Genomic DNA, 57,671 nt, shown 5'->3' with positions numbered 1-57,671 from the left:
TGTTGAACGACAATTGCGCCTTCAGGTCGATCAGGTCGCTGTCCGGGTCCCAATGACCGGTGAGCGAGACGGTGTCGTTGATAACGGTCTGGTCCGTTGCCTGGACATCGATTTCTTCCACGCCTTCGGGCAGATAATAGCCTTGCGAAGATGTCGAGCGATGATGCAGCCAGCTTGCGGTGACCGACAGGTCGTCGAGCGGCTGCATTTCGAACTTGGCAAGACCGGAAGCCGATTCCGAACCGGTGAAGACCAGCGCATTGTTGCTGTTCAGCGTGCGGGTGAAATATTGCGCGAAATAGTCGTTAAACAGCTTCAGCTCACCGTTCTTGCCCGGATCATATTCGCCGAAACGCTTGAGACTGGCCGCCCCCAGAAAAGAGAAGCTGTCCGAAAACTGCATTGCGCCAGCAGCAGACCCTTCGAAATTATGGGCGTTTGTTCCCGTACCAATGTCGAGGAAGCCGCCCATCGTCTCGCCGGACTTGATCACATCGCCGGCCTCGAGAGTGCGGAAATTGACGACACCGGCAAGCGCACCGGCACTGCCTGCACGCGCGTTACCGCTTTTCTCGATATCGATGGTGCGCAACAGGGCCGGATCGACATAAACCAGACTGCTGGAGCCATGACCGCTGCGCTGAAAATTCTGCCGGACGCCGTCGATGGACGTGATGACACGGTTCTGGTCCTGCAGACCGCGCACGTTCACCGAGATGCCGGGGTTCTGGCCCTCGGATCTATTGGCATAGACACCTGCGACATTGTCTAGCAAGTCGCGCGCATTGCGCGCGCCACTGTTCTGGATGGCTTCCCGCGAAACCACGCTGACGCTTGCGGGCGCCTCATAAACCCAGTCCGGTGTACCCTGAAAACCGGACCCGGTGGCTGCATTCCGGTCGCCTCGACCAACCACGGTGATCGTATCGAGCACCGTCGAGCCATCGCCCGACGCAGCGGCGGCAGCGGAAGAGCCCGCACTTTCGCCAATCACGGCGGCATTGTCGCCGCTGATGCGATAATTGATGCCGGTGCCGCTCAGCAGTCTCGCCAGCGCTTGATCGGGCGTGAAGCTGCCGATAACGGCATTGCCGCTGACACCACGCGCCGTGCCTGCAGCCTGCGTCACCTGAAGGCCGGACTGGCGGCTGAAAGCGCTGAGCGCACCGGCAAGCGGCTGGGCTGGAATGTTGAACGCCCGCGCCACGCCACGTGTTGCAGCGGCCTCGTTTTGAGCCGGCGGTGCGCTTTGGGCAACGCTGTCCGAAACGGCACAGAGAAGCGAAATGGCTGTCGTCGTCAGTAATAGATTGTATCTAAATGTCTTGGCCGGCCGATTCATTCTGCCGGTAAGGCGGTTCATTGTCCCGAACGTCATGTCTTTTCTGTCTCTCCTGATGCGGAGGCGGTTTCGTCTTCCGCACCCTCTCGGACCTAAAGACAACGCCGCGACAGAAAATTTTCAGTTTTCACTCAAGTTTTTCCAAAAAACATGATTTTTATTTTCATGTTTTTGACTTCAGTCATTCTTCCTAGTGACCGTAAGCAGTGTATCCCTATGTTTCCAAAGGATTTCCAGACATGTCTCCCGCCTTTCGCTGGCTGGAAGCATTCTCAGGTCAATAACGGCTGACGACCCTCAAGGCGGACGAGACGGCGCGCACCTTGCCCCCATGCGGATCAACCAGCGCCCGTAACGCCTGGTCCGGATGGGTCAGATCATAGATACCGGTGACCTTTTCAGCCGCGAGGCCAGGGTCGGCAACCGCAATCCAGGCCGGATGATACCGCCGCAGCAACTCTATGACCGAACCGATCGATACATCCGTCACATAAAGGCGGCCTTCGCGCCATGAGCCGATATCCTCGATGCCGATCGCATCTTTCGTCATGGCGCCGGTCTTGCGATCGATGCTGACGATTTCTCCAGGCGCGAGAATATTGGTGTTGTTACCCGATGACGCCCGGACCTGCCCTTTCGCCAGGGCGACATTCGTCGTCTCAGAAGTCATCCGCACATCGAAAACGGTGCCGAGGACCTCGACCTTCACACCTTCGGCATCAACGATGAAAGGGCGTGAAACATCCCGCTGGACATCGAAAAAGGCTTCGCCTGCAAGCAGGGTGATTTCGCGACGGCCATCGGAGAACCGGGATTTGATGGCGCTGTCGGCGGCAAGAACAACCGTGCTGCCATCTTCCAGAGTGACCGCCCGGCTTTCGGCCGTCGTGGTGATGTGATCAGCCTGAACATGCAGCATCACCGTCGGCAGGGCGAACCAGCTCAAACAGAGCGACAGTGCACCGGCCGAGGCGGCCGCGACCCAGCGCCGCTTGTGGCCTCTGCTGGCTACGACGGGTGACGAGAGAGCGGATGCCTGATCTGAAGGAGAAGACAGACGCCTGTAGTGACCGGACGCATCGCCCAGCGCCTGCCACATCGAATTTGTTTCGCGCCACGCCAGACGGTGCGCATCCGATTGCGACAACCAGATGCCGAACCGTGCGTGCAGCACCTGATCGTCAGGCTTCTGCTGCAGCAGAAGAAACCAATCTGCCGCTTCCTCCCTGACAGAGAGCGGCGGCTGCTGTGATGTGTCGCGTTCCGAGGTCATTGTCAGAAGGGCCTGTTTCAGTCCTGAATCGAGCCGTTATTGGCGATGTTTATAATCAAGACAATCGCACGAGGTTTTTTTTTCAGCTTCTTTCGTTCAGGCGGGATGTCAGTTCCGCCATGGCGCTACGCAACAGCCGATGCACGCTGCTGACGGACGTCCCGAGGCGTTCGGCAATCTCTTCCATCGTGCAGCCGTCGAAGCGGTGCATCTCCACCGCAATACGGCTCTGATCGGGCATTTGCGACAGAATGAACGCCACTCGCTTCACCTGATCCTCGTAAAGCATATGTTGCTCTGGGGTTTGGACGGCCTGCGGCACGCCCCAATAAGGGACGTCATCCTGCACATGACGCTTCTCGAGCGTTTTGCGCTTGCGCAGATTGAGAGCAAGGTTACGGACGATCCGGGTCAGATAGGCGCGCGGCAAAATCGCGTTTGCGGCATGCCCGGGCGTAAAGCGCACAAAGGCTTCCTGAACGATATCCTCTGCCTCTTCGCGCGAACCGGCAATCGGCGTTGCGAATTTCACCAGGTCGGCACGGTGTGCCCTGTAGATCGCATAGCGCTTATCGTCATCATGAATGCCCATTTGCCCCCGCCCCACCAGGACCAATCCGGCGAATACCTAACTATTCTAGTCAAGTATTACAAGGTAAATTTACGGGCTCTGCAATCACGGATTGGTCATGGTCACGAGGCAGCAATTGCCGCTCCCGCCGGCCAACGTCCCGCCTGGATCGGGCGGGTGTTGTTTGTAAAAAGCGCTACAGCCTCCCGGATCAGAGGCCGGGACGTTCTCCGTTTTTCATGCGCTGCTCGATATCATCGAGCACTGGCTGAAGGTCTGCCACCGTATCGATGATGTAATCGGGGCGATGCTTGCGCAGGACGCCAGATGCCTTTTCGCGCAGTGCTTCCTTTTCTGAAACACTCAATGCCGCCAGTTCCTGCGGCGTCACACCGGCCTCATTGCCGCTGAGTGACAGGCCGACCGTCCACGTGCCCGCCTCGCGCCCCTCATCAATTCCGACACCGGTGTCGTCGACCTTGACCACGGCACTTGCAGGCCAAACGTCGAGATCGAGGAAGCACTTGTACATGTTCATTGGTGTCGGACGTCCATGCGGCAGATCGCCGGCGCAGACGAGATTATCCGCCTCGTAACCCTGCGCTTTCGCCAGTGGGAGAACACGGGCCATGATGGAGCGGGTATAGCCGGTGGTCGAGCCGATCTTCAGGCCACGCTCACGCAGCCCCTTTGCCATGTCTGCGGCACCGGGCACGAGATCGGCATATTGATCGACAACCTCCTCGTTCAACGGCACGAAGACATCATAGACAGCCTGAATATCGTCCCGCGTCGGCGCATGACCGTGCTTATCCTGCCATGCGGCTTTGATGCGCGGCTGCGCCATCATCGCTTCGATATGATCCCATTTCGGTCTGCCCATTGGCTCGCGGGCCTCGGCAATCGAAACCTCTATGCCGAAGCGGGAGAACGCCTCGACGAAAACGCCCATTGGCGCGAATGAACCGAAATCGATGACCGTGCCCGCCCAATCGAACACGACTGCCTTGAGATGTGCCATGTGCCTCATCCTATGCGTAGAGAGAATTGATGACCTGCTCGCCCAGTGCGAAGCCTGTGGATGCGCCGGTGCCGCCCGTGACCATGACAAGGCGGATATTGTCGGCGGGTTCGTCGACCATGACGACCCGATCGCTTGCCGAGGCATAACTGCCGCACCAGCGGCCGATGATTTCGCGTCCCGGCAGATCGAATATCTGATCGAAGGCTTCCATGATCAGCGTATCGATGCGATCCTGCGCAAAGGGTTCCTGCGCATTGCCGTACACATGGCTATCTCCGACGACCAGTGAACCGTCCGCCGACCTGACGGCGATCAGATGGATGCCTTCGCGGCGCATTTCGGAAAGCTCCGCATCCAGCCGGTCGCACAGCGCTTTGGCCACCGGCAGATCGGCAAACCCCTCATAACGGCCGAAGCTCAGATCGGACATGACGGCAGCATCGAACTTGATCGGTTTGGCGGGCATCACGCGCAGCATCTGCAACGTGCAGACGCGGAGCTTGTACGGGGCAATACGATCGGGGAAGAGCGTGGAGAAGTCGTCGCCGGGGCAGACAACGCAGGCTTCCGCCTCGATCACGCCACGGCTGGTCGACACAGTCGTACCGTCCACCGCATTGACCGCTGTATTCCAATGGAACGTCACACCATGGCGGGCTTCAAGCCAGGCGGCAATCTTCGGGATCGCCTCGCGCGATTCAACCCTGATCTCGTGCGGGCTGTAGAGAGCGCCGCGCATGCCTTCGGCCCTGATCGACGGTACATGCTCGAGAGCTTCCGCCGCAGAAATCCGTCGGCAATCCGATCCCATATCAGTCTCCAGGAAAGCATCGAGCACCGCCTCGGCCTCCTGACGATAGGCGGGCATGACCAGGCCGCGATGCAGCACCTCAATGCCGGCCTCCTGCACCACCTCGGCCCAGACATCCCGGGCGCGGCGGGCGCGTGCCCAGTGATCGCCCTGTTTCTGGCCGGAAATGGTGATGAAACCGAAGTTGCGGATCGAAGCCCCGATGGCCTTGGCGTTGCGCTCGATGACAACGACCTTCTTGCCTTTCTTGACGGCAGCCAAGGCCACCGAAAGACCGATGATGCCGGCGCCCACCACGGCAAGATCAAAATGTTCGCTCATGATCCTTACTTTCTCAAATTCATGCTTTGCCCGATCTGTCTACAGTCAAAGCATGACAGCACTTTTCTCGGTAACGTCGCGGGTCGAAAACCAATGTCTCAGGCGGCTGAAGCAAGCACAGCATCACGGCTGCCAATGAAATTGCGGCCGCGCTCGCCCAGCAGCGCGTCATCGATGGCCCGCAGCCAGTTTTCCCGTGTCACACCGTAATCGGTTGCCATCGTCGAGACGCCAAGCCGGTGAAGGAACGCCTCCAGCGCATCGGCACCGGCAGAGAGATCGTCACCGAAAATGCGGCGCAAAGCAGCGTCGCAGTCGGCGTCGTGGCCCATCACGCTGCGCATGATCGCCGGCAGGCTGAAGGAGCATGCAATACCATGCACCGTGCCATGATGCAGCGTCAGGTAATAGGAAAGAGAATGGGCAAGCGCCGTCTTGGTGTTGGAAAACGCCAAACCGGCCGAAAGGCTTGCCCGCATCATGCGCTCGCGCAGACCGATATCACCGAGATTGTCGACCAGAAGCGGCAGAACGTCGATGATCTCCCGCGCCGCAGAAACCGCATGGCTTGCAGACACCGGGTTGGCATTGACGTTCCAGATGCTTTCAAGCGCATGCGACAGAGCGTCGAGCCCGGTGGATAGTGCAAGTGCCCGCGGCACACCCAGCGTTAGTTCCGGGTCGAGAATGGCGTATTGCGGATAATAACGCGCGTCGGCGAGTGAGTATTTCTTCTTGGCCGCCGTGTCCCAGACGGTTGCCCAGCAGGTAACCTCGCTACCTGTACCTGCTGTTGTCGGCACGGCAATGATCGGAAGATCGAGCAATGTGTCTGCTCCCGTGTGGCCTTCCAGGAAATTCTGGACGCGGGAAAAATCACGACCACCGGCCGAGAGAACCTTGGCTGTATCGATGACCGAACCACCACCGATCGCCAGAATGACTTCAGGCGTCCGGGTGGCGGCGCCAAAGGACCAGCAGGCAGCTCTCAGGCCGTCGAAGCTGGGGTTCGGTTCGACATCCCGCACTATAACCGCCGGTTCGCCGAGCTCTTGCGAGATACGGGCAACGAGTTCGTCGAAGAACGGATGATCGTTGTAGGTCAGCAGGCAATAGGCACGGTCGCCGACGGCTTTTCTGGCCTCGGCAAGGGCGCCGGCCCCGAAGATGATCTTCACAGGATTGGAATAGGTCCAGGCACGCATCGGTCGCTCCTTGTTTCGCCGATTGAATGACCCGGCAAAGACAATAAATCCAATCCATATTTTTGTTACGATCCATTGATAGGATCTATGGATTAGACGCCGTCTCGCACCGGTCGCGAGAGGGAGAGGAGATCTGAACATGGCCATCGTCTTTACCCATCTGAGAGCCTTTCAGGCGGTAGCCACCCATCGCGGTTTCTCGGCCGCCGCGCGCGCACTTCGGGTCAGCCAGCCGACATTGACGACGCAGGTCCGCGAACTGGAGGAACGCTACGGCGTCGAACTCTTTCTGCGTCAGGGCCGCCAGATCGAGCTGACCGAGGCTGGCCGCTCGCTGCTTTCGATCAGCGCCAGACTGTTCAAGCTTCACGAAGAGGCGGAGGAGCTGCTTCTCAATTTCGGTGAACTGAAGACCGGTGCACTGAAGATTGCCGCCGTCAGCCCGTTCCATGCCACTGACATGATCGCGCGCTTCATCGAGCGTTATCCCTCTTTCAAGGTCAACATGCTTCTCGGCAATTCCGACCGCACGTTGAAACGCGTCCTTGAGCTCGAAGCCGATATTGCGATCCTGGCGCATACGATCGACGACCCTCGCATCAAGACCATGACCTTCAGCACGCAGGAGATCGTCGCCTTCGTAAATGACGACCATGCCTGGTGGCAAAGGGACGAGATCGAACTGGCCGAGCTGGCGGGCGAGCCCCTGATCCTCCGGGAAGAAGGCTCAACCACCCGTTATGCGCTTGAGCGCGCGGCTGAAGCTGCCAATGTTGCCCTCACGCCATTCATGGAAATCGGCAGCCGCGAGGGTGTGTGGAAAGCGGTTGAACGGGGACTTGGGATCGGTGTCGTAGCCGACTTCGAATTCGTCCCCCACCCACGCATGAAGACATTGCGCATTTCCGGCGGCATGATCAGAACGGAGTATCGGCTGGCTTTTCTGGAAGACCGAAAGACGGTGCGATCGATCAAGGCTTTTGTCGAAACCGTTCTCTAGGACGGACTCTCGCAAAAACAGTCGGCGCAACCCATAGATTTGACCTATGGTATCGACAGATAATTTGGATTGCACCTACGGGTCACAGACGGCGTTTTGTCACGAAACTGTCATCGTGTGACCTGTAATTAAACGTCATCCGACCAGGCAATTCACAGGGTAATTGCATCCAGTCCGGATCTATACATCGATAGCCGGACGACATTGGACGATTCACATTAAATTCTGCACGACGCACGGGACTTGTTCTTTTGCGTGCGGGACAACCATGCCGAATTTTGGCTGAAGGAACAGGTAGCAATGACAGCGATAACGGTCTCCAATGTCTCGAAGACTTTCGGCAAGACACGTGCTTTGGACAAGGTAAGCCTGACCGTCGAGCGCGGTGAAATGGTTGCGCTGATCGGCGCTTCGGGCTCAGGCAAAAGCACCCTCATCCGCCATATTGCCGGGCTGGAAGTGGCAGATGCTGCCGGTGGACGCATCGACGTCCTCGGAGATCTGTGTCAGGACAGCGGGCGCCTCAACCGACGCCTGAAACGGGGCCGTGTTTCCGTCATCTTCCAGCAATTCAATCTGGTCGGCCGGCTTTCCGTGCAGACCAATGTACTGATCGGCCACCTGGGCCGCACGCCGCGCTGGCGCGGAACGCTTGGCCTCTTCAACCACGACGAAAAACGCAAGGCGCAGGCCGCGCTGGAACGGGTCGGCATTCCCCAGGTGGTTACCCAGCGGTCCTCAACGCTGTCGGGTGGCCAGCAGCAGCGCGCCGCCATTGCCCGAACGCTGGTTCAGGAAGCCGAAATCCTGATTGCCGACGAGCCGATCTCCGCACTCGACCCCTCATCTGCGCGGCGCGTCATGGATGTCCTCTCCGATATCAATTCCAGCGACGGCATCACCGTGGTCGTATCGCTGCATCAGGTCGAATATGCGCGCCGTTATTGCCCGCGCACCGTTGCGATGCGCAATGGCAAGATCGTTTATGACGGACCATCCAGCGCGCTGACGAACGAATTCCTGGCCGAGCTTTATGGCGCGGCCTCGGAAGAACTGGTCCTGCCGGATGCTCCGGCTGGCCATGCCGCTCCGGCCCTCAAGCCGGTCCTCAACAGACTGCAGGCACAGCCCCTGCCCGCCTAACCACGTTTGACGACACGGAGACTACGATGAACGCGATCCTGAAAAGCATGGCGGCGATGTCGCTCGCCCTTACTCTGGGGTCTGCAGCGCATGCGGCAGAAACCATCAACTTCGGTATCATCTCGACCGAATCCCAGCAGAACCTGAAAAGCAGCTGGCTGCCCTTCCTCGATGCGATGAAGGAAAAGACCGGCCTTGAGGTGAAACCCTTCTTCGCGTCCGACTATGCCGGCATCATTGAAGGCATGCGCTTCGACAAGGTGCAGATGGCCTGGTACGGCAACAAGTCGGCCATGGAAGCCGTCGACCGCGCCGATGGCGAAGTGTTCGTTCAGAGCGTCGCCGTCACCGGTGAGCCGGGCTACTGGTCCGTGGTCATCGTGCCGAAAGAGTCTCCGATCCAGACGATCGACCAGCTCCTGACCTGCGACAAGTCGCTCAACTTCGGTCTCGGTGACGTCAACTCCACCTCCGGCTATCTCGTGCCGATGACCTTCGTGTTCTCGAAAAACAGCATCGACCCGAAGACCTGCTTCAAGAACGTCACCAACGCCAACCATGAAACAAATGCCATGGCGGTGGCCAACAAACAGGTCGACGCTGCCGCCAACAACACCGAGAACATGGCGCTTATCGAGCAGAACAATCCGAAAGCGTTCGCCAACATCCGCGAAATCTGGCGTTCGCCTCTGATCCCCGCAGATCCGATTGTCTGGCGCAAGGACCTGCCGGAAGAAGCCAAGACGAAGATCCGCGATTTCTTCCTGACCTACGGCACCGACAAGTCCAAGGGTAACGTCGAGGAAGAGAAGAAAATCCTCGCGGGTCTGAAATGGTCGCCATTCCGCGCCTCCAACGACAACCAGCTTCTGCCGATCCGCGTCATGGAACTGACCAAGGCCATTGCGCAGGCTCAGGGCGACGCCAAGCTCGATGCCGCAGCAAGAGACGCAAAGATCAAGGACCTGACAGCGCAGAAGGCAAGATACGAAGCCGAGCTCGCCAGCCTCGGCAACTGACCCCGATCGACCGTGAGACAGGCCCGATGGCCTGTCTCCTCTTCCAACGCGAGACAATTCCATGACCAAAGCGATGACGACAACAGACACTGCCGTGACCGCATCTTTGCCGAAACAACCAGGCGGAACGCGAAACGGCCTTATCCTGCTCGCCGTTATTGCGGCATTGGCCTATAGCTGGACACCGGCGGAGATAGGCAGATGGACCTATCTGTTCACCGATGCCGGTAACATGGCTGAATATGCCAGCGGCTTCATGAAGCCCGACTTCGGTGACTGGCGATTTTACCTGGAGGAAATGGTCGTCACGGTGCAGATCGCCCTTTGGGGCACTTTTCTGGCGGTCGTCTTTTCCGTCCCGCTTGGCATCCTTTCGGCACACAACATGGCGCCGTGGTGGGTGCTGCAGCCAGTCCGTCGCCTGATGGACATGTTCCGCGCCATTCATGAAGTGGTGTTTGCGGTCCTTTTCGTGGTGGCTGTCGGTCTTGGCCCTTTCGCTGGAGTGATGGCGCTTTTCATCCACACCACGGGCACGCTCTCCAAACTGTTTTCCGAGGCGGTCGAAGCCATCGACCCTCGCCCGGTCGAGGCGATCCGCACAACCGGTGCCTCTCGCGTGCAGCAAGTGCTGTTCGGCGTCATCCCCCAGGTGCTGCCGCTTTGGATTTCGCTCTCACTTTATCGCCTGGAATCCAACATCCGCTCGGCAACCGTTCTCGGGCTCATCGGTGCCGGTGGCATCGGTCAGGTTCTGTTCGAAAACATTCGCGGTTTCTATTATCCGCAGGCCTCTGCAATGCTCATCATCATCATCGCCACCGTCAGCCTGATGGACCTTCTGTCTCAGCAGTTGCGCAAGCTCGTCCTGTAACGCCGGACTCCGCTTCGGAGCCGTGACCGCGTGGCGCCCTGCCTCATAATGAAGCAGAAAATCACGCGGTTGTGCCGGAGCAATACGCCCCGTTAAACACGGCGGCAGATTTGCGCCGCCATTCCCGTATTGGAACAGGACATCTCATTTTCGCCCTAAATCAGAAAAGCCGGACTGTTAGGTTTTCCGCAGGAGGAGTTTTGCGGAGGACCACCACGAACAGGAGGCATTGCGATGGCCCAGACAGTTTTGAATGCGCTTGGCGAGACGCTCTATTACAGCGGAAGTTCCACAGGTTTCTTCTCTGCCACCAATTCCGGCCCCCAACTTTACGGTAAGGCAGGCAACGATTCCATGTGGGGTGACAGTTCCGTTGATGTGACGATGATCGGCGGTACGGGCGATGACATCTACTACCTCTATTCGGGGATCAATCGAGCGGTCGAAAATGCCGGGGAGGGCATCGACACCATCGACACATGGATGAGCTACACACTACCCGACAATTTCGAGAACCTGCGCGTCACGGGGAACGGCCGTTATGCCTTCGGCAATGACCTCGACAACATCATCACCGGTGGTTCGGGCTCGCAGACCATCGACGGTGGCGCAGGCAATGACGTGCTGATTGGTGGAGGTGGCGCTGATACCTTCATCTTCACGAAAGGTAACGGCACCGATCTCATCACCGATTTCGGCTCTGACGACACCATCCGCCTCAACGACTACGGCATCACGTCATTCGACCAGTTGATGAGCAATGCCACACAGCAAGGAAACGACCTGTGGCTCAATCTCGGAAACGGCGAAAGTGTCGTGCTGGCAAACACAACGGCCGATGAATTGCAGGCAGACCAGTTTGAATTGAGCCTCGATCGTTCGGTGCTCACGGCAACCTTCACCGATGACTTCAATTCCTTATCGCTCCGCGACGGCGAACAGGGCGTATGGGACGCCAAATACTGGTGGGCGCCGGAAAAAGGCAGCACGCTCACCGGAAACGGTGAAAAGCAGTGGTACATCAATCCGTCCTATGAGCCGACATCCTCCGTCAATCCATTTTCGGTCGAGAACGGCGTTCTGACGATTACTGCAGCCGCCACACCCTCGTCGATCGAAAGTGAGGTGAACGGTTACGACTACACCTCGGGCATGCTGAATACCTATTCCTCCTTCAGCCAGACCTACGGTTACTTCGAGATCCGTGCGGACATGCCTGACGACCAGGGCGCCTGGCCCGCCTTCTGGCTGCTTCCGGCCGATGGCTCATGGCCGCCGGAACTGGACGTGGTGGAAATGCGAGGCCAGAACCCCAATACGGTCATCATGTCGGCCCACACCAACGAAAATGGCTCACAGTCATCGATCATCAACAATGTCAGCGTGGCAAGCACGGAAGGTTTTCACACCTACGGCGTCTTGTGGGAGGAAGACCACATCACCTGGTACATCGATGATGTGGCCGTAGCGCAGATCGACACCCCGTCAGACATGCATGATCCAATGTACATGATCGTCAATCTCGCCGTCGGCGGCATGGCCGGAACACCGTCGGCGCAAGATTTCAGCGACGGTTCGCAGATGAAGATCGATTACATCAAGGCTTATTCGATCGATGACTGGTACGTCTGAGACCGGGCAGAACGTTCATGCGGCGATTTTTTCGCCGCATGGCTCCTAGTTTTCCCGAAATGCCTGGCCGATCTGATCGGTCATGGGCTTGGCGAGATAAGCAAGGACGCTTCGCTCTCCGGTCTGAACAAATCCTTCGACGGGCATTCCCTGAACCGCCTGCCGTTTACCCAATCGTTTCCACTCATCGGTCTCGATCGTTGCTCTGGCGCGGTAATATTTTTCTCCGGTCTGCCTGTCTTCCAGAAGATCGGCAGAAACCGTGGAAATGCGGGCATCGAGTTCAGGTGTATCACGATGATTGAAGGCTGACAGATTGAGCACCACCGCCTGCCCGGGCGCGATCTGGTCGATATCACGCGGTGCAATTCTAAGCTCGGCCGTCAGGTGGTCATCGCTTGGAACGATCCGCAGCATCGTTTCACCCGCACTGACAACAGCCCCCGCGGAATGAACGGCCATCTGATCGACCACACCCGCCTGCGGTGCGCGGATATCGATGCGTTTCAGGTCGTCTTCAGCAGCGATCAACCGTTCGGAAAACTGGCCGATATCGCCCTGCGTCTGTCGGAGCTGTTCGGACACCTCGCTACCATGGTCATCCTCGATCTGGATGATTTGCAGTTCGGTTTCGGTGATGCGCCCCTTCACCTGCGCGACAGAAGCAATAAAATTGCCGAGTTCGCCCGTCAGACGCGCGCTCTCGCGTTGAAGCGAATAAACCCGGGCCGCAGAAACGATACCCTGATCGAGGAGGTTTCTAAGGCTGGCGAGTTCCTTTTCTACCAGGTCGATTTCCAGACGCTTGCCCTTTTCCTGCGCCGCAAGCCCTTCCGCTTCCTGCTGCAATTGGCTGATGCGTTCGCGAAGTTGCGACTTTCTCCCCTCCCGTGAGGCACGGCGGTCGTTGAAGAGGCGTTGTTCACCAAGCAGCAATCGAAAACTATCCGGATCGGAGGTCGCCAGCGTGTTAGTGATGGTCAGCACCGTTGCCGCGTCCCGTTCGGCCTGCAACCTTGTTGCCACGGCAGAGAGTTCCTTCAACCGCTTGCGGATGATCGCAAGGTTGGCGCGCGCCTGCGTGCCGTCGAAACGCAGGAGAACCTGCCCCGCCTCGACACTGTCGCCGTCACGTACGAGGATCTCCTGCACCACACCACCCTTGAGATGTTGTACCGGCTTGACCTGGGTATCAACGACGAGAGTACCGGACGCAATGATCGCACCAGCGATATTGACGGTCGCGGCGAGCCCACCAGCCACACCAACGAGAACGAAGATCGTGACAAAGACGATACGCGAGAGGCGTCGGATGCTTTTATCCATATCGAGGTCGGTCTTGCCGTTCATGATGCCATGTCCTTGCCATAGGTGACGCGAAACGCCAGCGGGCCCGGCACCGGCGCTTTCGCCGGCTGAGCCAGTACGGTTTCCTTCGGCCCGAAGGCCTGGACCCGACCTTGGCCAAGGGCAAGGATATGGTCGGCAACGGACAACACATTTGGCCGATGGGCAACGACAACAGCGATACCGCCACGCTCACGCACCGTCTCAAGCGCCCGTAGAAGTGCCGCTTCGCCCTCGGCATCGAGATTGGAATTGGGTTCGTCCAGCACGACGAGGAAAGGGTCACCGTAGAGAGCCCGCGCCAGCGCTACACGCTGCCTCTGACCAGCGGACAAGATCACGCCGCCCTCTCCGATCCTTGTTTCAAAACCATCAGGCAGTTCGGCAATCATCTGGCGAATGCCGGCAGCCTCTGCCGCAGCGATGATGGACTGAGAGGGAGCGTCAGTGTCGAAGCGGGAAATGTTGTCGGCTATCGATCCGTCCAGCAACTGCACGTCCTGCGGCAGATAGCCGATATGTCTGCCTCGCTCGGCGGGCTCCCATTGGGCCAGCGATGCCTTATCGAATTTTATCGCCTCGGCCGCTGACGGCCAAAAACCGATCAGCGCCCGCGCCAGAGATGTCTTGCCGGAAGCACTCGGGCCCACGACACCGAGAACGGCACCGGCAGCCAGTTCAAAGGATACGTTGCGAAGCAACAGGTCGCGCCGACCAGGAGCTGCGAGAGACAGGTTTTCAACCGTCAGCGTGGCTTTTGGTGCAGGCAGTTTCACCGCTCGGTCCATCTGCGGTGTCGCGGCCAGAAGTGCGGCAAGGCGTGACCAGCTCTGCCGGGCTGCAGCAAAGCTGCGCCACTGCCCGATCGAAAGCTCCACCGGCGCCAGTGCCCGGCTGACAAGGATGGAGCTTGCGATGATGATACCACCGGTTGCCTCTTCACGAATAACGAGAAACGCGCCGACAGCAAGCACGCCCGACTGCAGCATCATCCGGGCGATGCGCGAGGACGTGGTCAGGAGCGAGACGATATTGGCCGTCTTGATCTGGCTGGCGAAATAGCGGTCGCTTGCAGCAGCCCAGCGGTTTGCCAGCCGTGAGGCAAAGCCCATGGCCATGACCGCCTCACGGTTTTGCCGGGCATCGGCAGCAAAGGCGTGCCGCTGCGTGGAAAACTGCGCTGCAGCCTTTGCCGGGCGTTGGGAGAGGATTTCCGCAAGGACCGCAAAGATCACCAGAATGGCGGCGCCACAGAGGGCAGCAACACCGATCCACACGTGAAACAGGAAACAGACCGCGATATAAACCGGCATCCATGGCAGGTCGAACAGCGCTGTCGGGCCGGGACCGGACAGAAAATTCCTCACCTGATCGAGATCGCGCACCGGCTGGAGCCCATCGCCAGTCGACGATCCATTCGCCGGCGTCGACACCAGCGCGCCAAGAACACCCCGATTAAGCCGCTGGTCAATCGAGACACCGATCCGGGCGAGTAAAAGCGATCGAAGCAGTTCAAGGACGCCCTGAAACAGGAAAAGTGCCGCGGCGATGATTGCGAGGCCGATAAGGCTCGGAACACTGCGCCCCGGCAGGATGCGGTCATAGACCTGCAACATGAAAATCGGGCCGGTAAACGCCAGCAGATTGATGACCGCGCTGGTGGCGCCAATGGAGAAAACCGATCTTCTGAGCGGTTGAAGAACTGTCTTTCTGTAGGTGTCGGATGTCAGCTTCGATTGCACGTCGCCTTTTTCCTTCCGGGCTTTGAGGTCGCAAGAAGAGCCGATCAGACACCTTTGGAAGGGTTGACCGGGTATCCTATTGTCCCGGAAGGTGACGGCTTTCCGAAGCGAAAATCTTCCACACAGGTGGCGTTGGTAAAGCCGCGCCTAAAACCGCGATGATCACTGTGCCGTATTGACGTTGACCAGGAACAACGAAGCATTTCAAACAGGTTGATTTCATCTTTACGCCGTCTCGGAGCGTTCCGGGAGAACGCTCGAAGATAAGCCAGATATCGCCAAATAACGCCGCTTGAAACGCTCAGAAAAAGCAGCTTAAATCAACGCACAAACCGAGCCGGAAATCGCATTCTTCCAAAGTCCAAAAGTCTCGCATTCTTCAAAGACAGACACTCGGGAAGGTTTGGCATCATCTTTCTTATCATCGCCTGGAATAACCAACCTTGAGGTAAAGATGTCTTTCTTGCTTGCACTTCTGATTGGCGTGATTGCCGGACTCCGCGCCATGACGGCACCGGCCGCGATTGCATGGGCAGCCTGGCTGGGCTGGCTCGATCTGTCCGGCTCCTGGCTGGCCTTCATGGGCTCCGTCTGGGCCGTTGGTATCTTCACCATCCTCGCCGCCGTCGAACTGGTCACCGACCAATTGCCCTCGACGCCCAGCCGCAAGGTACCGCAGCAGTTCGGCGCACGTATTCTCATGGGTGCGCTGACAGGTGCCGCAATTGGCGTACCCTCCGGCAACTGGATTGTTGGCCTGATCGCCGGCATTGTCGGCGCCGTGATCGGCACCTATGGCGGTGCCGCTGCGCGCGGCAAACTGGCCGCCAGCTTCGGCAAGGATCCACCGGCCGCCTTTATCGAGGACGCCGTCGCCATTATCGGCGCCTACCTGATCGTTTCATCGCTATGAAGGCTTTTGACGCAATCATCATCGGGGCCGGGCAAGCCGGCCCTTCGCTTGCCGGACGTTTCAACGATGCCGGCAAGAGCGTTGCGATCATCGAGCGCAAACATGTCGGTGGCACCTGCGTCAACACCGGCTGCAAACCAACGAAGACACTGGTCGCCAGTGCCTATGCGGCCCATCTTGCCCGCCGGGGCGCAGAATATGGTGTGGTGCTGGACAGCAAAGTGGCGATCGACATGCCGACGGTTATGCGCCGTTCGCACAAGGTCACGCTGGACAGCCGTCACGGAAACGAAAGCTGGCTGGGCAGCATGGCGAACTGCACACTGATGCGAGGTCACGCGCGTTTCGAAAGCCCCAACACCGTGCGCGTTGACGATGAGCTTCTGACCGCGCCGCAGATCTTCCTGAACGTCGGCGGTCGTGCGGCAATCCCGGATTTTCCAGGCATCGATGACGTGCCCTACATGACCAACAGCGACATCGTCATGCTGGACCGCGTGCCAAAGCATCTCATCATTATCGGCGGTAGTTACATCGGCTTGGAGTTTGCGCAGATGTATCGTCGTTTCGGCGCCGAGGTCACGGTCATCGAGAAGGGTCCCCGCCTCGTCGCGCGAGAGGACGAGGATATATCCGAGGCCATCAGCGGCATTCTCGAGGCCGAAGGCATCGCCATTCACACCAACGCCGACGATATTCGTTTCCGCAAACATGAAGACGGTATTGCCGTTAAGACCGGTGGAGATGGTGGAGACATCATCGGCTCGGACGTTCTGATCGCCGTTGGCCGCCGTCCGAACACCGACGATCTCGGTCTCGATCGGGCTGGCGTTGAACGCGATGCGCGCGGTTACATCAAGGTGGATGATCGTCTCGCCACCAATGTCGAGGGCATCTGGGCCTTGGGCGACTGCAATGGCCGAGGCGCCTTCACACACACGGCCTATAATGACTTCGAGATTGTCGCGGCCAACCTCTTCGACGGCGAGGACCGCAAGGTCTCCGATCGCCGGGTCGGCTATGCGCTTTATATCGACCCGCCCCTTGGCCGCATCGGGATGAGCGAGACGGAAGCGAAAAAGACCGGTCGCAAGGTTCTTGTTGGACACCAATCCATGGCCCGCGTCGGCCGCGCCGTCGAAAAAGGTGAGACCCAGGGCCTGATGAAGTTCATCGCCGATGCCGAGACAAAGGAAATTCTCGGCGCCGCCATTCTCGGCACCGGCGGCGACGAATCGATCCACGGCATTCTCGACATGATGAACGCCGGTGCGACCTACGATCAACTGCGCTGGGCAGTCCCCATCCACCCGACCGTCTCCGAATTCTGGCCAACGGTTGTCCTCAGCATGAAAGAGTAACGTCCGTCGACGGTTCTGCAGTTCAGACCTGACTGGTGTAACTCATCCAAATGAAAAAGGGCGGCCATCAAAGACGGCCGCCCTTTTTTCATCACGCAAATCGGGCGGCTTATGACCGCCCTGTGTTTATCAAGCTGCGCGCTCGGTGCTGAAGTGGCCGCACCAGTCCTTCGACGAAACGACAGGCCACAGACCGCGGGAATCGGCCTGCGGCTGCGAGACCGGCGGGTTGAAACGACAGAGGCCGGCGTCCGCCGATACCTTGCCGCTGTTGGCCGTGTGATCTTCGTAAAATGCACAGGCGTTGCAGGAAGGATTGCTGGACATGGGAGCTCCTTTCAAAAGCTTAAGTTGAAATTATTGATCAAGTTATTAGAATTATTCTAAACTAGAAACACAATTCGTTGCAAGGGGGCTTTGAAAAAAGTCGCCAAAAGGAAGCATTCTGATCTATCGGGAACACATCGAAGACCAACGCATCAATTGCATTCTTGACTAAAAATATCATGTTACTGTAGGCCGAAGCCGATCTACACAGACGCTACGGCTCACGCCTTCATTGAAAGTCTCACCCATGCTCCTTCATCGCCGTCCACGAAATGTTTCAACGTCGACCACGGCCACTCGCCGGACTGTTTTGGGGATCATCGCCACGACGCTGGCGTGTGTATGGGGTGTTCCCGGCGCGACCGCTCAAGAGCCCAAAACACTGCGCATCGCCCTGGCGACAAGTATTTCAAACCAGGCGGCCGAGATCGCGGCAACTGAAGCCGAAGCTGCCGGGCTGAAGGTCGAGCTTGTTGAATTCAACGACTGGAACACACCAAACAGAGCGGTCGCCGACCGCGAGGTCGATGCCAACCTGTTCCAGCACATACCGTTCCTGGAATTTTCCAACACGAACAGCGGACAAAATCTTGTTGCGATTGCACCGGCATTCAGCACCCCATTCGGGCTGTACTCCAAAAAGTACAAAAACCTGCAGGATCTGCCCGACAATGCACGCATCGTTTTTTCCGGCGATGCGGTCAATACGGCGCGGTCGTTGCGTTTGCTCGAGCGCGCTGGGCTGATCGAACTCAAGCCTGATGTGGGTCACCGCGCGACATTGGAAGATGTCACTGTCTGGCACAAACCACTTCAGATTGTGCAGCTCGATGGACCGCAGATCGCCCGTGCGCTGGATGAGGTCGATGCCGGGGCGACCTACCCGACATTTGCCAAGCTGGCGGGTCTCGACCCGGCGTCCGGGCTTATTTTTGAAAACGACCCGATTTATGCATTCCAGTTCGTAACAAGACCTGAACTGAAAGACGATAAAGAGTTGCGGAAGTTTATCGACATCTACCGGAACTCGGCGGCCGTGAAGGAGAAGCTGCGGTCACTCTATGGCGATCTGGTCTCGTTTCCCTGATAAACCGCGACGCATAAGCCTCTGATTGGAACACACGCATGCATGGTGAATATAAGGTACAGGGCGGCAAGCTGGTTGTCGTCGATCTCGAAAATCTGGATGACCGCCTGTTGGACGTGCAGGTATCTGGCGACTTCTTCCTGGAGCCGGCTGAAGCGCTGGACGATATCCGCACATCGCTGGAAGGGCTGCCAGTCTCTTCCAGCGTCGAAGAGATCATTGCAGCGGTCAGAGCCGGTCTACGCCCCGGTGCTGAAATGATCGGCTTCAGCGCCGAGGCCGTGGCAATCGCCGTCCGCAGAGCGCTTGGCGTAACCGGGACATGGCGAGATTATGAGTGGCAGATTCTGGAGGGACCCGCTTTGCCGCCGGCAATTCATCTCGCCCTCGACGAAGTGCTGGCCAAGGAAGTCGCGGCAGGTCGCCGCGCTCCTTGCCTGCGGTTCTGGGAATGGGAACGCCCTGCCATCATCATCGGCGGATTTCAGTCGTTGCGAAACGAAGTGGATCTGGAAGCCGCTGCCGAATTCGGTGTGGAGACCGTCCGCCGTGTCACCGGTGGCGGTGCGATGTTTGTCGAGCCCGGCACGACCGTGACCTATTCGCTTTATGCGCCAGCGGAACTCGTGCGTGACATGAGCTTTGCGGACTCCTACGCCTTCCTTGATGACTGGGTCCTGAAAGCGCTGAACTCGCTGGGGATCGATGCATTCTACAAGCCGCTCAACGACATTTCGAGCACCAAAGGCAAGATCGGTGGCGCGGCGCAGAAGCGCTTCACCGCCGGTTCCGTGCTGCACCACGTCACCATGGCTTACGACATGGACGCCGACAAGATGGTCAAGGTACTGCGGATCGGCAGAGAGAAGCTGAGCGACAAGGGCACCACCAGCGCCAACAAGCGTGTCGATCCTCTGCGCAGCCAGACCGGCCTGCCACGGGAAGAAATCATCGAGCGGATGAAGGAGACGTTCCGTTCGATGAATGGCGGAGCTGCCGGCAGCATTTCACCCGAGGAATACGCCGCCGCCGAAAAATTGGCCGCCGAAAAATTCTCGACGGATGAGTGGCTTCGTCACGTTCCGTGACAGGCTAGCCAGTCGAGGAAATCGCCATGGCACAAGACACGGGTACTTATGCTCCCACGACGGAGGACTACCTCAACCGTCGGGCAGAGCAACTCGTGCTCGAGGGCTATCGGCTGCTTGCCGATCCGATCGATGACATGCGCGACCGGTCAGCACCGGCCGCGTTGCGCTTTTATCAAGACAAACTTGGCGCCTCAGCGGGAGCGGAGGCTGCAGCCGCACTCGAGCGGTTCATGACCTCGCTAAATACCTGCGCGTTCCGTCCCCTCGTCGCTTACCGGGCCGGATCACGCTTCATCAGTCCGGACGAAGTGCTCTTGCTTGGTATCGTTGCCGGCATCCAGCATTGGGATGAGCAAATATTCCGCGTTTGCCTGACGCAACTCTGCCCCGAAACCAGCCTGATAAAAGTGGCCGCTTCGGCGGAAACCTTTGCTGCCACGCTTCGCAATCTCGGTGTGGTTCTGGCACCCCTGCCGTTGAGCCTGAGAGCACGCATCACACGCCAGTCGGAAACCGGCCTCCGCGCGTCCCGGGCGACCAAAACACTCCATTAAATCGGAAAATTCGCGCTCGTCTGCCTTGTAAGCCAGAGGCCGATGCGGCCGAAATCAGCCACCAACACACCATGATTTGTGAGATTTTGAGGGTCGAACGAGAAAAATCGACCGATTCAATCGTTCCAATGGTGCGGGCGGACCACCGGCTGTTTTCAACCGTTGAATGTTGAATGAAAAGCACTACTTTTTTACTGAAGTGCGACATCTTGTCAGTCGGCCTTGGGTGACGTATTCGAGACCCATAGGAACCCGAGCCGATGAACAAAACGGTTTGATGGCGCCGCATTTCGACGCCATATACATCATGAAGTTGGGATTGCGATGAACCTTTACCTGGACTACCTGGCTGAAATCAAAAGCAGAGAAACGCAAGGGCTTGCTCCCAAGCCGATTGATGACGGCGCGCTCACCAGCGAAATCATTACGCTGATCAAGGACGCCGGCAGCGAGCACCGGTCCGATGCTCTCAAGTTCTTCATTTACAACACCCTGCCCGGCACCACGAGTGCGGCTGGCGTCAAGGCAGCGTTCCTGAAAGAAATCATTCTCGGCGAGACGGTTGTTCCCGAAATCACGCCGACATTTGCGCTGGAACTTCTGTCGCACATGAAGGGTGGCCCTTCGGTCGAAGTCCTGCTCGACATCGCGCTCGGCAACGACGCTGCGATTGCCAAGCAGGCTGGTGACGTACTGAAGACCCAGGTCTTCCTGTATGACGCCGACATGTTCCGCCTGCGTGATGCCTTCAAGGCTGGCAATGCCATTGCGACGGACGTTCTGGAAAGCTACGCCAAGGCCGAGTTCTTCACCAAGCTTCCCGATGTCGAAGACGAGATCAAGGTCGTTACCTTCATCGCTGCAGAAGGCGATATCTCCACCGACCTTCTCTCCCCCGGCAACCAGGCGCATTCGCGTTCGGACCGCCAGCTCCACGGCCAGTGTATGATCACGCCGGAAGCGCAGGCGGAAATCGTCGCGCTGCAGAAGCAGCATCCGGACAAGCGCGTGATGATGATCGCCGAAAAAGGCACGATGGGCGTTGGTTCGTCGCGAATGTCGGGCGTCAACAACGTGGCGCTGTGGACCGGCAAGCAGGCCAGCCCCTACGTTCCTTTCGTCAACTTTGCCCCTGTCGTCGCAGGCACCAACGGCATTTCGCCGATCTTCGCGACCACCGTCGACGTGACGGGCGGTATCGGCATCAACCTGAAGAACTGGGTCAAGAAGACCGGTGAAGACGGCAAGCCGATCCTCAACAATGACGGCAACCCGATCCTTGAGCAGAAATTCTCGGTCGAGACCGGCACTGTCCTGAAGATCGACGCGAAGAACAAGAAGCTTCGCGACGAGACCGGCAATGAGCTGGTCGATGTTGCCGCTGCTTTCACGCCGCAGAAAATGGAATTCATGAAGGCCGGCAGCTCCTACGCCATCGTCTTCGGCAAGAAGCTCCAGACATTTGCCGCGCAAACTCTTGGCATCGAAGCGACGCCTGTCTTCGCTCCGAACAAGGAAATCGCGATCGAAGGCCAGGGCCTGACCGCAGTTGAAAAGATCTTCAACCGCAACGCCGTCGGCGTTACGCCGGGCAAGGTTCTGCACGCCGGTTCCGACGTTCGCGTCAAGGTCAACATCGTTGGCTCGCAGGACACGACCGGTCTGATGACCGCGCAGGAACTCGAGGCCATGGCGGCGACCGTCATTTCGCCACTCGTGGATGGTGCCTATCAGTCCGGTTGCCATACGGCATCGGTCTGGGACAAGAAGGCACAGGCCAACATTCCAAAGCTCATGTCCTTCATGAACAACTTCGGCGTGATCACCGCGCGCGACCCGAAGGGCGTCTATCATTCGATGACGGACGTGATCCACAAGGTGCTGAACGACATCACCGTGGATGACTGGGCAATCATCATCGGCGGCGACAGCCATACCCGCATGTCCAAGGGCGTCGCCTTCGGTGCAGACTCCGGCACCGTCGCACTGGCGCTCGCCACCGGCGAAGCAACCATGCCGATCCCGCAGTCGGTCAAGGTGACCTTCAAGGGCACGATGCAGCCGTACATGGACTTCCGCGATGTGGTTCACGCAACCCAGGCGCAGATGCTCAAGCAGCACGGCGACAACGTGTTTCAGGGCCGTATCATCGAAGTGCACATCGGCACGCTTCTCGCTGACCAGGCCTTTACCTTCACCGACTGGACGGCCGAAATGAAGGCCAAGGCATCGATCTGCATCTCGCAGGACGAAACCCTGATCGAGTCGCTGGAAATCGCCAAGTCGCGCATCCAGATCATGATCGACAAGGGCATGGACAATGCCGGCAAGACCCTGCAGGGCCTGATCGACAAGGCTGACCAGCGCATTGCCGAGATCCGTTCGGGTGAAAAGCCCGCGCTGACGCCGGATGCCAATGCGAAATATTTCGCCGAAGTCGTCGTCGATCTCGACGTGATTGACGAGCCGATGATCGCCGACCCTGATGTCAACAACGTCGATGTGTCGCGTCGCTACACCCACGATACGATCCGCCCGGTGTCCTATTACGGTGGCACCAAGAAGGTGGACCTCGGCTTCGTTGGTTCGTGCATGGTGCACAAGGGCGACATGAAGATCGTCGCGCAGATGCTGAAGAACATCGAAAAGGCCGAAGGCAAGGTCGAGTTCAAGGCACCGCTCGTCGTTGCAGCGCCGACCTACAACATCATCGATGAGTTGAAGGCTGAAGGGGACTGGGAAATCCTGCAGAAGTACTCCGGCTTTGAATTCGATGACCTGAAGCCGAAGACGTCCAACCGTACGGAATACGAGAACATCCTTTATCTTGAGCGTCCGGGCTGCAATCTCTGCATGGGCAACCAGGAAAAGGCTGAAAAGGGCGATACCGTTCTGGCAACGTCGACCCGTCTCTTCCAGGGACGTGTTGTGGAAGATACCGCCGAAAAGAAGGGTGAATCGCTGCTGGCCTCGACCCCGGTCGTGGTGCTGTCGGCAATTCTCGGTCGTACCCCGAGCATCGAAGAGTATCGCTCGGCTGTCGACGGCATCGATCTGACGAAGTTCGCGCCGCCAAAGACCACACCGATCGATTCCCTTTCGGTTCACTACTAAGATTTCGATCTCAAAATATTGCGGCCCGCGAAGACAATCTCTTCGCGGGCCGTTTTGTTTCAAAGCCAGATTTTAGAGGCGATAAAGCGGCGCTGAAGGGTCAGGACGCCATGGGTAGTGACAGGCGATCCCAGCACGTATCAATGCCTGACGGCAGCCTGTGCTTCATGATGCGTTGACTGGGCGTCCGTTCGAACTCATCGACAACGGCGATGTAACGCGGGTTCTGGTAGGTGGCCAGCCGTTCACCGAGCCAGACGGAAAGCTCTGACGGAACGATGACGCTGCCGGCCTTCGGTTTGACGAAGAGCTTAATGTCCTGTTCGCCGATTTCGGCTTTCACGCCGATCATCGCGCAATCTTCGACCGAAGGGTGAGAGGAAGCAACATGCTCCACCTCCCAGGCAGAGACGTTCTCTCCCTTGCACCGCACGCTATCCGTCAGACGGCCGTGGAACCAGAGATTGCCGTCCGCATCGAAGGAGCCTGAATCGCCGGTATGGAGGCTGCCGTTTTTCAGCGCCTTGTCGGTTGCTTCCTGATTGTTCAGATACCCCTTGAACAAGGCGCCATCGAGAGATGTACGAACGACGATTTCTCCCTTTTCTCCAACCGGAACGGGCTGGCCGTTCTCCCCCAGAATGTCGACAGTAAACCACGGCATGGCCCGACCGACAGCACCGACAACGCCATTGTCATTGCAGGTTGTGATGCTCGATGCCTCGGTCATGCCGTAGCATTCGCGCATCTCGACACCAAAACGTTCGCTGAAAAGCGGCCACACATCCTTTGGGCAACCTCCACCCCAGGCGATCCGAACCGGATGTTTCCTGTCCGACACGGTCTCCGGCTGTTTGAGCAGGATCTGCGGGATACCGCCCAGATAATGTATGTGGGTCGCGCCATAGGTCCGCACCTGATCCCAGAAGCGGCTGGCCGAGAAACGATCGACCATGGCAAGCTGGATATCGTCGATGACTGGCAGCACGATGAGTTGCGCTCCGCCTATATGATATAGCGGCTCCCAGACGAAGAACACATCGCCGGCCTTCGCCAGCGACAGTGTCCGCACCGCCTCGCCCGCCAGACGGATCATGCCGTGCGTGACCATCACCCCCTTGGGACGCCCGGTCGTACCTGAGGTATACATGATTGCAAAAAGATCGCTGGCTTGAGGTGTTGGTTCGTCAAAACGCGCCTGTGCTGCCAGGATAGTCTCAAGCGCAGGGGATGGCTCTTCACCACCGGCTACAATGATGTTTGAGGCATCGATCGTCACCCCACTCTCATTGACGGTATCCAGCAGGTCCGCGTCGCAAACGAAAGTACCCGGCTCACAATGCTCCAGAATGTATTTCAGGCCGTCGCCACGAAGCTGGGCATTGACCGGCACCCAGACAACACCGGCTTTGGCAAGCCCGAAGAGGACCGCAAGTGAAAACCGGGAATTGCGCATCATGACAGCGACGCGATCGCCATGTTGCAATCCGCGTCGGCGCAATTCTGCAGCGAAGCTGTCCGACATGCTATCGAGCAGGCCAAAGGTGATCGGCTCGCCGTTGAACCGGGCAAACACCTGGTCAGGAACCCTGTCGGCCTTTGTCTTGAAGCTTCCAAGGAAGTCTTTGATCGTAACGGTCATGGAAAGAACTCTGTTTATGCTTGGGAAGAACGACGGAGACGTTCCGCCGCCAGGAGAAGTGTCGTCACGACGATGAAGACGACAACGGAGACCGCAGCCAATGTCGGGTTGAGCTGAAGGATCATGTCATCCCACATCTGCTTGGGCAGGGTGGTTTTGACGCCGCCACTGACGAAGATCGCAACCGTCAGTTCATCGAAAGATGTGATGAAGGCGAACAGGAAGGCCGCCGTCAGGCCGCTCTTTATGAGTGGCACCGTGACGAAGCGTAATGCCTGGAACTTGTTCGCACCCAGTGTGGCGGCGGCCTGATCGAGGCGCCAGTCGTAACTTTTCAGCACGGCGGCAATCGCGACAAAAGCAAAAGGTAGCGCCAGCACGGTGTGGCCTATCACCAGACCGAGGTCTGTCGCGACCAACCCCATTTGCGCAAACAGATAAAAGAGGCCCACAGCGATAACGATGCGCGGTACGATCATCGGCGCGAGAAAGAAGGCAAAGATCAGACCGCGCCACCGCGAGTTGGAGCGGGCAAGCGCCAGCGCGGCAAAGCCGCCGATCGCGGTCGCCGCCACGGCCGTGGCAAAGGCCACGCCGAAAGAGCGCACCGTGGCAGAGACCCACAGATCCGATGAGAAATAGGCGCGGAACCAGTCGAGGCCGTATCCCGGCGGCGGGAACTCCAGAAACTGCGAGCTGGTAAAACCGATCGGCAGCACGACAAGCGTCGGCAACATCAGGAAGGCAAACATCAGCGCGCAATAGAAGCCCAGCATGCGAGAGGAGATGGCCTCTCCCAAAACCCTTGTGACGCTGGTGCTGAAGGTGCTGCAGGCCCGTGCCAGCACATCCAGAACCGCCAGGCCAAAACCGCGCAGCACACCCTTGTTTCCGGTCTTGTTATCCGAAGGTTCACCGGACAGGCTGGAGAGGCCGAAGACCCGATCATACAACCAGCATGTGAGGAGTGCTGCAGCCAGCATCAGCGCGGCCAGGGCACCGGCAAAGGCCCAGTTCAGGATTTCCTGCACCTGCACGATGATAAGTTGCGCCAGCATGGTCTGCTGTCGACCACCCAGCAAAGCGGGCACGATGAAGAAGCCGAGCGAGGATATGAAGGTCAACAGGCCGGCTGCGGCGGCACCGGGCAACGACAATGGGAAGTAGACGAGCCAGAAGCCTTTTGCCGGTGTCGCGCCCAGCGTTCCCGACGCCTGTGTGAGCCGGCGATCGATCCCCGTCATCACCGGCAGCATGGTCAAAACGGCAAGCGGCGTCATCGCATGGACCATGCCGACCATCACGCCGAACTCATTGTGCAACAGTTCGAGCGGCTGGCTGAGAAGGCCAAGTTTCAGACCAATCTGGTTGACGACGCCGGTGCGTCCAAGAACGATCACCCAGGCGAAGCTCTTGACGAGATAGCTCGTCCAGAACGGCACCATGACAAGCAGGATCATCGTGCCGCGGCGATAATCTGGAAGGCGTGCAAGCCAGTAAGCCAGCGGATAACCGAGAAGCAGCGAAAACAGCGTCGTCAGCGCAGCGATACGAAAGGTGATCAGCAGCACACGGAAATAAACGTCCGTGTCGAAAATGCGCGAATAATGCATCATCGTCACAGCACCGGTATCGGCATTTTCGAGACTGAGCCCCATCAACCGCGCGACAGGCACCAGAAAGAAGATGACGAGGAAGGCAAGCCCCGGTGCGGCCAGCCAGAGCGGCCCGAAACGGAAGCGGCGGGACGGCGCGGACAGTGGTTGTGAAACGACAGCGGTCATGGCGTCACCAGTACGGCTGCTTCCGGCTTCCAGCTCAGCGTGATGTTCTCGCCGAGTTTCGGCAGCGGTTTGCCCGGCAGAAGCCGCACGGTCACACGCTCATCCGTCTCGGCGTCAACCAGAAGCCTTGTTTCCGATCCGGCATAAACGATCTCCGCCACCTGCCCCTTGATGGCATTTTCGCTTTCGCCACCAAGTTCCAGATGTTCGGGCCGCACGACCAGTGCCATTTCAACGTCGTTCGAGAGGTTTTTCCCGTCGATCAGCAGACGTCTGTTTCGTGTTGCGAGATGAACCGCACCATTGGCACCGCGCTCGATGCGGCCACGGAAGATATTGGAAATACCGATGAAATCTGCTGCAAAGGCCGTCTGCGGCCGGGCGTAGATTTCATGGGGCGGGCCGATCTGCTCGACGCGGGCATGATTCATCAGGCAGATGCGATCTGACATGGCCAGCGCCTCTTCCTGGTCATGCGTGACGTATATGATTGTCGCACCGGTCTTGCGGTGCAGATCCTTGATTTCGAACTGCATGTGCTCACGCAGTTTCTTGTCGAGAGCGCCGAGCGGTTCATCCATCAAAATGATGGCTGGCTTGTAAACAAAGCAGCGCGCCAGGGCGACGCGCTGTTGTTGGCCGCCGGAGAGTTCACGCGGAAAACGGCTGGCCAGATGATCGAGCTGAACCATCGAAAGCGCGTCAGCCACCTGCCTTGCCGTATCGGCGCGGCTGAGCCCCCGCATCTTCAGCGGAAAGCCGATATTTTCAGCCACCGTCAGATGCGGGAACAAAGCGTAATGCTGAAACACCAGGCCGATGTCGCGTTTGTGCACCGGCGTCTGGGTTTCATCCCGGCCATCGATAAAAAGCCGCCCCTGATTGGGGGTAACCAATCCGCTGATCATCTGCAGCAGGGTTGTCTTGCCGGAGCCGGAAGGCCCGAGAAGCGTCAGAAACTCACCCGGTTCGACCGCAAGATGCGTGGGTTTGAGCGCAACGGCGTTACCGTAGTTTTTTGCCAGTCCATCGACGAGAAGCTTTGGCTGGCTGGCTTGATCGGGCTTCGCAAGCATGGGCGTCCTCCTTACCCGAGAATCCAGGCGTTGAACCGCTCGGCCATGTCCGACCGATTGGCGCTCCACCAGTCTTCGCGTGCGATGGTCATGAGTTTGAGGTTCGCGTCCGAGGTCGGCAGCGTTTCGGCACGTTGCGCGGGAATGCTTTCATAGGCCTTCAGGTTGGTCGGGCCATAGGCAAGGAACTCGGTGAAGAGAGCCTGCTGTTTCGGGTCGGCGCAGAACTTCACAAACTGCCGGGCAATCTCGGCACGTGGTGAACCCTTCGGAATTCCCCAGCCTTCAATCGAAAAGAGGCCTTGGTTCCAGACAATCTTGACCGGTGCTCCACCATCGATCACGGCTTGAGCGCGCGCATTCCACAGCGCGATCATGTCCACCTCTCCACTCTGGATAAGCTGGCTCGACTGCGCGCCGCCAGTCCACCACACGTCGACATGCGGTTTGATCTTCTCAAGGCTGGCATAGGCACGCTCGACATCGAGCGGATAAAGCTTGTCGAGCGGCACGCCATCGGCGAGCAAGGCTTGCTCCAGGGTATCGATGGGGTTTTTGCGCAGGGCGCGACGGCCGGGAAATTTTTCGACGTTCCAGAAATCTGCCCAGGTCGTCGGTGCCTTTGCCGCGTCGAATTTGTCGGTGCGATAGGCCATGATCGTCGAATAGACGTCGATACCGAGCCAAACGGGCGTCAGGGCATCCGGCATCAGACCGGGCGCGTCCGCGTCTGTCAGATTGATCGGTTCGAGCAAATCGCGTTTTTCAAGAATGTCACGCGCCGAAAGCGTCAGCGTACACACGTCCCAGCTATAGGACTTGGTCTCGACCATGGCTCGAAACTGTGCGGTTGGCTCGGCATCGCGGGCAACGTTGATGACCTTGATACCTGTTGCCTTTTCGAATGGATCATAAAACGCCTTGCGGTAACCCGGGCTGTAAGGACCGCCGGGGTCGGCAACGGTCAATTGCTCGTTTGCCCATGCCGTTCTCGTCAGGATGGTGGGAGCGGCCAGCGCCACACCGAGGCCGCCTCCGATTTTCAGGAGTTTGCGGCGATCAATCATTACACGTCTATCGTTTGTCATTGTTTTTTCCCTCTGGTTTGTGATGTGTTGCGCCGCCTCCCGAGACGGCCTGACCGCCCTGTCAGCCAGCCTTTCGGGCAGCCCTTTCGGAAAGGAACAGCTCCATCATCCGCGCCGGTTCACCGGACGCATAAGCCTCCCGCTGGATGCGGACGCCTGCCTCGAGGCAATCGCGGAAACCCGCCTCGGTCATTTCTCTGAAGCGCTGTTTGTCGAGACGCATGGCGACGGGCGGTTTCGCAGCCAGTTCGCGGGCAAGTGTCAGAGCTTCGTCCATGACACGGTCCTGCGGTACGATACGGTTGATGATGCCGATCGAATGGCACTCGTCCGATTCCATCAGGCGTCCACTCAGCGTAAGGTCGATGGTGCGGGCGAGGCCAATGATCTCGCGCATGATCCATGGACCCGTGGTGCTGGCGATACCGGAGTTGATTTCCGGCTGGCCCATGCGAACGCCCGGGTGACCAATGCGGAAGTCGCAAAGAAGAGCAACCTGGAAAGCCGAACCGGCAGCCACGCCGTTCAACGCTGCAATCAAGGGCTTGGACAACGACCGCATGGCCTCATAGAGGCGCTCCCACTCCCCCACCCATTCCTTGCCACGCTCGGCATCGAAGGTTTTCGTCTCGTTCAGGTCCTGACCGGCGCTGAACGCCCGGTCGCCTGCGCCGGTGAGAATGATGGCGCGAATAGCCTCATCCTTCTCGAACGCCTCGAACGCCTCAACGAGTTGCTTTCGCATCGCGCTGTGCCAGGCGTTCAGAATCTGCGGGCGGTTTAGAGTAATGACGCCGACCTCGCCGTGCCGTGCCGTCAGGATGAAGCGATCCATGGTTCTCTCCTCTTTTCGATTTCATAACTATTGCATTGCAATAACTAATATGTCATAGTGTGTTCACAGATATTTTTTATGTCAAGCTACATTTCCGCTGCGCGATAACTCTGCTATCGCTATGCGTGAAGAGACGTGGGTGGGGGCAAATGGCGCGCAAGGCAGGCAAATCGACGGAGAATGAGACCGACGCATCCAGCGAAGATCGCGATCCGTTGCTGGTACAGTCAGTCGAAAAGGCATTCAGAGTTCTCAGCGCTTTTGATGGCACGCGCCCAAACCTCAGCCTTTCTCAGATCGCCGATGAAGCCGGGCTCGACATGAGTGCGGCGCAGCGCTTTACACACACGCTGACAAAGCTCGGTTATCTCAGCAAGAATGCCGATACGAGGCGGTTCGAACTGACGGTGAAGTCACTGGATTTTGGCTATCACTACACCCGGGCCAGCAGCCTTGTGGAACGAGGCATGCCATACCTCCTGCATCTCAGCAAAGAGACCGAGGAAACGGTCAATCTTACCGTTCTCGACGATACGGATATCGTCTTCGTGTCGCGCTTCATGAGCAGGCACGTCCTGAACAACGACGTTATTACCGGGACGCGGCTGCCCGCCTATTGTACTGCGCCGGGCATTGCAATTCTCGCGTCGCTGCCAGGCGACGAGGCCAGTGCCATACTGGATCGATCCCCCCTGCACCCCTATACGCCACACACGACCTGGCAGCCGGACGCGTTGCGGGAAAAACTGCAGAAGTCAGCGGTTCAGGGCTATGCGACAGCGTTTGAAGAGTATTTCTACGGCGATCTGTCGGTCGCCGCGCCCGTTCTGGATGCCAATGGCCGACCCTATGGCGCCATCAACATCGCGGTTTCGCGGAGCCGCTATACGCCGGAAGAAGCCGAGCAGCGCTTTTCCGCGCTGGTAACGGCTGCCGCCAGGTCTATTTCGATGGCTGGCGGCGCCCGAAGATAGAGCAGGCCCAAACGAAAGAAGCCATGCGCCACGCAATAGCAGCGCATGGCACAATCGGTCCGCCGGTGCTCTCTTAGCGCTCGCCGTTCACGAATGGGCTAAAGACCATCAGGCTCAGGATTTCAAACAGAACCTGCGCCCCGGCATGCGCGGTGTTGGTTGTTGCGTCATATTGAGGCGCGACCTCCACGACATCGCCACCAACCAGATTGATCCCCTTGAGACCACGGATCAGTTCCAGCACCTCGCGGCTGGTCAAACCACCGATTTCCGGCGTGCCGGTACCGGGAGCAAATGCCGGGTCCAGGCTGTCGATATCAAAGGACAGGTAGGTCGGGCCATCGCCGATCACCGCTTTCGCCTTCTCGATAATGGCTGGAATGCCAAGCCCGGTAACCTCTTCGGCATGGATCACCGTCATGCCGGACTCGTAGGAAAACTCCCATAGATATTCCGCCGCACCACGAATACCGATCTGGATCACACGCGTCGGGTCGAGCACGCCATCGAGCACGGCGTTGCGGAACGGTCCACCGTGATGGAACTTCGTGAGATCGTAAGCCCCACCCGTATCGCAGTGCGCGTCGATATGGATCATGCCGACAGGGCGATTTTTTCCCACGGCGCGAAGAATGGGGTGGGTGATCGAGTGGTCTCCTCCGACGGAGAGCGGTACGACACCGGCAGAAACGATCTGATCGACGCGTTTTTCGATATCCTCATGGCTCAATTCCAGACGATAACGGCTTCGGAACGGAACATCGCCAATATCCGCAACGCGCAGTTCATGAACGGGAGCGCAACCAAGTACGTGGTTATAGGGTCCGATGCGTTCGATGGAACGCAGTGCGCGCGGCCCGAAGCGGGAGCCGGGCCGGTTGGTAACGCCGAGATCCATCGGCACACCGAGCAGGGCCACCTGGAGATCGCCGAAATCAGGCGTTTCAGCATCGACGGATAGATGTGGGGCCGTCAGAAATGTCGGGATGCCGGAATAAGGTGCAAGGCGCGTACCGCCTTCATTGAAAATCTTGTCGGCAACCTTTCGAAACTCCGGGTCAAACAGATCTCCCCCATGACCCTGCCCGTACTTCGAACGCAGTTCTTCCAGTTTCTTGTCGTCAAACGCCATATCTGCCTCACAGAGTTGGAAAGGGGTGACGAAAACAAAAAGCACACCTGTCTACGGCCGACATCGGCACGCAGCTTTTTCATTCCCCTTCATTCTTATTGACGACAACTATGGACGATTGGGATTGGAAATCAATTGACATTGTTATAGCGTTTTATGTGAGAAATTCTCACATAGATTGCCGTGGAGTACACCCCTTTGCCCAGCCGTCTGCCACCGCTGAACCCTTTGCGCGCGTTCGAAGCCGCTGCCCGGCGAGGCTCGGTGTCCGCCGCCGCTAGGGAGTTGAACGTGACGCACGGCGCGATCAGCCACCAGATCCGGGCATTGGAACAGTCGTTCGATACGCCTCTGTTCGAGCGCAACGGCAAGCGCCTGAAACTCACGCCACAAGGCGCGCTGCTTCTGCCGGCTGTGACCAGCGCGTTTGACGGGATAGCGGCGGCAACGGCGGCGATGACAAGGCCGGCAACCAGCGGCGAGCTGACTGTGACATGTGTGGCGGCACTCCTGTCCTTCTGGCTGATACCGCGCATGGACCGGTTTACCGAACAGTTCCCCGGTGTGACCCTGCGGTTGATTGCATCGAACGATGCAGCGTCGCCCTTTTCCCCGGATGTCGACGTCTCGATCCTTTATGGCGACGGTAACTGGGGGGACTGCTGGACGCGCCTATGGAGCCGCTTTTCGCTTTTTCCCGTTGCCGGCCCCACACTTCTCAACATGCAGCCGTTGCGTTCCATCCGCGATCTGCAGGACCACGTGCTACTCCATTGTGACGATGGTCGTGAATGGAATACCTGGCTCGCAGCGGCCGACGCCCGCGATCTGCCTCGTGGCCGCCAGCACTTCATGGGAGATGCCCGTCTTGCAACGGAGGCCGTGTTGCACAATCAGGGTGTCGCCCTCGGTGACTCGATCACGGCGGGCGACCTCATTGCAAAAGGCGAACTCGTCGCACCTTTCGATCTCGCAGTGCCCGCAAACCATGCGCTTTACGTGGCATGCCGCTCAGACAAACGTGCAGCACCGATCGTCCAGGCCTTCATCGACTGGCTGTTTGCAACGATCGAAAGCGATATGCCGCATGAGCCCCTCACCTCCGCACGCACCATCCTGAGACAGCGCCAGCCTCGTTCGAGGGTAGAAGACGATTCCTCAATATAAAAGAGGCGTCTTGCGGCGCCTCCTCGATCTCTTTTCCTCTGTACAGCCTATTAGAACCGGGCGGTCATGCTGACCCAGAAGCGACGACCTTCCATGACGGTGTTGAAATCGTCGGTGCCGACATCCTTGTCGAAGACGTTGTAGATCGCCGCATTGAAATCGACGTTTTCAGCCACGGCATATTTCGCGCCGATATCGAGGGTGGTGTAGGCGTCGTATTTACGCGCCGACTTGCCGTTGATCGTGACGGCCGTGCCATTGGTGCCGATACGCGGCCCCGCGTTGATCTCCGATCCATGGTAGTTGATCGATGCCCATGCTTCTAGTCCGTCGATCGGCGTTACCCAGTCGCCTCTGAGGTTGGCCATATGCTCAGGCGTACGGGCCAGCGGCAGACCTTCATAGTCACCGGTCTTCTGTTCCGAATGCGTGTAGGTGTAGCTGCCACGGAAGGTCAGTTCCGGTGTCGCATACCAGGTCGCGGTCAACTCGACACCCTGAATCACCGCATCATCGATGTTGTAGTTGTACCAGAGGCGGTAGTTCGGATCTTCGCTCCAGCGCACCGGATTGCCGCTGGAATCGAGCACCAGGGCATTGGAAATCTTGTCCTTGAAGTCTGTGTAGAAATAGGTCGCACCGAGCGCCACATCGCCGTTGTCCCAGAGCGCTGCCAGCTCGTAGCTCGTGCTCTTTTCCGCTTCCAGATTGGGATCGCCAATGATGACGCCGCAAGTTCCGGTCGGGCCATAGGTGCAGCCGCCGCCGCCCGTGGTGTAGGCGTAACCGGGCGCTACCTGGCGGATTTCGGGTGCACGGAAGCCGGTGGAAACACCACCCTTGATGGTCAGATCCTGGGTCGCGCTCCAGACACCGTAAATACGCGGGCTGAAATGGTTGCCGTATTTTTCGTGGTTATCAAGGCGCAAACCGCCAGTCAGGGCAAAGCTGTCAATGATGCGCCATTCGTCCTCGACGAAAAGCGCCCATTGCGTCGCGGAAAATGTTTCATCCAGACCCGAACGGCGACCTGGATTCTGGTCGGTGAGCTGCGCTTCGAAATATTGTCCGCCAGTGACCAGCGTGTGACCGCCAAACAGTTCAAACGGCGTTGTGAACTTGCCGTCGATAACGGTATTGCGGATTTCCGGAGAGCGCGGGTTTTCGGTAACCCGGCCGGTTCGGACATTGCGCGTGAAATTGGTGCGTTCGGCCCATTCCTGCTGGATCGAGAATTCCGAGGTGGTTGGGCCCCACCGGCCGGTGTGCGACAACGACCAATGGTCACGCGTGTTGATGTTGTAGGTGCTGTTCGCATCCGTCGCGGCAAGGGATTCCCCCGGCTCTGCGTCGCGACGCAGACGCGTCTTGCCAGCTTCGAGGTAAATGTCGTGGTCTTCATTCGGTGTCAACGTCAGCCGGCCGTTGAAATCAAACTCCTTGGCACCCGTCGTGCCGTTCAGGATACGATCCTCACTGCGTTTGAAACCGCGACCCCAGACTTGCAGGCCGAGCACGTCCTTGAGGATCGGCCCGTTTGCATACCAGGAAACCTGACCGCTATTGCCGAAGCGTGAATGCTGCTGTGCCGTTCCTTCGGTCGTCACGGAGCCGGACCAGACATCACCAACCTTGCGGGTGATGATGTTGATGACGCCGCCCATGGCATCCGAACCGTAAAGTGAAGACATCGGGCCGCGAACGACCTCGATACGCTCGATAGCCGAGACCGGCGGTATGAAGCTCTGCTCGAAACCGGAATTGCCGTTGGTACGGGCATCACGCGTGCTTTGGCGTCTTCCATCCACCAGGATCAGCGTGTAGGCACCTGGCAGGCCGCGAATGAAAATGTCTTTTTCATTGGCGATGCCGGTGACGGCCACGCCCTGCACCTCGCGCAGCGCATCGGTCAGATCACGGTAAGATCCCTTCTCCAGATCTTCGCGCGTCACCACCGTAATGCTGGCAGGCGCGTCCTTGACGTTCTGTTCGAAACCCGCAGCCGTTACGACGATCTGCTGGAGCACGGTGTTGTTTTCGGTTGCCTGCTGGGCGAAAGCCGGAACGGCCAGACCCAACGCAGTGCCCGCCATGCCGACAGTGATGACGGCTCGCGTGACTTTTCCAGCCCCGAAATGGCTGCAGCGCTTCACTTCCATGTTATGCCCCCGCATTTAACTTGAGAATTTACCCCCACTTATTTAGGAGCAGTGACAGGCACAACGGCTTTGTTTTCGAACAATTCTAAATTCTGGAAATTGCAAAATGGGGGCTTCGCCAGCCAGCGGTGGGGCGAAATATCAACGAATGGCAACCAAGAAGCGAAATGAAGACGAGGGAGCGGCTGCGAAGCCTGACAAGCTCGGACAGTTGAAGCTGCTGATCGCGTTTGACGCGCTGCTGCGTGAAGGCAGTGTCAGCCGTGCGGCGGCTGGCATGGGCCTGCCGACCTCTTCGATGAGCCGGATTTTGCAGCAGCTTCGCGAAAAATATGACGACCAGCTTTTCCTTCGCACCGGGCAAGGCCTTCTGCCAACACCCTTTGCCGAAGAAATGCGACTGCGCATTCGTTCCCTGGCGGCGGAGGCTGAAAATCTTATCGATTACAGCAAGGATCGGCCTGACCCGGCCAATCCGGCAAAAACGACCGGATGGGAGCGACCGTTGCTGATGAAGGCGCCGCCCCTGGCCGTGCGCCCCAGCCTTCTGCTTGAGGGGCAGCCCACGCCCGAACACATTGCCACCCGTCTTGCCAACATCGGTCACAATGCCGGCCCACAGCAGCGATTGGCGAAATATATCGCGACCTCCTCGATGGGCATCGGCAACAGCCGACCGCTCAGCCAAACCGAAGCGATGGATGCTCTTTCCATTATCCTCGATGGCGATGCAGATCCCATACAGATCGGCGCCCTGCTGGCGACAATGCATTATCGCGGTGGAACGGCAGCGGAGCTTGCCGGTTTCATCGAAGCCATGTGGGAGCATATGAACAGGAGCCAGAACCCGCCGGGATCGGTCGATCTGGACTGGCCCGTTTATATTTCACCCAAGCACCGGGACGCACCGTGGTTTCTGCATGCTGCCCGCCTGGTTGCCATGGCAGGCTACAGTGTGCTTCTGCACGGACACATGGGCCAGGGCGACAACAGCGGCAAACTGGAGATCGCTGCGGAAACAAGCGGCATTCCGATTTGCCAATCCCTGGCGCAGGCGGCCGAAGCAACTGCATCGCACGGCTTGGCCTATCTTCCCATCGGCGGTATCTCGCCACAGTTCCAGAGCCTGCTTGGATTGCATGGGCTGCTGGAGATGCGACTGCCCCTGAACACTGTAGTCCATCTGCTCAACCCGTTGCGCGCCCGAAACGTGATCATCGGCGTTGCGCGCCCGTCCTATCAGGAACTGCACCGCGATACGGCCAAACTGCTGAAGATGGATAACCTCGCAGTTCTCGGCAACACCCGGGACTTTGCACAATTCACGCCCTTCCGCAGCACCCGGATTTTTGGCCTCTCGCGAGGCGAAGATATCGAGGCTTTCATTCCCGGCCGCGACATGCCGCCTGCGGAAATGCCGACCATGTTCACGACCTTCGAATATTGGCGCGCCGTCTGGACGGGAGCTGCACGCGATGAAAGAGCTGAAGCGACCATCATTTCTACGGCAGCGGTTGCCCTGATGCTGGTAAACGACATGACCATGTCGTTCGATGATGCCTTCGCACGCAGTCTCAATCTCTGGCAGGAACGGTCACGCAGCGTCGCTCACGTCTGACTTGGATTTACCTCAGGCGTTGGCGGTACTTTTCTGCAGCGCCAGATATTCCCAGATCGCGACCATCAACAGCACCACCGTGCTTGCCAGTTGCAAAACGTAAAGCGGCAGGCCCTCAAGCGGCAGAAGCAGGCATAGGATCGCAACCCCGACGAAATGCGAGACGGGCCGCTGATATGCGGCAGCGATTTTCACGCCGATATTGCCAGCGAGAAACAGGATGGGGCCGCCGAGAATGGCTATCGCTTCGCGGAGCGTCGCACCCTCGTGGCTGTGAGAGAGGCTGAAATCCTCACCCACCGCAGTGACTATAATGCCTGCCACAATGGGCAGATGACCGTAGTTGAAGAGGTTATGGGCAATCTTGGCCTTCTCATCCGCATGCTCGACCTTGCTCGATGCCTTTTGCTGTCCATGGTGAAAATAGATCCACCACATGGCCACCGTGCTGATGAACGCAGAACAGAAGACCACGAACGTCATGCCGGAGTTCATGTAGGACGTCGCCGTTCGACCGGTTGTCAGGATCGTTTCTCCCAGGCAGATGATGACAAACAGCGCACAACGTTCTGCGAGATGCTCTCCCGACAGATGCAGCCTGTCCTCATCGCTCGAGGGAATTCCAGGAACGACATAACGGCAGACGGGACCGGCATATTCGATGGCGAGTGCGACGCCCCAGAAAAGAAGCCGTCCTGTCAGATCTGAGAAACCACCGGCAATCCAGAAGAGGCTGGAGATGACGAGCCAGACCGTAACGCGTGCGAAGACAAGAAAGGATTGCCTGTCCTCGTCCCTGAAAACGTAAAGGGCAAAAAGGCTTCGGCCAATCTGTAGTGCGCTGTAAATGAGAGCAAATGCCGGGCCCTGCTCTGCAAATGCTTCAGGAAGCGCGATGGCCAGCAAGACGCCGCCAAACATCAGGACAAAAAGAAGAAGCCGAACCTGCTCGACTTCCGTGTTCAGGAGATTGGTGATCCAGGTCGTGTGAATCCAGAGCCACCATAAAGACAGGATAAGGATGGCTGCCTCAAGGAGAGCGGTGGGACCAAAATCTTCCGCCAGCGCATGCGATAGCTGGATCAATGCAAAAACGAAAACCAGATCGAAGAAGAGTTCCGGGAAGGTCGCCTTTTCCGCTTCATGCCCTTCCTGTTTGATCCAGCTTTTGGAAAGACGTTTGTTTTCGGACGGCTGTGGTTCGGTCCCGGCGGTCATGTTGCCCCCATATATATTGGCCATTCACATGAGACGAAAAAAGCGGGCAGAGATCTTATTCAAGATCGACCATTGAAAACAACACGTGCACTAAGCCGGTTCGCATATGTCTATCGACCTTCCGCCACCGTCCCAGATTAACGGGAGGCAGTTCAACGGGAATGTGCGTTTTGCACTTCTGGCACCAGCGAGATGAGGCTCTCCGCTTTCGCTGTCAGGTAACTCGTCCTGCCCAGCATTTCTCTCAAAAGACGTTCAATGGCCTGCGATCGCGGTGAAGCGGTCTCCGCCATGTAAAGCGCGACTGCCAGTTCCATATCGTCGGGAAAGGTCATCAATTCTGTTCCGTTGGCAACACTGGACAGAAACGCGCAATTCGGTTTTAGGTTTCATCGTTACCGTTCAGCAAACCAGCTGCGTTATCTCTGTGATCTGTATCACAAGCATCCGATAGGCTGTGCATCGACAAAAAAGAGCAGATTTCAAGTTATTGAAACTTCTTATGGAAAATCCAGAACGAAAGCGAAATCGCACTTAACTTTCTTTACATCGCATTAACAATAGGAAGCCATTTGGCTGTGTATTCAACCCACAGCCCGTCTGTCTGGAAACGAATCTTTCAGAAATCTTTGTTGGCGTCAGAGTACCTCCATAAGCTCGTTTACGCAACTGAACGGGTCCTTTGCCCGTTCCCTTGCCTTATTGCCGCACGGCTCCTGCTCCAGCGTCGCTGCAGTTCCGCAGTTGGGCCATCAGCATCGCATTAAGGTCGAAACTGCCGTCACGCGCCTTCTGTGTCAGATTACGCAGGTATCCGCCAAGAGAGCTGATCTGCTCGGCCTTCTGCAACAGGCACGCTAGGACTGCCGCCGTTGCGTGACGACCAAGAATGGCAACCGCATCCTGATAAGCGGACGGGCTGATATTGAACATGGTTTTGACCACTGATGTCGCAACCTCGAGATCTCGCCATCCTGTCACTCGGGAAGCTGGGGCATAGAGGGCAATGTCTGGGCAAGCTTTCAAAACCAAAACAATATCAGGAACAAAAAATTGCTTTTGAAGAACAGGCTTTGACTGTGGGTGATCGGGTTTTGCGTTGCTGGTGACGGCAACCTGTACAGGCGTGGCTTGTGGGGCAGCGGGCACAACGCTGCTGGTTTGATCGAAAATGGCCGCTTCAGAAATAGATTCGGATTCTGAATTCTTTATGTGACGCTCATTTTGGCGGTCATTGCCGCTTATTTTTTCCGATTTCGCAATATTTTCCAGATAGTTGGCAATCTCTGCACGGAGAGAAGCCAGAATATCGGCGATTTTCGCGAGATCAGCGGCTTTCGGGTTACGGCCAAGGGAGTTTGCCGCGGCAGAATAACGGTCCAGGAACTCGGTTGCCTTGTTCACCTGGCCATTGACCGAAATCATTTCGCAGAATTTCTGGATATCACGACGGAACAGGCTGATCTTCTCACGAAGACGCTGAAGATCGAGACGCTCGCCGATGATCTTTTCGGCCATCTCCTCGATTTCTGCTTTGCGGGCAAGAAGTGGTGCGAGCGAAAAACCATAGGCTTCGCTGATTTCGCCACCCCTCGCCTTACGGGCGTATCGTTTTCCGTTCGGACTGTCCTTGCGAATGATAAGGCCGGCTTCCACCAGAGCGGAGAGATGCCGACGCAGAGTTTGTTCGGCCATGCCATGCGCACGCAAAGACAATTGCGCATTGGATGGAAACACTACGAGATCGGCGTCACCAGCAAGTTCGGATTTGGGATAAAAGCTCAAAAGCGCGTTTAGTACGGCCAAGGAACGATCGGTCACGCCAAGCAATGGGCGTGCTTCACAGACCGAGCGATAGAGCTTCCACTTATCGGTGGCTGGAGTTGATTTTATCTTTTGTGCGGCAAATTGGGTTGCGAGAATGCCAAACGACATTGTTCGCCGCCCAAAAGGCGTAGTTACGCATGTGCTGTCCATGTCTTTCACCTTTCACAAGGCAAAAGAAAATCGCTCACCGAAAAATTTCGATGCCAAGACTCTTGACTATGATTCGCGGAAATGAGATTCTTTGGGTGCTTAAATCAAAGAAAGGGCTTCCGCGCGGCAACGTTCGGGGGCTTTTTTCTTTTGGGCTCTAGTCTCCTGTTAGTCGTTGACGTTACAAATCACTGCTTGGACTGATGTTCAGCAAACAGTGTTTGAAGATGTTCCAGAACGAAGTCTGCGAATTCAGGGGCTTCCTTCCGGTCGATCGAGATTTCAACCTTGCGATCGCTCTCGATGATTTTCGCCAGTCTGCTGCCGGTGTCGGAAGACCATACGCCAGCCTTTTTTGCCTGCGCCTTCGGCTTCAGGAAATCGAGAAGCGACTTGAAACGGTCTTCAGAGGCAAGGGCAGCAACGTTTGGTTCCCGGACATAAGCGCGGGCAGCTTCCTTCACCTGCGAGGATGAAAGCTGTTCGGCAAGATCCATCCAGTTGCGGCGGCCAACACTGGGGGCCGGGCCGATGAGATCGATCAGGTCTTCCGGAATACGACCGACAACGGACAGCATGTTGGAAAGATCGCTCTTGTAGAGAGACATTGCCGCCATGATTGTGTCGCGAGAGAACCGTATCTGCAGTTTCTGGGCGAAACGGGCCTTCTCGATATAGGTGAGATCGCGCCGCTCGTTGTTTTCCTGACCCTGGGCAACGACAAGCTGTTCATCGGTCAGATCGCGAACGACGGCTCTGACAGGAATGTTGAGTGCAGAGATGGCGCGCAGACGGCGATGACCGAAAGCAACCTGATAACGACCGGGATATTCAGGGTGTGGACGGACGAGAATAGGAACCTGCTGGCCCTGTTCACGAATGGCTTCCACCAGACCGGCATCATCTTCTGGAGACGACGGCATTCTGTCCGGGATAAAGGAAGGATCAATATCTGCAGGATCAAGTGAAACGATCGTCAAACCTTCGGCAAGACGCTTTTCGATTTCTTCGGCGCGCTTGCTGCGTTCGTTTACTTCATTCAGCGACTGGCCAATCATGCCGACAGGCGAACCGAGAACATCATTGACGAGTTCCGGAGAGCCGAGGATCGGTCTGATACGGGGACGAGCGCGTTCTTGTGCCGGCTCATTGTTTTCGGCATTCGGCGAACCGAGATTGGCGAAGATCTGTTTCCTGCTCATGCTGCCCTACCCCATGCTTTCTTGATAAGTCCTTCAATCTCGGCATTGACGCTGTTCATGGCATCCAATGCGCGATCGTAAGTGGACCGGGTGAACTGGGTACGTTCTACTTCGAAAAGAGTTTGGTTCGTCAAACCGGCGTCGGAAACGGCGGTGCTCTTCAACATTGGATGGTTGAGAACGTTGTCTCCGAAAATCGAACGGAGAAATGCGACCATCTGGTTTTGCGGCCCGTCGCTCGGTTCAAAACGGGTCACCAGGTAACGCATCCAGTTGTAATCGGATTGTGCGCCAGCTCTGCCGATCTCCGCCAGGAGATCGCCGGTCATTGCCAGAAACTGGTTCATCGACATGACATCCAGCATTTGCGGGTGAACGGTGACGAGAACGGAAGTAGCTGCAGTGAGTGCGGAAAGCGTGAGGTAACCGAGTTGCGGCGGGCAATCGATCACCACGACATCGTAGAAATTCTGCGCCTGGGCAATGGCCTGTCCGATGCGAGCAAAGAACAGCGTATCGCCAGGAGCGCGGCGCATGAGGGCGCGCGGCGTGTCATGTTCAAACTCCATCAGTTCCAGATTGCCGGGAACGATGTGCAGATCGGGAATATATGTGCCACGAACGATCTCCGCGATGGGGCGACGTTCGTCGTCGTAGCGGATAGCACCGTACAACGTCTCGTTCGGGCCGACGTCGATTTCCGGCTGATGACCGAAAAGAGCCGAAAGACTGGCCTGCGGATCGAGATCGATCGCGAGGACGCGGTAACCACGCAGTGCCAGGTATTGGGCGAGATGAGCGGAGGTGGTCGTCTTGCCGGAGCCACCTTTGAAGTTCATGACCGCGATGACCTGCAGCTCTTCGCCTTCACGGCGGTGCGGCAGATAACGGCGCGTTCCGCGGGCGCCCTGGTCAAGAAACTTTCTGATGTTCTGGATGTCATCGACGGAGTAGGAGCGGCGGCCGTTTGCCTGCGCTGCGTCGAGGCCGGGAAGCTCGGCTGCAATCTGACGCAGATAGGCTTCGCCAATACCGATCAGCTTGGCTGTCTCTGCTGGAGAGAAATGCCGCATGCTCTTTTCGGTGTGCGGCGAAAAGGTATTTGCATTGTGCGCCTGCAATTGGGCTGACAACGCAGCCGAATGCTGTTGTATAAGCCCCGTGAGATCGGGAGCCCTTGCAGCAAGTTTTGAGTCGGCGCTCTGTGTCATAGCTCTTCTTTCGCTCGATGGTGCAGTTGCGGTTTTTTCCGAAAAAGACGGTTTTTTCCGCAGCTGAAATATAAGCGCCGATTCTCTTTTGGGCGCAATAGGCTTTTTTTTAGATTCAGAACGCACGCTAAGGCCTTGGCGAAGAATCAAATTTTCGATTTTCACCGCGACGCTGTTAGCCGCGGCTAACCGGTTAAAAGATTCCTCGAAGATTCAAGGATTCTTTGGACCTTGCAGCTGTTCAGCGCGAAGTTAGCCGCGGCTAACAGCGCCCGGAATCTCAATGAATCTCTGCTGTGGAAAGTCGTCGTTGAATTGACGGGTGGACTTGGGGCGGGTTTTAATCTCTACTCGCTGACTAGAGTATGCCCGGAATGCGTCATAGGCGTGTTTCTGGGCTGGGTCGCATGAGGAGGTATAGATGTCGTACGACGTTGCCGTGGTCGGGACGGGGTTCTCGGCTATCTCTGTAACCATACAGCTGCTGTCGTCCCTGCCGGCTGACGCTTCCATTGCCATCGTTGGAGATGACACGGACTTCGGGCGCGGAACGGCTTACCGGACAGAGTTACCGTTCCATCGACTGAACGTTCCGGCCGGCCGAATGAGTCTGTTTCCAGAGCGCCCTGATGATTTCCTGAACTGGCTTGCCGAGAAAGGGATTGGCAACGATCCACTGGCATTCGCGTCACGCGGTGACTACGGGCTTTATCTTAGAGACCGGCTGGCGTCTCTCCTCAGAGGCCGCGACCAACGGGTGCGGACCGACTTCGTGCGCGCGAAAGCGTCGGCATGTCGCCCTGACGGAGCGGACAGTTTCTCATTCCGGCTTGAGAATGGTGAGACGATGACGGCGAAGAACGTCATTCTCTGTCTCGGTCTTGGCGCGGCGAGTTTGCCGGTAGAAACAAGCAATGGCCAGCCAGCGAATATTGTTAGTCACTGCTGGTCTCCAGGCTGGTTGTCCCGTGTGCTCTCTGGCGACCGCATCTGTATTCTCGGGTCTGGACTGACGATGATTGATCAAGTGATGACTCTGCGCGGGAAGGGCCATCGAGGCCCCATCCATGTTTTGTCACGCCGCGGGCTTGCGCCGCATCCCCACTTGAATTCGCCACTGGCACCAAAAGAGCCGTTGTTGCCTGACGAAACGACAGAGATCAGCGCGCTATTGTCGGCGTTGCGTCAGCAGGTGCGGAGCGGACAACCCTGGCGTAGTGTGATGGATGGGCTGCGTCCGAAAACGCAGGCGCTCTGGCAGCGCCTGACGCCCACGCAACGTAGCCGCTTCCTGCGTCACGCGTTGCCGTGGTGGAACATTCACCGGCACCGGATTGCGCCGGAAGTTCATCAGGTATTTGCGCGCCTTCGTGACGAAGGTGTCGTGAAAATTCACGCAGGTTATCTGCGGTCATTCGCACAAAGCGAAGACGGCGTGGCTGTGGGGTATCGCCGTAGGCATACGCAGGATGTGATATCCCTGGAGGTTGACTGGGTGGTAAACTGTACCGGTATGGAGCGCGCGGGCATCGGCCACTCGCCGCTTCTGCAGATGATGACGAATGACGACGTGATCACGCTCGATGCACTGGGACTCGGGGTCGAAGTGGATGGGGAGTCGCGTCTATTGATGCCAAACGGTGACGCATGGGGCGGGCTTTTCGCTGCCGGTGCTTTGACGGCCGGCCGATTCTGGGAAATTACCGCGGTCCCGGATATTCGCGTTCAGGCGCAAAAGATTGCGCAAACAGTTGCAAATCGGGTCGAGGCGAGCATCGCCGGGGACGCGGCATAGAAATCGTAATAGTCTTGGGTTGATGTCGCGAGACAAAGTCCTGTTACGGAGATCGCACATGTTTGCGTTGCCGCTATTTGAGGATGAAGTTAGCCGCGGCTAACTCGCCGCTAACGCCTCTTACGCACATCACTCTCCCCGGAATCTGGCGTATTCAGTCTCGGCTACGCCTTCCCGTGCGCAGAAGCACGCTGTCCGATGATCTCTCGCTATTGACGTGCTGGAATAGCGTGACCATCAGCACAGCACTCCCGACGTCTAAATAATTTACATAATTTGTGGCGCGCACTGCTGAAATGCGATACAAATCACGAAATATCCTGTTTTCTATGAAAATTGTTTGCGAGGGCCGATGTCAGAACACAAATTGATCCGTTTCGAAGCCGCGGATAGCCAGGCAGGCGGGCAGCGCCGCCCTTTTGCGAAAGCCGTTCGCGCAGGTGATTTTGTGTATGTATCCGGTCAGGTGCCCACTGTTGACGGTGAAGTGGTGATGGGTGGCATTGTCGCACAGACGGAGCAGGTCGTGGCTAACATCAAGGACGTACTGGCGCTGGCCGATTGCTCGCTCGCTGACGTTGTTAAAGTCAATGTCTGGCTCGATGATGCCAGAGACTTCTCCAGCTTCAACGCTGTCTTCCAGAAGCACTTTTTTGATCACCCTCCGGCGCGTTCCACCGTGCAGTCACCTCTCATGGTGGATGCGAAAGTTGAAATGGACGTGATTGCCTACAAGCCTCTGGCCTAAATGCCGAAACTCTGCGGAACTCCGTTATGACATATCCATGGCCCGTTCAGGGAACACCACTCGAGCAAGTCGCAACGCCAATGCCTGTCATCGACGAGGATCGGCTTGCTGCCAACATCCTCCGGGCTCAGGACTATCTGAACGGCCATGGCAAGAGTTTCCGCCCGCATATCAAGACACACAAGATCCCGGCGATTGCGCGTCAGCAGGTCGAGGCCGGTGCCATCGGGATCAATTGTCAGAAAGTGACTGAGGCAGAAGTTTTCGCCGAGGCAGGCTTCGATGATATACTTATAACCTATAACATAGTGCGCGCGGAGAAGCTGGCACGGCTGAAAGCACTGAACGCGGCGATCGGCAAGCTTTGCGTTGTTGCCGATAGTGCTCATACGGTTGCCGGTCTTGCTGCGACATTCGAAGCTTCCAGACCGCTCTGCGTCCTCGTGGAGTGCGATACGGGTGGAAAGCGATGCGGCGTACAGACGCCGGAAGCGGCTGTTGCATTGGCTGAAATGATTGCTGCGACGCCTGGACTGACTTTCAAAGGTATCCTGACATACCCGGCACCGGGCGGCGCGGAAAAAGTCGAGGACTTCATTGTCCGCACAATGGCTCTGCTTGCAGAAAAAGGCATCGACTGCCCGGTTCGATCCAGTGGCGGCTCGCCAGATTTCTTCTCGGCTCATCTCGTGCCCTCAGCCACCGAACACCGTGCTGGCACCTATGTCTACAACGACCGCAGCATGGTGCGTGCAGGCCACTGCACTGTGGACGATCTTGCCATGTGTGTCTTGGCGACGGTGGTATCTCGACCGACGCCGGACCGTGCCGTTCTCGATGCGGGCTCCAAAGCACTCACATCGGATCTGCTTGGCTTCAGTGACTACGGCCTGATCGAAGGCTACGACGCGGCGCGTATCATCTCCCTTTCCGAAGAGCATGCCGTTGTCGATCTTTCAGCTTGCGATATGAAGCCGGAGATCGGCGATGTGGTGAAGGTCACACCCAATCATACCTGCGTTGTCAGCAATCTTTTCGACAGGATGGTTTTTCATCGAGGCGGAATTGTCACCCGTGTCGAAGACGTCGCCGCGCGCGGGACAGTCTGGTAATTTACCCGGCTAAATAAAATGGCGAGACACTCGCGCCATTTTCACGAAATCGTATCGAGAAGTCCAAATCATGCGCATCTTCACGGCATCGCTCGCAACAGAAACCAATACGTTTTCTCCGGTTCCGACCGATATGGATGCGTTCAAGGCCGCGTTTTATGCTGGCCCGGGTGAGCACCCTGAAACACCGACCCTCTGCTCATCGCCTGTCCCGATCCTGCGTCGCAGAGGCAGGGCGGAAGGTTTTACGGTAATTGAGGGGACGTCCTGCTGGGCCGAACCTGCGGGTCTGATACAGCGCAAGACTTACGAGACCTTGCGCGATACGATCCTTGCGGAGCTTCGCGCCGCCATGCCTGTCGATGCCGTCGTCCTCGGCCTGCATGGTGCCATGGTTGCGCAAGGTTATGACGATCCTGAGGGAGATTTACTCTCGCGAATTCGCTCTATGGTCGGAAAGGATGTCCTGATTGCCGCGGAATTTGACCCGCACAGTCATCTGACCCCCATGCGTGTCGAAAATCTCGATATCGTGGCAACCTTCCTCGAATTTCCGCATACGGATTTCGAGGAACGAGGAGAACACGTCGTTGAACTGGCACTGCGTACGCTTCGCGGCGAGATCAGACCGGTCATCTCGACGTTCGATTGCCGTATGATCACCATCTATCCGACCAGCCGCGAGCCGATGCGGTCTTACGTCGATCGTTTGAAGGCGATGGAAGGCAAGGATGGCATTCTCTCCATTTCAGTTATTCACGGGTTCATGGCCGGTGATGTGCCTGACATGGGAACACGAATCATCGTCGTCAGTGATGGCGACAAGGCCAAGGGCGATGCACTGGCTGAAAAACTGGGCCATGAGCTCTATCGTATGCGTAAGCAGACCGCGATGCCGATGCTCGAAACAGAGGCCGGACTGGACAAGGTGCTGGAAATTCTGCGCGCAAGGCCCGACATGCCGGTTGTCGTTTCGGATATCTGGGATAACCCTGGTGGCGGTGTTGCCGGCGACGCGACCTATATCCTGCGACGTATGGTTGAGCGCGGCATGGATAACATCGGTGTTGCGACGATCTGGGATCCGATTGCCGTGTCATTTTGCCATGCGGCGGGCGAGGGGGCCGAGATCGATCTTCGTATCGGTGGAAAATCCAGTCCCCAGGGCGGAGATCCACTCGATTTCCGCGTCAGAGTCGTTCGCACCGCTGAAGCAGGGTGGCAGAGTTTTAGAAACAGCCGCGTAACGCTTGGCCGTGCCGCCGTCGTCAGACCGGTCGGCACTGATATCGACATCATTTTGATCACCAGCCGGACGCAAACTTATGAGCCGGATATCTTTTCCAATCTGGGCGTCGATTTTGCAAAGAAGAATGTGTTGCTGGTGAAATCCACCAACCACTTCCATGCGGGGTTTGCACCGGTCGCCTCGGAAATCGTCTACATTGCCGCGCCGACCTCCTATCCCACCGACCCGTCCAAAACAGACTACCGAAAGGCCAGTCTTGAACTTTGGCCACGGATTGCCGATCCGCTGGGATTGGACTGAGAGCGCTTTGATCCCAACTCAGAGACGAATGAGCTCGATGAGGAAATAGGTGCCTCCTGGCCTGTCGGGGAGAACAGAGATGTTCACCCCGGTCTCCAGCATAAGCGCGTCCATGTCTTTCAGATGGTGGGCGGCACCGGCACCCGAGACCGTGACCGGCCCAACGGCAAGAAGAAGCGTTTGCGTTGCCGTTATCTCTGCAGAAGACAACGGGCCGACATGTCTGTGAACGCTGTGACGCCATGTGTCGCGTCGTGTCATGACATTGAGATCGACAATCGCTCCGTCAGGCAGGGTGGCGTGTACGCGAACATCTGCCGGAAAGGGCAGGGGCGGGCTGGCCTTTGTCAGTAAAGCGGGATTGTCGTTCTCGATCGCAAGAGCCATGCCGTTTCCCTGCAGAATGGACAGAGTACGGTCTATCCCGGGGAATATCGAAAAGGGTCCATCGTTCGCGACAGTCGCCATGCTGATGCGCCACTCGAATGTTTCAACAGAAGCGTCAGCCGGGAATATGGCGATTTCCACGGTCTCACCACCACCGTTTTTCCACGGCATGCGTTTGTAGTCACGGGCGTGCAACGATTTCATCGAGGTCTCCGGCAAGCTATCGCTTCGTCAGCGTTTGCGGTCATTGGCAATCCGTTTTTCAATCTCTCTGCGAGATGCGTTAAGGTCGACCCTTCGCCCGCTTAACTTTTCAATTGCTGCGATCGCGAGGTCGGCGGCAACGTAATCCGATTTATGGCCAAGGTTTTTCACGACAACCAATATCGATCCGGCGATGTCTCTGGCGAGATTTCGGGCGTGTATCTCGGCCGAAACGATCTGGTCCGCATCACCAGTTATTATGATCGTTGGAGCCTTGATTGCGGGATACTGTCGCGAAGCGGTCCGCGCCCAGTCGCTCAAGGCTGAAATTTCCCGCGCATTGTGTCTGAAGGCGTTTGGTCGGAGCGCGTTGAGCGCGCGTGTTTCCCTGATGTAGTTCGGGGGAGGCGTATTGGGTGCAAACACCCCGCGTATCGCCTGGTTTATGGCCAGAATGCCAAGTGGCGGTGCGACCACGGTGCTGAACAGTGACCCAAAGACAGGTGCGTTGGCAGCCGAGTAATACCAGGCAATGCCACTGTCCCACGGATAAAGCGCTGGTGACAGGAAGAGGAGCCCCGACACCATCTCCGGATGACGGATAACAAGCGCTGCGGCGATGGCACCTCCAAATGAGTGCCCAACGATAATGGCACGCGAGATCCCGCGCTTGCGCATCAGTTCAGCGATTGCATCCGCCTGGCCATCCGGCCGAATTGTGTCTTCCCCACCCGCGTCGGAACCGCCGTGACCGGGCCGGTCAACGAATAACAGCCGTGATCTTCCTTTCAGTTTTGAAAGAAACGCGAAGACCGGATCGTAAAGGCTGGTGCTGGCGCCATGAATAAAGACGATCGCGGGAAGATCGGCGTCTGGCCCTTGCTCGACCAGCAAACTGTTGAGCTTGTAGCCACCGACGTCGATCCGCACTGGTCGATCATCCCTGGTCTCCGAAGCCATGCCCACTCCATGCCAGACAGTAAGGACGATGCCCGTGATGAAAAGGGCAATGAACCTGCGAAGCCGGCGGGATAAATCTTCCATTGCCGCCGACCAAATCCTCATACCCGCCCCGAACGCTTTTCACGAAATTCGACGATCGGAACCAGAGCTCCGACCATCTATCAGGAATACGACGGCAAACCGGCAAAAGTTTCACCGCCATCTTTGGTTTTCAGTTTCCCAGAATCCCGGGGAGGCGAAGACCCTGTTCTTTCGCGCAGTCGATCGCGATGTCGTAACCGGCATCGGCGTGGCGCATCACGCCGGTCGCCGGGTCGTTCCACAAAACCCGCTCGATGCGACGGGAAGCATCATCGCTACCATCGCAGCAAATGACCATGCCTGAATGCTGCGAAAAGCCCATGCCGACACCGCCGCCGTGGTGCAACGATACCCAGGTGGCGCCGGATGCGGTGTTGAGCAGCGCATTCAGAAGCGGCCAGTCGGACACGGCATCTGATCCATCCTTCATGGCTTCCGTTTCGCGATTCGGGGACGCGACCGATCCACTGTCGAGGTGGTCACGACCGATGACGATCGGCGCTTTCAATTCGCCATTCTTCACCATCTCATTGAAGGCGAGGCCGAGACGATGACGATCGCCGAGACCAACCCAGCAAATTCGCGCTGGAAGACCCTGGAAGGCGATGCGTTCGCGCGCCATGTCCAGCCAGTTGTGCAGGTGCTTGTTATCAGGCAACAGCTCCTTTACCTTCGCATCGGTCTTGTAGATATCCTCCGGGTCACCGGAGAGGGCAGCCCAACGGAACGGGCCGATACCGCGGCAAAACAGCGGGCGGATATAGGCCGGAACAAAACCCGGAAAGGCAAAGGCGTTTTCGAGGCCCTCGTCTTTGGCCACCTGACGAATGTTGTTGCCGTAGTCCAGGGTGGGAACGCCTGCGTTCCAGAAATCCACCATCGCCTGAACGTGCACTTTCATCGATGCGCGGGCGGCAGCTTCAACGGCCTTGGGATCGCTTTCCTGTTTGGCGCGCCATTCGGCAACGGTCCATCCAGCAGGCAGATAACCATGGATCGGATCGTGAGCCGAAGTCTGGTCGGTGACGATATCAGGGCGAATGCCCCGTCGGACGAGTTCAGGGAAGACGTCTGCCGCATTGCCGATCAGGCCAACGGACTTTGCCTCGCCGGCTTTCGTCCACTGGTCGATCAGCGCCAATGCTTCGTCCAGCGTGTGAGCCTTCGCATCGACGTAACGGGTGCGAAGCCGGAAATCGACGCGGGTTTCGTCGCATTCGACGGCAAGGCAGCAGGCGCCGGCCATCACTGCAGCAAGTGGCTGCGCACCGCCCATGCCACCGAGACCGCCGGTCAAAATCCATTTGCCCTTGAGGTTGCCTTCATAATGTTGGCGTCCGGCTTCCACAAAGGTCTCGTAAGTTCCCTGCACGATGCCCTGCGTGCCGATATAGATCCACGAACCGGCTGTCATCTGGCCGTACATGGCAAGACCCTTTTTATCCAGTTCGTTGAAATGGTCCCATGTCGCCCAGTGCGGCACGAGATTGGAATTGGCGATCAGAACACGCGGTGCATCCTTGTGGGTGCGGAACACACCGACCGGTTTGCCCGATTGCACCACCAGCGTCTCATCTTCGTTGAGGTCCTTCAGGGTCGCGACGATCCGATCAAAATCGTCCCATGTGCGCGCTGCGCGACCAATGCCGCCATAGACCACTAGTTCATGCGGACGCTCGGCCACATCGGGATCGAGATTGTTCATCAGCATGCGAAGCGGAGCTTCGGTCATCCAGCTTTTTGCGTTGAGTTCGGTGCCCTGCGGAGCGCGGACATCGCGGATATTGTGGCGCGGATTGTTCATGCTGTTTCCCCTTGTGGTTTCATCTCGAACGCAGCTTTTTCGATGCGCGTCAGAATGGCTTTCAGATGGGCACGAAGAGGCCCAGCTTTCTGCTCGTCGTAAGCAAAAGGCGGCTCTTCTTTTTGCAGATGTGTGGATTGGGCGAGCTCCATCTGAATGGCATGCGCTCCGGTTTCCGGTCTGCCATAATGGCGCGTCGTCCAGCCGCCTTTGAAACGGCCGTTCAGAATGCTGGTGTAACCCTCCGCCGTGTCTGTGACGTCAACAGCGATCTTCTCGATTGCGGGATCGCAGGTCTTGCCCATGTCCGTGCCGATATTGAAATCCGGCAGCTTGCCCTCGAACAGAAACGGAATATGCGAGCGGATCGAATGGCAATCGTAAAGGATGGCAACACCATGCAGGGCTTTCACCCGCTCAATCTCCGCAGCAAGTGCGGCATGATAGGGCAGGTGGAATGTCTCCAGCCGATAAGCGATATCGGTTTCATCCGGTTCTTCTCCCGAAGTCCAGATGGATTTCCCGTCGAAATCTGTCTCAGGGATGAGGCCGGTGGTGTTCTGGCCGGGATAGAGGCTGGTACCGGACGGATCGCGGTTTGCGTCGATGACGTATCGGTGGAACGTTGCCCGAACCGTCGTCGCCTCCGGCAACAGACCCGCATAAAGCTCATGAATATGCCAATCAGTGTCCGCGAGGATGCGTCCATTGTCATTCAAGCGGTTCCAGATCGGCGCCGGCACGTCGGTACCGGTGTGGGGAAAAGCTAAAATGACCGGTGAATTGCCACGTTTCAGTTCAAAGACAGACATCTCAAACCTCCAGTTTTGGCAAGATGTTGGTCGAGATTGCTGAAACGAGTGCGCCCGTCGCAATCAATTCTGCCGCTGTCTTCAGCTCCGGTGCCATGAAGCGGTCGTCTTCCAAGGATGGAATTTCGGCGCGAAGCACGTCGATCGCCTTCTGCAATTCGGGGCTCGTTTTCAGCGGGCCGCGCAGTTCGACACCCTGTACTGCCGACAGTGCCTCGATGCCGAGAATGGCAAAGAGGTTTTCGGTCATCGCCAGAAGACGACGTGCGCCGTGGCAGGCCATGGAAACATGGTCTTCCTGGTTGGCGGAGGTTGGCGTCGAATCGACCGAGGCCGGATGCGACATCTGTTTGTTTTCGCTCATCAGCGCTGCTGATGTGACTTCCGCGATCATCAGGCCTGAGTTCAATCCGGGTTTTTTCGACAGGAAGGCCGGTAGGCCGTAAGACAGTGAGGGATCGACCAATAGTGCGATGCGTCGTTGAGCGATTGCACCGATTTCGCAAATTGCCAACGCGATCTGGTCGGCGGCAAAGGCCACCGGCTCCGCATGGAAGTTTCCGCCTGAGACAACAGAATTATCGGAGAGCACCAGGGGATTGTCCGTCACGGCATTGGCTTCGATCTCGAGCGTTCGGGCGACCTGACGCAGAAGGTCCAGGCAGGCGCCGTCGACCTGCGGTTGGCAACGAATGCAATAGGGGTCCTGTACGCGCTCATCACCCTCAATATGACTGACGCGAATTTCGGAGCCTTCAAGAAGCTGGCGCAGGGCAGCACCAGCATCGATCTGACCTTTATGGCCGCGCAGGGTGTGAATATCCGGATGGAAAGGCGCGGACGAACCCATGGCCGCGTCGGTGGAAAGCGCACCGGTGATCAACGCGGCCTGTGCTGCCCGATGCGCCCTGAAAAGGCCGGCAAGGGCGAGCGCCGTGGACGTTTGTGTGCCGTTGATCAGGGCAAGGCCTTCTTTTGCGGCGAGAACGACCGGTTGAAGCGCGGCTTTCGCCAGCGCCTCTGCTGCAGGCAGAAGTGCGCCCTGGTAAAAGGCCTCGCCTTCCCCCATCATGACCGCTGCCATATGAGCAAGCGGCGCCAGATCGCCGGATGCGCCAACCGAACCTTTTTCGGGAATAGCGGGAATGACGCCCTTATCGAGCATCCCTTCAATCAGGCGGACAAGCTCCAGCCGCACGCCGGACGCGCCACGGCCGAGCGAAATGAGCTTCAAGGCCATGATCAGGCGAACGACGTTTTCCGGCAATGGCGCGCCGACGCCGCAGCAATGCGAAAGGATGAGATTGCGCTGCAGGGTGGCAACATCGGCAGCATCGATCTTGATCGAAGCGAGTTTGCCGAAGCCGGTGTTGATCCCATAGACCGGGGCGTTGCCGGCGGCGATTTCGGCAATACGCCGCGCGGCCTTTTCAATGCCGGCATCAAACGAGCGGTCAAGTCTGGCGGCGCCGTTGTTCCAGTAGATGTTGGCGAGATCGGCAAGCGGCACCGCGCCTGGATGAAGTGTGATCGTCATGGGGAAACCGTCTCTCCCTTGAAAATGCGGCTATGAAGTGGGTTAAAACCTATGCGGTAAACAAGCTCGCTTGGGCGCTCGATGTCCCAGATTGCCAGGTCCGCAGACTTGCCAACCTCCAGCGTGCCGGTTTCCGAGGTGAGGCCGAGTGCTTTTGCGGCCGTGCGGGTCGTGGCGGTCAGGCATTCTTCCACGGTCAGACGGAAGAGTGTCGCGCCCATGTTCATCGTCAACAATATAGAGGTCAGCGGCGAGGTGCCGGGATTGCAATCGGTGGCCAGCGCGATGTCGCAACCCGCGTCACGCAATGCCTGAACAGGGGGCGCCTGTTTTTCACGCAATGCATAAAAGGCACCTGGAAGAAGAACGGCAACCGTTCCTGCCTCGGCCAGTGCGTTCGCGCCTTTCTCATCCAGATACTCCAGATGATCGGCGGAAAGAGCGCCAAAAGACGCGGCCAGCTCGGAACCACCGAGATTGGAAAGCTGTTCGGCATGGAGTTTGATGGGCAGACCGAGCTGTTTTGCCTTGTCGAACACGCGGCGCATGTCTTCCACGGAGAAGGCGATGCCTTCGCAAAAACCGTCGACGGCATCGACCAGGCCTTCGGCATGGGCCTGTTCAAGCCCGGGCAGAACGACATCATTAATGTAATCTGCGTTTCGACCCTTGTATTCTGTGGGCGTCGCGTGAGCGGCAAGATAGCTGGTAAGGATGCGGATCGGGCGAAGTGTCTGTAGTTTGCGTGCCACACGCAGCATTTTCAGTTCGGTCTCGATATTGAGGCCGTAACCCGACTTGATTTCGATGGTCGAAACGCCTTCGGAAAGCAACGTATCGAGACGGGGCAGGGCCTGCGCCACCAGTGCATCTTCTGAAAGTGTGCGCGTATCCCGCACGGAAGAGACGATGCCACCGCCCGCCTTGGCGATTTCCTCGTAGGTTGCGCCATTCAAACGCATCTCGAATTCCATGGCGCGATTGCCGCCGAAGACCAGATGGGTGTGGCAGTCGATTAATGCGGGAGTGATCCAGCGTCCCTGGCAATCGATCGTCTTATCTATGTCGGCGAGGTCGGCGGGCAAGGCGGCTTCCGGGCCGACAAACACGATACGTCCGTTTCGAACGGCAATCGCTCCGTTTTCGATGATTCCCAGACCGGTCAGTGATGGATCGAGGGTCGCGAGCCGAGCGTTGCGCCACACTTTTTCGGACAAAAGCGAGGTTGTTTCGTTCGAAGATTTGTTCCCGGGCATCTGTTTTCGCCTTTCTTTTATGATCTAAATGTATATACATAATAGTCGACTTGGCAAGCTGGAAAAATCCTCGTTATGGATCTCCTGCTCTGCACGAACCGAGAGGGGAGACATCGAGGTGACGGCAATTCACGCGGAATCGGCGCTGCTGCCGAACGGTTGGGCACACGACGTCCGTATCGTTTTTCAGGATGGGCTTATCGCCTCGATAGAGGTGGGGGCGTCACCGCGCCCGCAGGACGATTGTCATCCTGTCGTGGTTCCCGCCATGCCCAATCTCCATAGTCACGCTTTCCAGCGCGCAATGGCCGGGCTGGCCGAAATTCGTGGGCCATCGGACGATAGTTTCTGGAGCTGGCGCACTGTGATGTACAAGTTCGCCCTCAGTATGACCCCGGACCAGGTGGAGGCCGTTGCCGCCCAACTCTATATGGAGATGCTGGAAGCCGGTTTTGGCCGAGTTGGCGAGTTTCATTATCTGCACAATGACCGCGATGGCTCGCATTACGATAACGTGGCTGAAATGGCCGAGCGGATCGGTGCGGCGGCATCCGAAACCGGTATCGGCTTGACCTTGCTGCCAGTGTTTTACGCGCATTCCGGTTTCGGTGGATTGCCGCCGATCGAAGGCCAAAGACGCTTCATTCATTCGCTCGACAGCTATCAGCGCCTGATGCAGGGCGCCGAACGGGTTGTAAAGGCCTTGCCTGGTGCGGTGTTGGGGATTGCACCGCACAGTCTGCGCGCCGTGACCGGCGAAGAGTTGACAGCGATTGAACCGCTGGCAAAAGGCGGCCCCATTCATATTCATGTCGCCGAACAGGTGAAGGAAGTTCAGGATAGTTTGGCGTTCTCTGGCGCGCGGCCTGTGGAGTGGCTTCTGGCCAACGCCGCTGTGGATGCTCGCTGGTGCCTAATCCATGCCACCCATATGACGGAGGCGGAAACGCACGGCGTGGCGAAAAGCGGTGCTATCGCCGGTCTTTGCCCTATAACTGAGGCCAATCTGGGAGACGGCACATTTTCCGCTCAGGATTTCCTTGCCGCAGCAGGGCGTTTTGGTGTCGGCTCGGATTCTAATATCCTCATTTCGGTCGCCGAGGAGTTGCGGATGCTGGAATATTCGCAGCGGCTTTCGCTGCGGGCGCGCAACGTCATCGCGGAGCCTGGTTCCTCGACGGGTCAGAGGCTTTTTGGATCCTCACTGGAAGGTGGTAGTATTGCATTGGGTGCGACCGCCAGGATCGATATTGGCGCGAGTGCCGATGTTGTGGCGCTTGATATGTCCGATGTCCCCTATATCGCCAACCAGCAAGTGCTGGATCAATGGATATTTTCCAGCGGCGTTCGGGTCGGTTCGGTCTGGGTCCGCGGCAAAGAACTGGTGCAATCGGGTCGGCATATCCGTCGCGAGGCAATCACTCGCCGTTTCCACAAGGTCATGGCTGATCTGGTGAATAGCTGATATGCGCTCTGTCGAACGGGTTGAGGCGTCGTAGAAAGGCATTCCGGTCGTGGCGAAAACATCGGTTAAAGAAGCGACCTTGCATCAACGCATTCTAGGCGAGATCGAAGGGCGCATCGTTTCCGGAGAATGGCCGCCGGGCCACAGGCTGCCGTTTGAAGTCGAGCTTGCGGCGCACTATGATTGCTCCCGAATGACCGTCAACAAGGTCATGACACAGCTTGCCAAGGCTGGTTTGATCGAGCGTCGTAAGAAATCAGGCAGTTTTGTCAGGCAGCCCCAGGTTCAGTCCGCCGTTCTTGAGATTCATGATATCCGCGCCGAGGTCGAATCTCTGGGGCTGGATTATCGCTTCACGGTGCTGCGTTGTGTTCGGCGCAAAGCCAAACCAGAAGATCTTGTGCATCTGGATGCCGATCCCGGCAATGAGTTCCTGGATATTGCCTGCATTCATTTTGCCGGTACCCATGAATTCTGTGTCGAACAGCGGTTGATCAATCTGAAGGCCGTGCCGGATGCGGCCAACGCTGACTTCAGTGAGGTCGCTCCGGGGCCTTGGCTCCTGCAGCATGTGCCATGGAGCACTGCCGAACATCGCATCTGTGCCGTTTCCGCATCGAGAGAGATCTCCCGCATATTGGGTGTCCAGGAAAGACAGGCTTGCCTGGTGGTCGAGCGCCGCACGTGGAGCAAGGCGGGTCCCGTGACCTATGTTCGTTTCACCTATCCCGGCGACGCACATGCGTTTGTCGCACGTTTCAGCCCGTCGACGGATCTGGATTCGGGGCTGTGAGGCGGTGTTTTTGACGTTGTGTTGGTGGTGTTGACGGCTTGTGTCGCCTGGGTTTTGCCGTGGTTTTGGGCGTCTTGCGGGGGTGTTCTGATGGTCTGCTGCGGGGCCGGATTTGGCGTGGCAGGATTTTGTTAATTTGTGCTACGAAACGGAGATACAGTAGCCTTATCAATAGCTTGTTTGATTTTTTGTATTTTTGAAAATTGGTGTGTTGACTTGTTTCATGGGGTGGGTTTATAAGTCCGCTCACTGAACGAGGGCGGCGGCGCTGCTGGCGACGAACTGCTTCGTTCTAGAGAAATCAAGCGGATTGGCTGACTTGCTGGTTTGT

General features: G+C 57.6%; 47 protein-coding genes (1 of these 47 running past the window's edge). 20 read left to right on the top strand and 27 right to left on the bottom strand.

The genetic code is table 11. The features are described 5' to 3' along the window. The 6 genes from HWX89_RS14635 to psrA all read right to left on the bottom strand — a co-directional run. On the bottom strand, window positions 1-1,378 hold the 5' portion of the coding sequence (locus HWX89_RS14635) for a TonB-dependent receptor (protein WP_138791439.1). 1,463 nt of this gene lie to the left of the window's left edge; 1,378 of the gene's 2,841 nt are visible here — the first part of the coding sequence; the start codon lies at window positions 1,376-1,378; its stop codon lies beyond the left edge, outside the window. Window positions 1,379-1,619: 241 nt separating this feature from the next. Continuing rightward, window positions 1,620-2,615, bottom strand: coding sequence for a FecR family protein (locus HWX89_RS14630; protein WP_138791440.1), 996 nt, complete (start codon window positions 2,613-2,615; stop codon window positions 1,620-1,622). An 82-nt stretch (window positions 2,616-2,697) separates the two neighbouring features. Beyond that, entirely contained in the window at window positions 2,698-3,207 is a 510-nt protein-coding gene (locus HWX89_RS14625) for an RNA polymerase sigma factor (protein WP_138791441.1), read from the bottom strand. A 190-nt stretch (window positions 3,208-3,397) separates the two neighbouring features. Continuing rightward, window positions 3,398-4,207 carry a phosphonoacetaldehyde hydrolase gene (gene phnX, locus HWX89_RS14620; RefSeq protein WP_138791442.1) on the bottom strand — a complete coding sequence of 270 codons (810 nt, stop codon included), beginning with the start codon at window positions 4,205-4,207 and terminating at the stop codon, window positions 3,398-3,400. Window positions 4,208-4,217: 10 nt separating this feature from the next. Further along, window positions 4,218-5,342, bottom strand: a complete 1,125-nt coding sequence (locus HWX89_RS14615) for a TIGR03364 family FAD-dependent oxidoreductase (protein WP_138791443.1) — start codon at window positions 5,340-5,342, stop codon at window positions 4,218-4,220. A gap of 98 nt (window positions 5,343-5,440) precedes the next feature. Continuing rightward, window positions 5,441-6,547 carry an iron-containing alcohol dehydrogenase PsrA gene (psrA, locus tag HWX89_RS14610; protein WP_138791444.1) on the bottom strand — a complete coding sequence of 369 codons (1,107 nt, stop codon included), beginning with the start codon at window positions 6,545-6,547 and terminating at the stop codon, window positions 5,441-5,443. 139 nt (window positions 6,548-6,686) lie between these two features. Here psrA and HWX89_RS14605 point away from each other — a divergent pair, with 139 nt between their 5' ends. The 5 genes from HWX89_RS14605 (at window position 6,687) to eglC (ending at window position 12,215) form a co-directional block, all read left to right on the top strand. After that, window positions 6,687-7,547 carry a LysR substrate-binding domain-containing protein gene (locus tag HWX89_RS14605; protein WP_138791445.1) on the top strand — a complete coding sequence of 287 codons (861 nt, stop codon included), beginning with the start codon at window positions 6,687-6,689 and terminating at the stop codon, window positions 7,545-7,547. A 300-nt stretch (window positions 7,548-7,847) separates the two neighbouring features. After that, window positions 7,848-8,690, top strand: a complete 843-nt coding sequence (gene phnC, locus HWX89_RS14600) for a phosphonate ABC transporter ATP-binding protein (protein ID WP_138791446.1) — start codon at window positions 7,848-7,850, stop codon at window positions 8,688-8,690. Between the two features lie 26 nt (window positions 8,691-8,716). Continuing rightward, on the top strand, window positions 8,717-9,709 hold the full coding sequence (phnD, locus tag HWX89_RS14595) for a phosphonate ABC transporter substrate-binding protein (protein ID WP_138791447.1): 993 nt from the start codon (window positions 8,717-8,719) through the stop codon (window positions 9,707-9,709). 61 nt (window positions 9,710-9,770) lie between these two features. After that, entirely contained in the window at window positions 9,771-10,583 is an 813-nt protein-coding gene (phnE, locus tag HWX89_RS14590) for a phosphonate ABC transporter, permease protein PhnE (RefSeq protein WP_138791448.1), read from the top strand. Between the two features lie 234 nt (window positions 10,584-10,817). Further along, window positions 10,818-12,215 carry an endo-1,3-1,4-beta-glycanase EglC gene (gene eglC, locus HWX89_RS14585; RefSeq protein WP_138791449.1) on the top strand — a complete coding sequence of 466 codons (1,398 nt, stop codon included), beginning with the start codon at window positions 10,818-10,820 and terminating at the stop codon, window positions 12,213-12,215. 45 nt (window positions 12,216-12,260) lie between these two features. Here the strand turns inward: eglC and HWX89_RS14580 are convergent, their stop codons facing one another. After that, window positions 12,261-13,565, bottom strand: a complete 1,305-nt coding sequence (locus HWX89_RS14580) for an HlyD family type I secretion periplasmic adaptor subunit (protein WP_138791450.1) — start codon at window positions 13,563-13,565, stop codon at window positions 12,261-12,263. Continuing rightward, window positions 13,562-15,304, bottom strand: a complete 1,743-nt coding sequence (locus HWX89_RS14575; RefSeq protein ID WP_138791451.1) for a type I secretion system permease/ATPase — start codon at window positions 15,302-15,304, stop codon at window positions 13,562-13,564. Before HWX89_RS14575 ends, HWX89_RS14580 begins: the two co-directional genes overlap by 4 nt. 454 nt (window positions 15,305-15,758) lie before the next feature. Here HWX89_RS14575 and HWX89_RS14570 point away from each other — a divergent pair, with 454 nt between their 5' ends. Beyond that, window positions 15,759-16,217, top strand: a complete 459-nt coding sequence (locus HWX89_RS14570; RefSeq protein WP_138791452.1) for a DUF4126 family protein — start codon at window positions 15,759-15,761, stop codon at window positions 16,215-16,217. Further along, a complete protein-coding gene (locus HWX89_RS14565; protein WP_178340773.1) occupies window positions 16,214-17,578 on the top strand; it encodes an FAD-containing oxidoreductase in 1,365 nt (454 codons plus the stop codon). Before HWX89_RS14570 ends, HWX89_RS14565 begins: the two co-directional genes overlap by 4 nt. Window positions 17,579-17,707: 129 nt before the next feature. Here HWX89_RS14565 and HWX89_RS14560 read toward each other — a convergent pair whose 3' ends face one another. After that, window positions 17,708-17,905: a hypothetical protein gene (locus HWX89_RS14560; protein ID WP_138791453.1), complete on the bottom strand. Its 198-nt coding sequence runs from the start codon at window positions 17,903-17,905 to the stop codon at window positions 17,708-17,710. A gap of 247 nt (window positions 17,906-18,152) precedes the next feature. Here HWX89_RS14560 and HWX89_RS14555 point away from each other — a divergent pair, with 247 nt between their 5' ends. From HWX89_RS14555 to HWX89_RS14540, 4 genes are all read left to right on the top strand, one after another. After that, complete coding sequence (locus tag HWX89_RS14555; RefSeq protein WP_138791454.1) at window positions 18,153-18,992, top strand: MetQ/NlpA family ABC transporter substrate-binding protein; 840 nt, start codon at window positions 18,153-18,155, stop codon at window positions 18,990-18,992. A 38-nt stretch (window positions 18,993-19,030) separates the two neighbouring features. Beyond that, on the top strand, window positions 19,031-20,080 hold the full coding sequence (lplAB, locus tag HWX89_RS14550) for a lipoate-protein ligase LplAB (protein ID WP_138791455.1): 1,050 nt from the start codon (window positions 19,031-19,033) through the stop codon (window positions 20,078-20,080). 26 nt (window positions 20,081-20,106) lie between these two features. Further along, window positions 20,107-20,637 carry a hypothetical protein gene (locus HWX89_RS14545; protein ID WP_138791456.1) on the top strand — a complete coding sequence of 177 codons (531 nt, stop codon included), beginning with the start codon at window positions 20,107-20,109 and terminating at the stop codon, window positions 20,635-20,637. Between the two features lie 324 nt (window positions 20,638-20,961). Continuing rightward, the gene (locus HWX89_RS14540; RefSeq protein WP_138791457.1) at window positions 20,962-23,751 is read left to right on the top strand and encodes a bifunctional aconitate hydratase 2/2-methylisocitrate dehydratase; all 2,790 of its coding nucleotides are present in this window, start codon (window positions 20,962-20,964) and stop codon (window positions 23,749-23,751) included. Window positions 23,752-23,851: 100 nt separating this feature from the next. On the opposite strand, the gene HWX89_RS14535 is transcribed toward HWX89_RS14540, so the two are convergent. The 5 genes from HWX89_RS14535 to HWX89_RS14515 all read right to left on the bottom strand — a co-directional run bounded on the left by HWX89_RS14535 (window position 23,852) and on the right by HWX89_RS14515 (window position 30,176). Then, on the bottom strand, window positions 23,852-25,393 hold the full coding sequence (locus HWX89_RS14535; RefSeq protein ID WP_138791458.1) for an AMP-binding protein: 1,542 nt from the start codon (window positions 25,391-25,393) through the stop codon (window positions 23,852-23,854). 14 nt (window positions 25,394-25,407) lie between these two features. Continuing rightward, on the bottom strand, window positions 25,408-27,177 hold the full coding sequence (locus tag HWX89_RS14530) for an ABC transporter permease subunit (RefSeq protein WP_138791459.1): 1,770 nt from the start codon (window positions 27,175-27,177) through the stop codon (window positions 25,408-25,410). Next, window positions 27,174-28,253 carry an ABC transporter ATP-binding protein gene (locus tag HWX89_RS14525; RefSeq protein ID WP_138791460.1) on the bottom strand — a complete coding sequence of 360 codons (1,080 nt, stop codon included), beginning with the start codon at window positions 28,251-28,253 and terminating at the stop codon, window positions 27,174-27,176. Before HWX89_RS14525 ends, HWX89_RS14530 begins: the two co-directional genes overlap by 4 nt. A gap of 11 nt (window positions 28,254-28,264) precedes the next feature. Continuing rightward, the gene (locus tag HWX89_RS14520; protein WP_138791461.1) at window positions 28,265-29,341 is read right to left on the bottom strand and encodes an ABC transporter substrate-binding protein; all 1,077 of its coding nucleotides are present in this window, start codon (window positions 29,339-29,341) and stop codon (window positions 28,265-28,267) included. Window positions 29,342-29,402: 61 nt separating this feature from the next. Further along, window positions 29,403-30,176 (bottom strand): enoyl-CoA hydratase/isomerase family protein, encoded by a 774-nt coding sequence (locus HWX89_RS14515; RefSeq protein ID WP_138791462.1) that lies wholly within the window; start codon window positions 30,174-30,176, stop codon window positions 29,403-29,405. 149 nt (window positions 30,177-30,325) lie between these two features. On the opposite strand from HWX89_RS14515, the gene HWX89_RS14510 reads away from it, so the two are divergent. After that, window positions 30,326-31,150 carry an IclR family transcriptional regulator gene (locus HWX89_RS14510; RefSeq protein WP_138791463.1) on the top strand — a complete coding sequence of 275 codons (825 nt, stop codon included), beginning with the start codon at window positions 30,326-30,328 and terminating at the stop codon, window positions 31,148-31,150. 73 nt (window positions 31,151-31,223) lie between these two features. On the opposite strand, the gene speB is transcribed toward HWX89_RS14510, so the two are convergent. Next, entirely contained in the window at window positions 31,224-32,282 is a 1,059-nt protein-coding gene (gene speB / locus HWX89_RS14505; protein WP_138791464.1) for an agmatinase, read from the bottom strand. Between the two features lie 198 nt (window positions 32,283-32,480). Here speB and HWX89_RS14500 point away from each other — a divergent pair, with 198 nt between their 5' ends. After that, window positions 32,481-33,449: a LysR substrate-binding domain-containing protein gene (locus HWX89_RS14500; RefSeq protein ID WP_138791465.1), complete on the top strand. Its 969-nt coding sequence runs from the start codon at window positions 32,481-32,483 to the stop codon at window positions 33,447-33,449. A gap of 50 nt (window positions 33,450-33,499) precedes the next feature. Here the strand turns inward: HWX89_RS14500 and HWX89_RS14495 are convergent, their stop codons facing one another. Continuing rightward, the gene (locus HWX89_RS14495) at window positions 33,500-35,542 is read right to left on the bottom strand and encodes a TonB-dependent receptor domain-containing protein (protein ID WP_138791492.1); all 2,043 of its coding nucleotides are present in this window, start codon (window positions 35,540-35,542) and stop codon (window positions 33,500-33,502) included. A 214-nt stretch (window positions 35,543-35,756) separates the two neighbouring features. Here HWX89_RS14495 and HWX89_RS14490 point away from each other — a divergent pair, with 214 nt between their 5' ends. After that, entirely contained in the window at window positions 35,757-37,226 is a 1,470-nt protein-coding gene (locus HWX89_RS14490; protein ID WP_138791466.1) for a glycosyl transferase family protein, read from the top strand. 12 nt (window positions 37,227-37,238) lie between these two features. Here HWX89_RS14490 and HWX89_RS14485 read toward each other — a convergent pair whose 3' ends face one another. The 5 genes from HWX89_RS14485 to repA form a co-directional block, all read right to left on the bottom strand. Then, window positions 37,239-38,444, bottom strand: a complete 1,206-nt coding sequence (locus HWX89_RS14485) for a low temperature requirement protein A (RefSeq protein ID WP_138791467.1) — start codon at window positions 38,442-38,444, stop codon at window positions 37,239-37,241. A 152-nt stretch (window positions 38,445-38,596) separates the two neighbouring features. After that, entirely contained in the window at window positions 38,597-38,779 is a 183-nt protein-coding gene (locus tag HWX89_RS14480; RefSeq protein WP_138791468.1) for a hypothetical protein, read from the bottom strand. 364 nt (window positions 38,780-39,143) lie between these two features. Next, entirely contained in the window at window positions 39,144-40,421 is a 1,278-nt protein-coding gene (gene repC, locus HWX89_RS14475; RefSeq protein WP_138791469.1) for a plasmid replication protein RepC, read from the bottom strand. 188 nt (window positions 40,422-40,609) lie between these two features. Next, entirely contained in the window at window positions 40,610-41,623 is a 1,014-nt protein-coding gene (gene repB / locus HWX89_RS14470) for a plasmid partitioning protein RepB (RefSeq protein WP_138791470.1), read from the bottom strand. Beyond that, entirely contained in the window at window positions 41,620-42,834 is a 1,215-nt protein-coding gene (gene repA, locus HWX89_RS14465) for a plasmid partitioning protein RepA (RefSeq protein WP_138791471.1), read from the bottom strand. The genes repB and repA overlap by 4 nt, the downstream gene beginning before the upstream one ends. Window positions 42,835-43,255: 421 nt before the next feature. On the opposite strand from repA, the gene HWX89_RS14460 reads away from it, so the two are divergent. From HWX89_RS14460 to HWX89_RS14445, 4 genes are all read left to right on the top strand, one after another. After that, window positions 43,256-44,629 (top strand): FAD/NAD(P)-binding protein, encoded by a 1,374-nt coding sequence (locus HWX89_RS14460; protein ID WP_138791472.1) that lies wholly within the window; start codon window positions 43,256-43,258, stop codon window positions 44,627-44,629. Between the two features lie 352 nt (window positions 44,630-44,981). Continuing rightward, complete coding sequence (locus HWX89_RS14455; protein WP_138791473.1) at window positions 44,982-45,377, top strand: RidA family protein; 396 nt, start codon at window positions 44,982-44,984, stop codon at window positions 45,375-45,377. Window positions 45,378-45,403: 26 nt separating this feature from the next. After that, complete coding sequence (locus HWX89_RS14450; protein ID WP_138791474.1) at window positions 45,404-46,489, top strand: D-TA family PLP-dependent enzyme; 1,086 nt, start codon at window positions 45,404-45,406, stop codon at window positions 46,487-46,489. 70 nt (window positions 46,490-46,559) lie between these two features. Next, complete coding sequence (locus tag HWX89_RS14445) at window positions 46,560-48,038, top strand: M81 family metallopeptidase (protein ID WP_138791475.1); 1,479 nt, start codon at window positions 46,560-46,562, stop codon at window positions 48,036-48,038. A gap of 18 nt (window positions 48,039-48,056) precedes the next feature. On the opposite strand, the gene HWX89_RS14440 is transcribed toward HWX89_RS14445, so the two are convergent. The 6 genes from HWX89_RS14440 to hutI all read right to left on the bottom strand — a co-directional run bounded on the left by HWX89_RS14440 (window position 48,057) and on the right by hutI (window position 55,082). After that, a complete protein-coding gene (locus HWX89_RS14440) occupies window positions 48,057-48,629 on the bottom strand; it encodes a HutD/Ves family protein (RefSeq protein WP_178340772.1) in 573 nt (190 codons plus the stop codon). A gap of 27 nt (window positions 48,630-48,656) precedes the next feature. Continuing rightward, window positions 48,657-49,589, bottom strand: a complete 933-nt coding sequence (locus HWX89_RS14435; protein WP_246705181.1) for an alpha/beta fold hydrolase — start codon at window positions 49,587-49,589, stop codon at window positions 48,657-48,659. A 214-nt stretch (window positions 49,590-49,803) separates the two neighbouring features. Next, window positions 49,804-51,477 carry a urocanate hydratase gene (gene hutU, locus HWX89_RS14430; protein ID WP_138791477.1) on the bottom strand — a complete coding sequence of 558 codons (1,674 nt, stop codon included), beginning with the start codon at window positions 51,475-51,477 and terminating at the stop codon, window positions 49,804-49,806. Continuing rightward, the gene (gene hutG / locus HWX89_RS14425; RefSeq protein WP_138791478.1) at window positions 51,474-52,289 is read right to left on the bottom strand and encodes an N-formylglutamate deformylase; all 816 of its coding nucleotides are present in this window, start codon (window positions 52,287-52,289) and stop codon (window positions 51,474-51,476) included. Before hutG ends, hutU begins: the two co-directional genes overlap by 4 nt. Window position 52,290: 1 nt before the next feature. Further along, on the bottom strand, window positions 52,291-53,826 hold the full coding sequence (gene hutH, locus HWX89_RS14420; protein ID WP_138791479.1) for a histidine ammonia-lyase: 1,536 nt from the start codon (window positions 53,824-53,826) through the stop codon (window positions 52,291-52,293). Further along, window positions 53,823-55,082 carry an imidazolonepropionase gene (hutI, locus tag HWX89_RS14415; protein WP_138791480.1) on the bottom strand — a complete coding sequence of 420 codons (1,260 nt, stop codon included), beginning with the start codon at window positions 55,080-55,082 and terminating at the stop codon, window positions 53,823-53,825. Before hutI ends, hutH begins: the two co-directional genes overlap by 4 nt. A 118-nt stretch (window positions 55,083-55,200) precedes the next feature. On the opposite strand from hutI, the gene HWX89_RS14410 reads away from it, so the two are divergent. Then, window positions 55,201-56,547, top strand: a complete 1,347-nt coding sequence (locus HWX89_RS14410; protein ID WP_138791481.1) for a formimidoylglutamate deiminase — start codon at window positions 55,201-55,203, stop codon at window positions 56,545-56,547. Between the two features lie 49 nt (window positions 56,548-56,596). Next, window positions 56,597-57,340, top strand: coding sequence for a histidine utilization transcriptional repressor HutC (gene hutC / locus HWX89_RS14405; protein WP_178340771.1), 744 nt, complete (start codon window positions 56,597-56,599; stop codon window positions 57,338-57,340). The last annotated feature ends 331 nt before the right edge of the window (window positions 57,341-57,671 follow it).

Origin of the sequence: Rhizobium sp. RM, from assembly GCF_013390595.1 — a bacterium.
In the GTDB taxonomy this organism is placed as follows: Bacteria; Pseudomonadota; Alphaproteobacteria; order Rhizobiales; family Rhizobiaceae; genus Agrobacterium.
The sequence above is the reverse complement of the archived record's forward strand: the minus strand, read 5'-3'. Positions and strand labels throughout refer to the sequence as shown.

Bases quoted from the DNA above. Each gene is read 5' to 3' on its own strand.
- HWX89_RS14630 (WP_138791440.1), bottom strand. From the start codon at position 2,615: ATGACCTCGGAACGCGACACATCACAGCAGCCGCCGCTCTCTGTCAGG.
- HWX89_RS14625 (WP_138791441.1), bottom strand. From the start codon at position 3,207: ATGGGCATTCATGATGACGATAAGCGCTATGCGATCTACAGGGCACAC.
- phnX (WP_138791442.1), bottom strand. From the start codon at position 4,207: ATGGCACATCTCAAGGCAGTCGTGTTCGATTGGGCGGGCACGGTCATC.
- HWX89_RS14615 (WP_138791443.1), bottom strand. From the start codon at position 5,342: ATGAGCGAACATTTTGATCTTGCCGTGGTGGGCGCCGGCATCATCGGT.
- psrA (WP_138791444.1), bottom strand. From the start codon at position 6,547: ATGCGTGCCTGGACCTATTCCAATCCTGTGAAGATCATCTTCGGGGCC.
- HWX89_RS14605 (WP_138791445.1), top strand. From the start codon at position 6,687: ATGGCCATCGTCTTTACCCATCTGAGAGCCTTTCAGGCGGTAGCCACC.
- phnC (WP_138791446.1), top strand. From the start codon at position 7,848: ATGACAGCGATAACGGTCTCCAATGTCTCGAAGACTTTCGGCAAGACA.
- phnD (WP_138791447.1), top strand. From the start codon at position 8,717: ATGAACGCGATCCTGAAAAGCATGGCGGCGATGTCGCTCGCCCTTACT.
- phnE (WP_138791448.1), top strand. From the start codon at position 9,771: ATGACCAAAGCGATGACGACAACAGACACTGCCGTGACCGCATCTTTG.
- eglC (WP_138791449.1), top strand. From the start codon at position 10,818: ATGGCCCAGACAGTTTTGAATGCGCTTGGCGAGACGCTCTATTACAGC.
- HWX89_RS14580 (WP_138791450.1), bottom strand. From the start codon at position 13,565: ATGAACGGCAAGACCGACCTCGATATGGATAAAAGCATCCGACGCCTC.
- HWX89_RS14570 (WP_138791452.1), top strand. From the start codon at position 15,759: ATGTCTTTCTTGCTTGCACTTCTGATTGGCGTGATTGCCGGACTCCGC.
- HWX89_RS14565 (WP_178340773.1), top strand. From the start codon at position 16,214: ATGAAGGCTTTTGACGCAATCATCATCGGGGCCGGGCAAGCCGGCCCT.
- HWX89_RS14560 (WP_138791453.1), bottom strand. From the start codon at position 17,905: ATGTCCAGCAATCCTTCCTGCAACGCCTGTGCATTTTACGAAGATCAC.
- HWX89_RS14555 (WP_138791454.1), top strand. From the start codon at position 18,153: ATGCTCCTTCATCGCCGTCCACGAAATGTTTCAACGTCGACCACGGCC.
- lplAB (WP_138791455.1), top strand. From the start codon at position 19,031: ATGCATGGTGAATATAAGGTACAGGGCGGCAAGCTGGTTGTCGTCGAT.
- HWX89_RS14545 (WP_138791456.1), top strand. From the start codon at position 20,107: ATGGCACAAGACACGGGTACTTATGCTCCCACGACGGAGGACTACCTC.
- HWX89_RS14540 (WP_138791457.1), top strand. From the start codon at position 20,962: ATGAACCTTTACCTGGACTACCTGGCTGAAATCAAAAGCAGAGAAACG.
- HWX89_RS14535 (WP_138791458.1), bottom strand. From the start codon at position 25,393: ATGACCGTTACGATCAAAGACTTCCTTGGAAGCTTCAAGACAAAGGCC.
- HWX89_RS14530 (WP_138791459.1), bottom strand. From the start codon at position 27,177: ATGACCGCTGTCGTTTCACAACCACTGTCCGCGCCGTCCCGCCGCTTC.
- HWX89_RS14525 (WP_138791460.1), bottom strand. From the start codon at position 28,253: ATGCTTGCGAAGCCCGATCAAGCCAGCCAGCCAAAGCTTCTCGTCGAT.
- HWX89_RS14520 (WP_138791461.1), bottom strand. From the start codon at position 29,341: ATGACAAACGATAGACGTGTAATGATTGATCGCCGCAAACTCCTGAAA.
- HWX89_RS14515 (WP_138791462.1), bottom strand. From the start codon at position 30,176: ATGGATCGCTTCATCCTGACGGCACGGCACGGCGAGGTCGGCGTCATT.
- HWX89_RS14510 (WP_138791463.1), top strand. From the start codon at position 30,326: ATGGCGCGCAAGGCAGGCAAATCGACGGAGAATGAGACCGACGCATCC.
- speB (WP_138791464.1), bottom strand. From the start codon at position 32,282: ATGGCGTTTGACGACAAGAAACTGGAAGAACTGCGTTCGAAGTACGGG.
- HWX89_RS14495 (WP_138791492.1), bottom strand. From the start codon at position 35,542: ATGGCGGGCACTGCGTTGGGTCTGGCCGTTCCGGCTTTCGCCCAGCAG.
- HWX89_RS14490 (WP_138791466.1), top strand. From the start codon at position 35,757: ATGGCAACCAAGAAGCGAAATGAAGACGAGGGAGCGGCTGCGAAGCCT.
- HWX89_RS14485 (WP_138791467.1), bottom strand. From the start codon at position 38,444: ATGACCGCCGGGACCGAACCACAGCCGTCCGAAAACAAACGTCTTTCC.
- HWX89_RS14480 (WP_138791468.1), bottom strand. From the start codon at position 38,779: ATGACCTTTCCCGACGATATGGAACTGGCAGTCGCGCTTTACATGGCG.
- repC (WP_138791469.1), bottom strand. From the start codon at position 40,421: ATGGACAGCACATGCGTAACTACGCCTTTTGGGCGGCGAACAATGTCG.
- repB (WP_138791470.1), bottom strand. From the start codon at position 41,623: ATGAGCAGGAAACAGATCTTCGCCAATCTCGGTTCGCCGAATGCCGAA.
- repA (WP_138791471.1), bottom strand. From the start codon at position 42,834: ATGACACAGAGCGCCGACTCAAAACTTGCTGCAAGGGCTCCCGATCTC.
- HWX89_RS14460 (WP_138791472.1), top strand. From the start codon at position 43,256: ATGTCGTACGACGTTGCCGTGGTCGGGACGGGGTTCTCGGCTATCTCT.
- HWX89_RS14455 (WP_138791473.1), top strand. From the start codon at position 44,982: ATGTCAGAACACAAATTGATCCGTTTCGAAGCCGCGGATAGCCAGGCA.
- HWX89_RS14450 (WP_138791474.1), top strand. From the start codon at position 45,404: ATGACATATCCATGGCCCGTTCAGGGAACACCACTCGAGCAAGTCGCA.
- HWX89_RS14445 (WP_138791475.1), top strand. From the start codon at position 46,560: ATGCGCATCTTCACGGCATCGCTCGCAACAGAAACCAATACGTTTTCT.
- HWX89_RS14440 (WP_178340772.1), bottom strand. From the start codon at position 48,629: ATGAAATCGTTGCACGCCCGTGACTACAAACGCATGCCGTGGAAAAAC.
- HWX89_RS14435 (WP_246705181.1), bottom strand. From the start codon at position 49,589: ATGGCTTCGGAGACCAGGGATGATCGACCAGTGCGGATCGACGTCGGT.
- hutU (WP_138791477.1), bottom strand. From the start codon at position 51,477: ATGAACAATCCGCGCCACAATATCCGCGATGTCCGCGCTCCGCAGGGC.
- hutG (WP_138791478.1), bottom strand. From the start codon at position 52,289: ATGTCTGTCTTTGAACTGAAACGTGGCAATTCACCGGTCATTTTAGCT.
- hutH (WP_138791479.1), bottom strand. From the start codon at position 53,826: ATGACGATCACACTTCATCCAGGCGCGGTGCCGCTTGCCGATCTCGCC.
- hutI (WP_138791480.1), bottom strand. From the start codon at position 55,082: ATGCCCGGGAACAAATCTTCGAACGAAACAACCTCGCTTTTGTCCGAA.